This is a genomic window from Nocardioides sp. (assembly GCF_047606145.1).
Lineage (GTDB): Bacteria > Actinomycetota > Actinomycetes > Propionibacteriales > Nocardioidaceae > Nocardioides.
The window spans coordinates 1-57,671 of record NZ_JASGET010000070.1 but is presented as its reverse complement, the minus strand read 5'-3'; the positions used below and the strand labels follow the sequence as shown (position 1 = coordinate 57,671).

47 protein-coding genes (1 of these 47 running past the window's edge) are annotated in these 57,671 nt (G+C 70.4%); 31 read left to right on the top strand and 16 right to left on the bottom strand.

What is annotated here, in order from left to right; translation table 11 throughout:
* From QM638_RS08985 to ettA, 4 genes are all read left to right on the top strand, one after another.
* Positions 1 to 1,636, top strand: partial view of an ABC transporter gene (locus QM638_RS08985; RefSeq protein ID WP_415141621.1) — the 3' portion only. The gene continues 92 nt to the left of window position 1, outside the view; only the last 1,636 of its 1,728 coding nucleotides appear in the window; its start codon lies beyond the left edge, outside the window; it ends in the stop codon at positions 1,634 to 1,636.
* 130 nt (positions 1,637 to 1,766) lie between these two features.
* The gene (locus QM638_RS08980) at positions 1,767 to 3,440 is read left to right on the top strand and encodes a YfjP family GTPase (protein ID WP_415141620.1); all 1,674 of its coding nucleotides are present in this window, start codon (positions 1,767 to 1,769) and stop codon (positions 3,438 to 3,440) included.
* Between the two features lie 172 nt (positions 3,441 to 3,612).
* Positions 3,613 to 4,218: a single-stranded DNA-binding protein gene (locus QM638_RS08975; protein ID WP_415141619.1), complete on the top strand. Its 606-nt coding sequence runs from the start codon at positions 3,613 to 3,615 to the stop codon at positions 4,216 to 4,218.
* 73 nt (positions 4,219 to 4,291) lie between these two features.
* Complete coding sequence (ettA, locus tag QM638_RS08970; protein WP_415141618.1) at positions 4,292 to 5,974, top strand: energy-dependent translational throttle protein EttA; 1,683 nt, start codon at positions 4,292 to 4,294, stop codon at positions 5,972 to 5,974.
* Between the two features lie 66 nt (positions 5,975 to 6,040).
* On the opposite strand, the gene QM638_RS08965 is transcribed toward ettA, so the two are convergent.
* Positions 6,041 to 6,520 (bottom strand): MarR family winged helix-turn-helix transcriptional regulator, encoded by a 480-nt coding sequence (locus QM638_RS08965; RefSeq protein WP_415141617.1) that lies wholly within the window; start codon positions 6,518 to 6,520, stop codon positions 6,041 to 6,043.
* A gap of 84 nt (positions 6,521 to 6,604) precedes the next feature.
* Positions 6,605 to 7,828: an acetyl-CoA C-acetyltransferase gene (locus tag QM638_RS08960; protein WP_415141616.1), complete on the bottom strand. Its 1,224-nt coding sequence runs from the start codon at positions 7,826 to 7,828 to the stop codon at positions 6,605 to 6,607.
* 125 nt (positions 7,829 to 7,953) lie between these two features.
* On the opposite strand from QM638_RS08960, the gene QM638_RS08955 reads away from it, so the two are divergent.
* The 4 genes from QM638_RS08955 to QM638_RS08940 all read left to right on the top strand — a co-directional run bounded on the left by QM638_RS08955 (position 7,954) and on the right by QM638_RS08940 (position 14,212).
* The gene (locus QM638_RS08955) at positions 7,954 to 8,808 is read left to right on the top strand and encodes an acyl-CoA thioesterase (protein ID WP_415141615.1); all 855 of its coding nucleotides are present in this window, start codon (positions 7,954 to 7,956) and stop codon (positions 8,806 to 8,808) included.
* Between the two features lie 67 nt (positions 8,809 to 8,875).
* Positions 8,876 to 11,497, top strand: a complete 2,622-nt coding sequence (locus QM638_RS08950) for a DUF4118 domain-containing protein (RefSeq protein ID WP_415141614.1) — start codon at positions 8,876 to 8,878, stop codon at positions 11,495 to 11,497.
* Complete coding sequence (locus QM638_RS08945; RefSeq protein WP_415141613.1) at positions 11,494 to 12,177, top strand: response regulator; 684 nt, start codon at positions 11,494 to 11,496, stop codon at positions 12,175 to 12,177. The genes QM638_RS08950 and QM638_RS08945 overlap by 4 nt, the downstream gene beginning before the upstream one ends.
* Before the next feature lie 142 nt (positions 12,178 to 12,319).
* Positions 12,320 to 14,212, top strand: a complete 1,893-nt coding sequence (locus QM638_RS08940; RefSeq protein WP_415141612.1) for an amino acid transporter — start codon at positions 12,320 to 12,322, stop codon at positions 14,210 to 14,212.
* A 68-nt stretch (positions 14,213 to 14,280) separates the two neighbouring features.
* On the opposite strand, the gene QM638_RS08935 is transcribed toward QM638_RS08940, so the two are convergent.
* Both QM638_RS08935 and QM638_RS08930 read right to left on the bottom strand, forming a co-directional pair.
* A complete protein-coding gene (locus QM638_RS08935) occupies positions 14,281 to 14,652 on the bottom strand; it encodes a globin (protein ID WP_415141611.1) in 372 nt (123 codons plus the stop codon).
* Between the two features lie 33 nt (positions 14,653 to 14,685).
* Positions 14,686 to 15,681 carry a mechanosensitive ion channel family protein gene (locus QM638_RS08930; protein WP_415141610.1) on the bottom strand — a complete coding sequence of 332 codons (996 nt, stop codon included), beginning with the start codon at positions 15,679 to 15,681 and terminating at the stop codon, positions 14,686 to 14,688.
* 44 nt (positions 15,682 to 15,725) lie between these two features.
* Between QM638_RS08930 and QM638_RS08925 the strand changes: the two genes are divergently transcribed.
* Positions 15,726 to 16,025: a hypothetical protein gene (locus QM638_RS08925; RefSeq protein WP_415141609.1), complete on the top strand. Its 300-nt coding sequence runs from the start codon at positions 15,726 to 15,728 to the stop codon at positions 16,023 to 16,025.
* Positions 16,026 to 16,252: 227 nt separating this feature from the next.
* Here the strand turns inward: QM638_RS08925 and pepN are convergent, their stop codons facing one another.
* The gene (gene pepN / locus QM638_RS08920; RefSeq protein WP_415141608.1) at positions 16,253 to 18,799 is read right to left on the bottom strand and encodes an aminopeptidase N; all 2,547 of its coding nucleotides are present in this window, start codon (positions 18,797 to 18,799) and stop codon (positions 16,253 to 16,255) included.
* A gap of 153 nt (positions 18,800 to 18,952) precedes the next feature.
* On the opposite strand from pepN, the gene QM638_RS08915 reads away from it, so the two are divergent.
* Both QM638_RS08915 and QM638_RS08910 read left to right on the top strand, forming a co-directional pair.
* Entirely contained in the window at positions 18,953 to 20,602 is a 1,650-nt protein-coding gene (locus QM638_RS08915; protein ID WP_415141607.1) for a CHAP domain-containing protein, read from the top strand.
* 72 nt (positions 20,603 to 20,674) lie between these two features.
* Positions 20,675 to 21,277, top strand: coding sequence for a DsbA family protein (locus QM638_RS08910; protein WP_415141606.1), 603 nt, complete (start codon positions 20,675 to 20,677; stop codon positions 21,275 to 21,277).
* Positions 21,278 to 21,391: 114 nt separating this feature from the next.
* On the opposite strand, the gene QM638_RS08905 is transcribed toward QM638_RS08910, so the two are convergent.
* The 4 genes from QM638_RS08905 to QM638_RS08890 are packed head-to-tail and all read right to left on the bottom strand — an operon-like array spanning position 21,392 to position 26,713.
* Complete coding sequence (locus QM638_RS08905) at positions 21,392 to 22,303, bottom strand: carbohydrate ABC transporter permease (protein ID WP_415141605.1); 912 nt, start codon at positions 22,301 to 22,303, stop codon at positions 21,392 to 21,394.
* Complete coding sequence (locus tag QM638_RS08900) at positions 22,300 to 23,226, bottom strand: carbohydrate ABC transporter permease (RefSeq protein WP_415141604.1); 927 nt, start codon at positions 23,224 to 23,226, stop codon at positions 22,300 to 22,302. Before QM638_RS08900 ends, QM638_RS08905 begins: the two co-directional genes overlap by 4 nt.
* Before the next feature lie 8 nt (positions 23,227 to 23,234).
* The gene (locus QM638_RS08895) at positions 23,235 to 24,515 is read right to left on the bottom strand and encodes an ABC transporter substrate-binding protein (protein ID WP_415141603.1); all 1,281 of its coding nucleotides are present in this window, start codon (positions 24,513 to 24,515) and stop codon (positions 23,235 to 23,237) included.
* Positions 24,512 to 26,713 (bottom strand): alpha-galactosidase, encoded by a 2,202-nt coding sequence (locus QM638_RS08890; protein WP_415141602.1) that lies wholly within the window; start codon positions 26,711 to 26,713, stop codon positions 24,512 to 24,514. The genes QM638_RS08895 and QM638_RS08890 overlap by 4 nt, the downstream gene beginning before the upstream one ends.
* 112 nt (positions 26,714 to 26,825) lie before the next feature.
* Between QM638_RS08890 and QM638_RS08885 the strand changes: the two genes are divergently transcribed.
* From QM638_RS08885 to QM638_RS08850, 8 genes are all read left to right on the top strand, one after another.
* The gene (locus tag QM638_RS08885) at positions 26,826 to 28,001 is read left to right on the top strand and encodes an ROK family protein (protein WP_415141601.1); all 1,176 of its coding nucleotides are present in this window, start codon (positions 26,826 to 26,828) and stop codon (positions 27,999 to 28,001) included.
* A 384-nt stretch (positions 28,002 to 28,385) separates the two neighbouring features.
* Complete coding sequence (locus tag QM638_RS08880) at positions 28,386 to 29,165, top strand: DeoR/GlpR family DNA-binding transcription regulator (RefSeq protein WP_415141600.1); 780 nt, start codon at positions 28,386 to 28,388, stop codon at positions 29,163 to 29,165.
* A gap of 300 nt (positions 29,166 to 29,465) precedes the next feature.
* Complete coding sequence (locus QM638_RS08875) at positions 29,466 to 30,959, top strand: glycoside hydrolase family 27 protein (protein ID WP_415141599.1); 1,494 nt, start codon at positions 29,466 to 29,468, stop codon at positions 30,957 to 30,959.
* Positions 30,956 to 33,121, top strand: a complete 2,166-nt coding sequence (locus tag QM638_RS08870) for a glycoside hydrolase family 27 protein (RefSeq protein WP_415141598.1) — start codon at positions 30,956 to 30,958, stop codon at positions 33,119 to 33,121. The genes QM638_RS08875 and QM638_RS08870 overlap by 4 nt, the downstream gene beginning before the upstream one ends.
* A 200-nt stretch (positions 33,122 to 33,321) precedes the next feature.
* Complete coding sequence (locus QM638_RS08865) at positions 33,322 to 34,500, top strand: N-acetylmuramoyl-L-alanine amidase (protein ID WP_415141597.1); 1,179 nt, start codon at positions 33,322 to 33,324, stop codon at positions 34,498 to 34,500.
* 63 nt (positions 34,501 to 34,563) lie between these two features.
* Positions 34,564 to 36,396: a methionine--tRNA ligase gene (metG, locus tag QM638_RS08860; RefSeq protein ID WP_415141596.1), complete on the top strand. Its 1,833-nt coding sequence runs from the start codon at positions 34,564 to 34,566 to the stop codon at positions 36,394 to 36,396.
* 24 nt (positions 36,397 to 36,420) lie between these two features.
* Positions 36,421 to 37,320, top strand: a complete 900-nt coding sequence (locus QM638_RS08855; protein WP_415141595.1) for an LLM class flavin-dependent oxidoreductase — start codon at positions 36,421 to 36,423, stop codon at positions 37,318 to 37,320.
* A 35-nt stretch (positions 37,321 to 37,355) separates the two neighbouring features.
* Positions 37,356 to 38,552 carry an amidohydrolase family protein gene (locus QM638_RS08850; protein ID WP_415141594.1) on the top strand — a complete coding sequence of 399 codons (1,197 nt, stop codon included), beginning with the start codon at positions 37,356 to 37,358 and terminating at the stop codon, positions 38,550 to 38,552.
* 169 nt (positions 38,553 to 38,721) lie between these two features.
* Here the strand turns inward: QM638_RS08850 and QM638_RS08845 are convergent, their stop codons facing one another.
* Positions 38,722 to 40,431, bottom strand: a complete 1,710-nt coding sequence (locus QM638_RS08845) for a DUF885 domain-containing protein (RefSeq protein ID WP_415141593.1) — start codon at positions 40,429 to 40,431, stop codon at positions 38,722 to 38,724.
* Positions 40,432 to 40,521: 90 nt separating this feature from the next.
* On the opposite strand from QM638_RS08845, the gene QM638_RS08840 reads away from it, so the two are divergent.
* On the top strand, positions 40,522 to 41,040 hold the full coding sequence (locus QM638_RS08840; protein WP_415141592.1) for a SigE family RNA polymerase sigma factor: 519 nt from the start codon (positions 40,522 to 40,524) through the stop codon (positions 41,038 to 41,040).
* A complete protein-coding gene (locus QM638_RS08835) occupies positions 41,037 to 41,876 on the top strand; it encodes a hypothetical protein (RefSeq protein WP_415141591.1) in 840 nt (279 codons plus the stop codon). Before QM638_RS08840 ends, QM638_RS08835 begins: the two co-directional genes overlap by 4 nt.
* Here QM638_RS08835 and QM638_RS08830 read toward each other — a convergent pair.
* A complete protein-coding gene (locus QM638_RS08830; RefSeq protein WP_415141590.1) occupies positions 41,800 to 43,170 on the bottom strand; it encodes a glycosyltransferase 87 family protein in 1,371 nt (456 codons plus the stop codon). The genes QM638_RS08835 and QM638_RS08830 overlap by 77 nt on opposite strands.
* 138 nt (positions 43,171 to 43,308) lie before the next feature.
* On the opposite strand from QM638_RS08830, the gene QM638_RS08825 reads away from it, so the two are divergent.
* The 5 genes from QM638_RS08825 to QM638_RS08805 all read left to right on the top strand — a co-directional run bounded on the left by QM638_RS08825 (position 43,309) and on the right by QM638_RS08805 (position 47,288).
* Positions 43,309 to 44,112 (top strand): biotin--[acetyl-CoA-carboxylase] ligase, encoded by an 804-nt coding sequence (locus QM638_RS08825; protein ID WP_415141589.1) that lies wholly within the window; start codon positions 43,309 to 43,311, stop codon positions 44,110 to 44,112.
* Positions 44,113 to 44,119: 7 nt separating this feature from the next.
* Entirely contained in the window at positions 44,120 to 44,620 is a 501-nt protein-coding gene (locus QM638_RS08820; protein ID WP_415141588.1) for a PH domain-containing protein, read from the top strand.
* Entirely contained in the window at positions 44,613 to 45,605 is a 993-nt protein-coding gene (locus QM638_RS08815) for an adenylate/guanylate cyclase domain-containing protein (protein ID WP_415141587.1), read from the top strand. The genes QM638_RS08820 and QM638_RS08815 overlap by 8 nt, the downstream gene beginning before the upstream one ends.
* Before the next feature lie 152 nt (positions 45,606 to 45,757).
* Positions 45,758 to 46,069, top strand: coding sequence for a winged helix-turn-helix domain-containing protein (locus QM638_RS08810; RefSeq protein ID WP_415141586.1), 312 nt, complete (start codon positions 45,758 to 45,760; stop codon positions 46,067 to 46,069).
* A 52-nt stretch (positions 46,070 to 46,121) separates the two neighbouring features.
* Positions 46,122 to 47,288: a 5-(carboxyamino)imidazole ribonucleotide synthase gene (locus QM638_RS08805; protein ID WP_415141585.1), complete on the top strand. Its 1,167-nt coding sequence runs from the start codon at positions 46,122 to 46,124 to the stop codon at positions 47,286 to 47,288.
* A gap of 23 nt (positions 47,289 to 47,311) precedes the next feature.
* On the opposite strand, the gene QM638_RS08800 is transcribed toward QM638_RS08805, so the two are convergent.
* The gene (locus QM638_RS08800) at positions 47,312 to 47,953 is read right to left on the bottom strand and encodes a hypothetical protein (protein WP_415141584.1); all 642 of its coding nucleotides are present in this window, start codon (positions 47,951 to 47,953) and stop codon (positions 47,312 to 47,314) included.
* A complete protein-coding gene (locus tag QM638_RS08795; protein WP_415141583.1) occupies positions 47,940 to 48,482 on the bottom strand; it encodes an RNA polymerase sigma factor in 543 nt (180 codons plus the stop codon). The genes QM638_RS08800 and QM638_RS08795 overlap by 14 nt, the downstream gene beginning before the upstream one ends.
* A 160-nt stretch (positions 48,483 to 48,642) precedes the next feature.
* Between QM638_RS08795 and purE the strand changes: the two genes are divergently transcribed.
* Positions 48,643 to 49,134 carry a 5-(carboxyamino)imidazole ribonucleotide mutase gene (gene purE / locus QM638_RS08790; protein ID WP_415141582.1) on the top strand — a complete coding sequence of 164 codons (492 nt, stop codon included), beginning with the start codon at positions 48,643 to 48,645 and terminating at the stop codon, positions 49,132 to 49,134.
* A gap of 239 nt (positions 49,135 to 49,373) precedes the next feature.
* Here purE and QM638_RS08785 read toward each other — a convergent pair whose 3' ends face one another.
* Positions 49,374 to 49,829 carry a CoA-binding protein gene (locus tag QM638_RS08785; protein WP_415141581.1) on the bottom strand — a complete coding sequence of 152 codons (456 nt, stop codon included), beginning with the start codon at positions 49,827 to 49,829 and terminating at the stop codon, positions 49,374 to 49,376.
* A gap of 252 nt (positions 49,830 to 50,081) precedes the next feature.
* Between QM638_RS08785 and QM638_RS08780 the strand changes: the two genes are divergently transcribed.
* Positions 50,082 to 51,386, top strand: a complete 1,305-nt coding sequence (locus tag QM638_RS08780) for a DUF222 domain-containing protein (RefSeq protein ID WP_415141580.1) — start codon at positions 50,082 to 50,084, stop codon at positions 51,384 to 51,386.
* A 185-nt stretch (positions 51,387 to 51,571) separates the two neighbouring features.
* The gene (locus QM638_RS08775) at positions 51,572 to 52,561 is read left to right on the top strand and encodes a hypothetical protein (protein ID WP_415141579.1); all 990 of its coding nucleotides are present in this window, start codon (positions 51,572 to 51,574) and stop codon (positions 52,559 to 52,561) included.
* 20 nt (positions 52,562 to 52,581) lie between these two features.
* On the opposite strand, the gene QM638_RS08770 is transcribed toward QM638_RS08775, so the two are convergent.
* Positions 52,582 to 53,235, bottom strand: a complete 654-nt coding sequence (locus tag QM638_RS08770) for a TetR/AcrR family transcriptional regulator (RefSeq protein WP_415141578.1) — start codon at positions 53,233 to 53,235, stop codon at positions 52,582 to 52,584.
* A gap of 86 nt (positions 53,236 to 53,321) precedes the next feature.
* On the opposite strand from QM638_RS08770, the gene QM638_RS08765 reads away from it, so the two are divergent.
* Together QM638_RS08765 and QM638_RS08760 are read left to right on the top strand one after the other, a co-directional pair.
* Positions 53,322 to 54,170 (top strand): 3-hydroxybutyryl-CoA dehydrogenase, encoded by an 849-nt coding sequence (locus QM638_RS08765; protein WP_415141577.1) that lies wholly within the window; start codon positions 53,322 to 53,324, stop codon positions 54,168 to 54,170.
* A gap of 27 nt (positions 54,171 to 54,197) precedes the next feature.
* Entirely contained in the window at positions 54,198 to 55,370 is a 1,173-nt protein-coding gene (locus tag QM638_RS08760; RefSeq protein ID WP_415141576.1) for an acyl-CoA dehydrogenase family protein, read from the top strand.
* A gap of 48 nt (positions 55,371 to 55,418) precedes the next feature.
* Here the strand turns inward: QM638_RS08760 and QM638_RS08755 are convergent, their stop codons facing one another.
* Entirely contained in the window at positions 55,419 to 57,518 is a 2,100-nt protein-coding gene (locus tag QM638_RS08755) for a hypothetical protein (RefSeq protein ID WP_415141575.1), read from the bottom strand.
* Positions 57,519 to 57,671: the final 153 nt, after the last annotated feature.

Genomic DNA, 57,671 nt, shown 5'->3' with positions numbered 1-57,671 from the left:
CGCGGCGATGATCGACCAGCTGGAGGACTACGTCATCCCGCGGATGATGACCATCGACGCGCCGTTGCTCGCGGTGGTCGGCGGGTCCACCGGCGCGGGCAAGTCGACGCTGGTCAACTCGCTGGTCGGCGCCAGGGTCACCGCCCCCGGCCTGCTGCGGCCGACCACCCGGTCACCGGTCCTGGTCCATCACCCCGGCGACGCGGAGTGGTTCGGTCAGGACCGGCTGCTGCCGGAGCTCACCCGGGTGGAGCACCCCACCGACGATCCGGCCTCGCTCCAACTGGTCGCCTCGGATCTGTTGCACCCGGGTCTGGCCATCCTCGATGCTCCGGACGTCGACTCGGTCGAGGAGCAGAACCGGCGACTGGCCGCCGAGCTCCTCGGCGCCGCCGACCTGTGGCTCTTCGTCACTTCCGCCGCCAGGTACGCCGACCAGGTGCCCTGGGAGTTCCTCAAGGTCGCCGCCGAGCGGTCCACCGCGGTCGCGGTGGTGCTGGACCGTACGCCGGACGACGCGGTCCAGACCGTCTCGACCCACCTGGCCCGGATGCTCGCCGCCCGCGGATTGAAGGACAGCCCGCTGTTCATCGTGCACGAGGGACCGGTGAGCACCGAGGGTCTGCTCCCGGCCGATCATGTCGCCGACGTACGCGGCTGGCTGGACATGCTGGCCGACGATGCGGCGGCTCGTACGGCGGTCGTCACCCAGACCCTCGACGGCGCGATTCGAGCGCTCACCTTCGATGTCCACGCGGTGGCGGACGCGGCCGGCGGGCAGATCGAGGCGCTCGGTCAGCTGCGCCTGGAGGCCGCGATGGCCTACGACGAGGCGGTCGGGCGGATCCGGGCGGCGAGTGCGGACGGCACCATGCTGCGTGGCGAGGTCCTCGCCCGCTGGCAGGAGTTCGTCGGCACCGGTGAGCTGCTGAGATCGCTGGAGGCCGGCGCCAGCACGATGCGGGACCGGGTGGTCGGTGCGATCAAGGGCAAGCCGCACCAGGCCGAGCGGGTGGCCGCGGCCATCGAGTCGGGGCTCGAGATGCTCATCCTGGAGCAGGCCGAGTCCGCGGCCGAACGTGCCGAGCGGGCCTGGCAGGCGACCTCGGCTGGCCGCGGCCTGACCGGAGCGGCCGACCTCGGTCGGGCCTCCCGCACGCTGCGCCCGCAGACCGCCCGTGCGGTCCGTGACTGGCAGCAGGACGTGTTCGAGATGGTCCGGGCCGAGGGCGCAGACAAGCGCGCCGGCGCGAAGATGCTCGCCTACGGCACCAACGGCCTCGGCGTGGCGCTGATGGTGGTGGTCTTCGCCAGCGCCGCCGCACCCACCGCCGCTGGACCCACCGCCGAGGAGGCCGGTGCGGGCGGCGTCGCGGCACCGGGCCGGAGGCTCCTCGAGGCGGTCTTCGGCGACGAGAACGTGCGGTCGCTGGCCAACCGGGCCCGGGTCTCGTTGGACCGACGGGTCGACGAGCTGATGACCGGTGAGCGCGCGCGATACACCGGGCTGCTGGATGCGCTCGAGCTCGACGGCGACGCGACCGAACGACTCCGACACGCCGCCCGCCGGGTGGCCGACGCGCGCTTCGCCTACCAGCGCGACGCGCAACGCGGCGGCGGTGGCGGAGGTGAATGACCCGCGGTCATGGTTCGCCCCTTAATCTTGGGGACGAGCAGGCGACGGCGCGGTCGCGACTGCACGTGTGACGCCCGGAGGCGGTCGCGGTGACCGCTCGGCAGGATTCGGTAGCTGACATGAGGAGACCATGAGCGGATTGCTCGATGGGCGAGAGAGCCAGACCAGGCTCACCGACGATCTCGCGGGGCGGTTGGACGGGCTCGCGGCGGCGGCGGACGCGGCCCAGGGCCGCCTCGATGCCGCCCTGGTCGAGACCGCGCGGAGCACCGTCGACCGGGCGGTGGGCCGGTTGCGGCTCTCCTCCGAGCACACCATCGTCGGCATCGCGGGCGCCACCGGCTCGGGCAAGTCCTCCACCTTCAACGCGCTGACCGGCCTGGATCTCTCCGCGGTCGGCGTACGGCGTCCGACCACGTCGTGGGCGACGGCCTGTGTCTGGGGCGCCGACGGGGCCAACGAGCTGCTGGAATGGCTCGGCATCCCGGATCGCCACCAGACCACCCGCGACTCGATGCTCGACACCCGGCGGGAGGGGACCGAGCTCGACGGCGTGGTCCTGCTCGACCTGCCCGACCACGACTCGACCGAGCTCTCCCACCACCTCGAGGTGGATCGGCTGGTCGCTCTCGCCGACATGCTGATCTGGGTGCTCGACCCGCAGAAGTACGCCGACGCCGCGATCCACGACCGCTATCTGCAGCCGTTGCGCACCCACGACGAGATCATGGTGGTGGTGCTCAACCACATCGACCGGGTGCCCGAGGAGCGTCGCGAGTCCATGGTCGCCGACGTTCGCCGGCTGCTGGACGACGACGGGCTCGACCGAGTGCCGGTGATCCCGGTCTCGGCGAAGCTGGGCTGGGGCATCGACGAGCTGCGCCGCGAGATCGCCGGCCGGGTCGCGGAGAAGAGGTCCAACAAGCAGCGGTTGGCGGCGGACATCGCCGAGTCGGCGACCAGCCTCTCCACGGCCGCCGGCACCGCCCCGGCACAGCAGCTCGGCAAGCAGCGGGTGGCGGTGCTCGACGGCGCGCTGGCCGAGGCGTCCGGGGTGCCGACGGTGGTCGATGCGGTCGAGCGCTCGACCCGGACCCGTGCGGCTCGGGCCACCGGCTGGCCGCCGGTCTCCTGGATCGGCGGGCTGAGGGTCGACCCGCTCAAGCGACTGCAGCTCGACCTGGGGGCCGACGCCAAGCGGCTCAGCGGGCGGTCCCGGACCTCGCTGCCCGCGCCGACTGCCGTCGAACGGGCGCGGGTCGACACCGAGGTCCGTGCCCTGGCCGACGAGGCGGGCCGCGGGCTCGGAGACTGCTGGCAGGAGTCGATCCGCAACGCCTCGGTCGCTCGGCTCGACGACCTCTCCGACCGGTTGGACGCCGCGATCGCCGGCGTCGACCTCGGCGTCAAGCGGCTGCCGGCCTGGGTCGGGGTGGTCCGGGTGCTGCAGTGGCTGCTGGTCCTGGCAGCGATCGCCGGCGGTGTCTGGACGGTGCTGTCGGCCGTTTCCGGGACGCTGAGTGACGACTCCACCCCGAAGGTGGCCGGGATCGCCGTCCCGCTCGCTCTGCTCGTCGGCGGCGTGGTGCTCGGACTGGTCCTGGCGGTGGTCTGTCGTCTGTTCGTGGGAGGCACGGCCCGGGCGCGGGCGGCGACGGCCGACCGGAGGCTGCGCGAGGCCGTCTCGGGGGTCTCCCGTGAGCTGATCGTCGACCCGGTCGACGCCGAGCTCGCCGCCTACGGTGCGCTGCAGGCCGGGGTCGCCAAGGCGCTCGCCGCGGGGCCCGGGTCGCTCGAGCACTGAGCGTCGGACTCGTCCGGGTTCGGTCCACAACGCACGTTCGGTAGCCGTTCTCCACAGAGGGCGCTGGGAGCCTCGTGGGCTGTCCACGGCACCGTGGATCGTCGTGCCCGCTCGCCCACGGCCGTGGGCGAGGCACCCGTCGTCGGGTGCGACGCCCGAGAGGAGTTCGAAGATGACCCAGTCGATGATCACGCTGCAGGGCTATGTGGGTGGCGAGCCGGTGGTGCGCAGTGCCGGCGGACACTCCGTCGCCAACTTCCGTGTCGCCTGCACCCCGCGCCGGCTCAACAAGGCCACCGGCACCTGGTCCGACGGACAGACCCAGTGGTTCACCGTCAACGCCTGGCGGCAGCTCGGTCAGAACGTCGCCCGTTCCTTGCGCAAGGGCGACGCCGTCGTGGTGCACGGCAGGCTGCAGGCACGGGCCTACGTGAACCGCGACGGCGTGGAGGTGACCGCCTTCGAGATCGAGGCGACGGTGGTCGGCCACGACCTGAACCGTGGCGCGTCGGTCCTGGTCAAGAACGAGCCGAGGACGGGGGCCGGGCAGCCACGCGATGACGTCACGTTCCCCGATCGGGACCTCGCCGATCGGGGGTATGTCGATCGGGGGTATGGCGCGACCGCACGGCAGGACGACCAGATCGACGACTCCGCCGACCTGGACAAGGCGGTGGCCGACTGGAGCGTCTCCCTCGGTGAGCCGCCCGATCTCGAGCGGGGGGCGGACGAGCGGGGCGAGGTGGCCGACGCCGAGTCGGAGGCACCGGCGGCGTGACCTGGATCCGGCCTGGATCCGGGCGGGGTCCCGGGTCCATCGTGCCCCGGGGCGTCTCGATAGGCTTGCGGCCATGGCGGACTACATCTTCACCCTGCGCGGTGTGCGCAAGGCCCACGGTGACAAGGTCGTGCTCGACAACGTCACCCTGTCCTTCCTGCGCGGCGCCAAGATCGGCGTGGTGGGCCCGAACGGCACCGGCAAGTCCACGCTGCTGCGGATCATGGCCGGTCTCGACCAGCCCAACAACGGCGATGCGATCCTCGACCCCGGAGCCACCGTCGGCATGCTGCAGCAGGAGCCCCCGCTCACCGAGGGCAAGACGGTGCTGGAGAACGTCGAGGAGGCGGTCGGCGACATCAAGTCCAAGCTCGACCGCTACAACGCGATCTCGGAGCAGATGGCCGACCCGGACGCCGATTTCGACACGTTGCTGGCCGAGATGGGCGACCTGCAGACCGACCTCGACCACGCCAGCGCCTGGGATCTGGACTCCCGGCTCGAGCAGGCCATGGACGCCCTGCGCTGCCCGCCGTCCGACGCGCTGGTCGACAACCTCTCCGGTGGCGAGCGGCGCCGGGTCGCGCTGTGCAAGCTGCTGCTCGAGCAGCCCGACCTGCTGCTCCTCGACGAGCCCACCAACCACCTCGACGCGGAGTCGGTCCAGTGGCTGGAGGGGCACCTGAAGACCTACCCGGGGGCCGTCTTGGCGGTCACCCACGACCGGTACTTCCTGGACAACGTGGCCGGCTGGATCCTGGAGTTGGACCGCGGCCGGGCCCACCCCTACGAGGGCAACTACTCCACCTACCTGGAGACGAAGAAGGAGCGCCTCAAGATCGAGGGGCAGAAGGACGCCAAGCGCGCCAAGATGCTGGACAAGGAGCTCGAGTGGGTCCGCTCCAACGCGAAGGCACGTCAGACGAAGTCGAAGGCGCGACTCGCCCGCTACGAGGAGATGGCCGCCGAGGCCGAGCGGGCTCGCAAGATCGACACCTCCGAGATCAACATCCCCGCCGGTCCGCGGCTCGGCGACGTGGTCCTGGAGGCGACCGGACTGACCAAGGCGTTCGAGGGCCGGACGCTGTGGGACGACATCTCCTTCAGCCTGCCGCGCGCGGGCATCGTCGGTGTCATCGGCCCCAACGGTGTCGGCAAGACCACCCTGTTCCGGATGATCACCGGTGACGAGAAGCCCGACTCGGGTTCGCTGACCGTCGGCCAGACGGTGGAGATCTCCTACGTGGACCAGGGCCGCGGCGGGATCGACCCGACCAAGAACGTCTGGGAGGTCGTCTCCGACGGTCTGGACTTCGTCAAGGTCGCCAACTTCGAGATGAACTCGCGTGCCTACGTGGCCTCGTTCGGCTTCAAGGGACCCGACCAGCAGAAGAAGGCGGGGGTGCTCTCCGGCGGTGAGCGCAACCGGCTCAACCTGGCGCTGACCCTGAAGATGGGGGGCAACCTGCTGCTGCTCGACGAGCCGACCAACGACCTCGACGTCGAGACCCTCTCCTCGCTCGAGGACGCGCTGCTCGACTTCCCGGGCTGTGCCGTGGTCACCTCCCACGACCGTTGGTTCCTGGACCGGATCGCGACCCACATCCTCGCCTGGGAGGGCACCGAGGAGGAGCCCGGCCGCTGGTTCTGGTTCGAGGGCAACTTCCAGTCCTACGAGCAGAACAAGGTCGAGCGACTGGGCGTCGACGCGGCCCGTCCGCACCGCGTCACCCATCGCCGGCTCACCCGCGAGTGAGGGCCCGGGAGAGCACACGGGCGGCCGGAGCCGCCGCGGCGTCGTACCTCCCGGCGCCGCAGCCGATCAGCGGATCTCGATGTCCGGTCGGTCGCAGACCAGATGGTCGGCGACCGCGTTCATCACCCGTCCGAGCGCGGTGAAGTCGGCACCGTCCGCCAGGTCGACCAGGTGCTCGCGTACGCCGTTGACGTGTACCGGCGCCGCCCGCACCAACAGCTCCATCCCGGCCGGGGTCAGGCTCGCCACCACCCCACGGCCGTCCTCGGTGGAGTTGCGCCGCTCCACCAGACCGCTGCGCTCCATCCGCGAGATGGTGTGGGTGACCCGGGAGCGGGAGTAGGCCATCGAGTCCGCGAGCTGCGCCATCCGCAGTGCGCCGTCGTTCTCCGAGAGCCGCACCAGGATCTCGTACTCGGCCAGCGAGAGGTCGAAGCTTCCTCGTAGATCGGCGTCGAGTCGGTCGTTGAGCAGCGTCATGCCCATGATGAGAGCGCGCCATGACCGTTGCTGTTCCGGGTCCAGCCATCGGGTCTGCTCGCTCACACCGACCAGGTTAGGGCATCTCCCGGGTCGACCCGCACGACCGACGATGCCCGGCCGGCGGACGGGAGCGCGGCTCGACCCGGCTCAGAGCCGCTCGAGGATCAGCGCCATGCCCTGGCCGCCGCCGACGCACATCGTGATCAGTCCGGTCGTCTTGTCGTGCCATTCCAGGGAGTTGAGCATCGTGTTCTGCAGCCGGGCGCCGGTCATCCCGAACGGGTGGCCCACCGCGATCGCGCCGCCGTTGACGTTGAGCCGGTCGAGGTCGATCCCGAGATCGGTGTAGGACGGGATCACCTGGGCCGCGAAGGCCTCGTTGATCTCGACCAGGTCGATGTCGCCGATCGACATGCCGGCGTTGGCCAGCGCCTGCTTCGACGCCTCCACCGGGCCTAGCCCCATGATCTCCGGGGACAGGCCGGTGAGACCGGTGGACACGATCCGCGCCAACGGCGTGACGCCGAGCTCGGCCGCCTTGGTGTCGGACATGATCACCACCGCCGCGGCGCCGTCGTTCAGCGCACAGCAGTTGCCCGCGGTGACGGTGCCGTCCTCGCGGAAGACGGGCTTGAGCTGGGCGACCTGCTCGTAGGTCACCCCGGCGCGCGGGCCGTCGTCGGCGGAGACCACGGTGCCGTCCGGCGTGGTCACCGGGGTGATCTCGCGGGCCCAGAAGCCGTCGTCGATCGCCTGCTCCGCCAGGTTCTGCGACCGTACGCCGAACTCGTCCATCTCCCGGCGGGAGATGCCGCGCAGGGTCGCCAGGTTCTCCGCGGTCTGGCCCATCGCGATGTAGGCGTCGGGCAGCAGCCCGTCCTGCCGGGGGTCATGCCAGGCACCGGCCCGGTTGCCGGCCTCGGCGGTGGCGTCGGTGCGGGCCCGGGCGTCGTCGAAGAGCGGGTTGTCGGTGCCCGGCTGGTGGTCGCTGGTGCCCTTGGCGAACCGGGAGACCGTCTCCACCCCGGCGGAGACGAACACGTCGCCCTCCCCGGCCTTGATGGCGTGGAAGGCCATCCGGGTGGTCTGCACCGAGGAGGAGCAGTATCTGGTGATGGTCGCGCCGGGGACCGAGTCCCAGCCGTTGAGCACGCTGACGATCCGGCCCATGTTGTTGCCCGACTCGCCACCGGGGAGTCCACAGCCGAGCAGCAGGTCGTCGATCATGGACGGCGCCAGTCCGGGGACCTTGTCCACTGCGACCCTGGTGATGAAGGCCGCCAGATCATCGGGTCGGAGGTCCTTGAGCGATCCCTTGTGGGCCCGGCCGATCGGCGTACGGGCGGCGGAGACGATGACTGCCTCAGGCATGAGGAACTCCCAGGTGCGCGCGGACCGCGCCGGTCCGGCGCGGGCACCCACCATACTGACCCGAACTGGCCCGAACTGACTCGATACCGACCCGATTCACCGAGCGCTTCTGGAAGAATCCATCCGTGCGCCATGTCTATGAGTGCCCGATGCGTTGGGCAGACCTCGACCTACTCGGGCACGTCAACAACGTGGTCTACGCCGACTACCTGCAGGAGGCTCGGGTCGACATGCTCCGGGTGCACGCCCGCAGCCAGACCCAGGGCCTGGCCGAGGGGGTGGTGGTCGTCAGCCATCAGCTGACCTACCTGCGGCCGCTGCACTTCGACTTCGCGCCGGTCTACGTCGAGACCTGGGTGACCGAGATCCGGGCGGCGAGCTTCACTCTGGGCTACGAGGTCTATCGCGACCGGGACGGTGAGCGCACCGTCTACCTGCGTGCGATCACGGTGCTCTCGCCGTACGTCTTCGATGCCGAGCGACCCCGTCGCCTGACCCAGGACGAGCGGGCCCACCTGGCGCCGTACCTCGAGCCGGCGCCGACGCCGCGACTCACCTTCGCCGAGAGCAACCGCATCGACCTGGGGCGCTTCCCCCTGACGGTGCGCTTCTCCGACGTGGACGCCTACGGCCACGTCAACAACGTCAAGTACTTCGAGTATCTCCAGGAGGGCCGGATGGTGATGTCGCACGACATCGCCGCCCGGTGCGGGATCGATCAGCCGAGCGTGGTGGTCGCCCAGTCCGACATCGCCTACCGACTGCCGATCCTGTCCCGCCCCGAGCCGTACGTGCTGTGGAGCTGGGTCTCCCGACTGGGCACCACCTCGATGACCGTCGAGGCCGAGATCGTCGACCCGGAGGCGGAGGATCGCGTGCTCGCCCACGGTCGCACCGTGGTCGTCTTCTTCGACACCGAGACCGGACGCGCGGTGCCTCCCGATCCGGCCTTCCGGCAGGCGATCGCCGAGCTGCGGTGAGCCCGGAGATCCTCTCGGGCACGTCGCCCGGCCGCGCGCCTCGGTGTCGGCGCGGCAGACTGAACGAGTGCCCGCCGATCCCGCCGTTCCCGCCGTTCCCGCCGAGCCGGTCGAGCCCGCCGTGCCGAGCCGGCGCGGTCGGCTGACGGTCTACCTCGGCGCGGCGCCCGGGGTCGGGAAGACCTACGCGATGCTCGAGGAGGCCCATCGGCGACGGGAGCGTGGTACCGACGTCGTGGTGGGTTGTGTGGAGACCCACGAGCGCGCCAGGACGGCCGCCCGGCTGGACGGACTCGAGCTCCTCCCGCCTCGCGACGTCGACCGCCACCCGGGGAGCTCCACTGAGCTCGACACCGAGGCGGTGCTCGCCCGGAGTCCGGAGGTGGTCTGCGTCGACGAGCTCGCCCACGCCGACGCACCCGGGAGCGGGCGACCCACGCGTGCCGAGGACGTCGAGCGGATCCGGGCCGCCGGCATCGACGTGATCACCACCGTCGACATCGGTCACCTGGATTCGCTCAACGACGAGGTGGAGCGGATCACCGGAGTGCGGCAGCGCGAGACCGTGCCCGACGAGGTGGTGCGCACGGCCGACCAGATCCAGCTCGTCGACATGGCTCCGGACGCGTTGCGCCGCCGAATGGCCCACGGCAACGTCTACCCGCCGGACCGGATCGACGCCTCGCTCGCCTCCTACTTCCGGGTCGGCAACCTCACCGCGCTGCGGGAGCTGGCCCTGCTTTGGCTGGCCGACCGGGTCGACGACGCGCTCGGCGACTACCGTCGCGCGCACCGGATCCGGGACCCCTGGCCGGCCAAGGAGCGGATCGTGGTGGCCCTCACCGGCGGACCGGAGAGCGAGACCCTGCTGCGCCGGGGCGCCCGGCTGGCCCAACGGGCCGCCGGCGCCGAGCTGCTGGCCGTGCATGTGGTCACCACCGCCGGGCTGCACCGTCCCCAGGACGCCGCCCTGGCCCGGGTGCAGGCACTCACCGACTCCCTCGGCGGCACGTTCCACTCGGTGGTGGGGGAGGACGCGGCCGCGGCGGTGGTGGACTTCGCGGTCGGTGCCAACGCCACCATGATCGTCGTCGGCGTCTCCCGGCATGGCAGGCTGCGCCGGCCGTTCACCGGAAGCACCGGTGAACGGATCGCCACCCTCGCCGGAGCCATCGACGTCCATCTGGTCACCCACGAGGAGGTCGCCCCCGGAGCACGCCGGCGCGCCGCGCCGTCGCTGGGCGCGCACCGCCGCATCCTCGGCTGGATGCTTGCGGTCGGTGTCCCCGAGCTCGCCGCCTGGTGGCTGCATCGGCACACCGACACCGACCAGCTCCCGCTCGCCAGCCTGGTGCTCCTCGGGGGCACCGTCCTGGTGGCGATGGTGGGCGGTCGCTGGCCGGCGGTCGTGGCCGCCATCGTCGGCTTCGCCAACCTGAACTGGTGGTTCACCGCGCCGATCCATCGGTTCAGCATCGCCGAGCCGCACAACGTCGCCGCGCTGGCGGTGTTCCTGGCGGTGGCCGTGGCGGTGGCGACGGTCGTCGACCGGGCCGCCCGTCGCGCCGAGGAGGCGGTCCGGGCCTGGGCCGAGGCCGCCACCATCAGCGGTCTGTCCCGTTCGGTACTGACCGGCCAGGACACCGCCGAGGCGATCGTCGAGCAGGTCCGGGAGACGTTCGGGCAACGGTCGGTGGCGCTGCTGGAGCGTACGCCACAGGGCTGGCACCGGCTGGCCGGCGCCGGCATCGGGCACGCCGATCGACCGGTCGGCCCGAGCAGCGCGGACACCCAGGTGCGGGTGGACGACGACCACGTCATGGTGCTGCGCGGCGCGCCGCTGCGGGCGGCCGACCAGCGGGTGCTGGCCGCCTTCGCCGTCCAGACCTCGCTCGTGCTGGAATACCGGCGGCTGCGCGAGCACGCCGACCGTGCGTTGGCCCTGGAGCGCGCCGAGGCGACCTCGACCGCGCTGCTGCGCGCGGTCTCCCACGACCTGCGCACCCCGCTGGCCACGATGCGTACGGCGCTCGACGGCCTGCTCGCGCAGCGGCCCCGGCTCAGCGAGGAGGACCGGGGGGTGCTGATCGAGTCCGCGGCGAGCTCCGCGGAGCGGCTCGAGCAGCTCATCGACGACCTGCTCGACCTGTCCCGGGTGGAGGCCGGCCTGGTCCGGCCGCGCCTGGTGCCGGTGAGCCTGGAGGAGTCACTGCCACTCGCCGTGGCCGGGCTGCCGGCCGGAGCGGTGAGCCTCGAGGTCGGTGAGACGACCCCACTGGTGCTCACCGACCCGGGCCTGCTCGAGCGGGTGGTGGCGAACCTGGTCGGCAACGCGGTCCGGGTCTCGGACGGAACGCCGGTCCGGCTGCTCGCCCATGTGACCCCGGAGACGGTCGAGGTGCTGGTCGTCGATCGCGGCCCGGGCGTCCCCGACGCACTCCGCGAGCGGATGTTCGAGCCGTTCCAGCGACTCGACGACACCAGTCCCGGTGGTCTCGGTCTCGGCCTGGCGGTGGCCCGCGGGCTGGCCGAGGCGCTGGGAGTCCGGATCGGTGCGGAGGACACCGTCGGCGGCGGTCTGACGATCGTGTTGTCGGTGCCGCGCGCCGCCGATCACCCCGGAGCGACGATGGTGCCGCCAGCAGAGCGGTCGGTCGGTGCGGCCGGTCCGGTCGAGGAGGACGAGTGAGCCACAAGGTCCTGGTGATCGACGACGAGCCGGCGCTGGCCAGGGCGCTGGCGGTCAACCTGCGGGTCTCGGGCTGGGAGGTGGAGACGGCCGCCGACGGCCACAGCGGTCTGGCCGCGGCCGCGGACTTCGGTCCCGACGTGGTGCTCCTCGATCTCGGCCTGCCCGATCTCGACGGCACCGAGGTGCTGCAGCGACTGCGCGAGTGGACGCGGGTGCCGGTCGTCGTACTCTCGGCGCGGCAGCACGGCGAGGACAAGGTCGAGGCGCTCGACCTCGGTGCCGACGACTACGTCACCAAGCCGTTCACGATGAACGAGCTGATGGCTCGCCTGCGTGCCGCCGTACGGCGTGGCCAGGAGAGCACCGCGCCCGCCGAGGCCACCGTGCAGGTCGGCGACCTGACGATCGACCTGGCCCGCAAGCGGGTGAGTCGGTCGGGGGTCGAGATCCGGCTCACTCCGACCGAGTGGGGCTTCCTCGAGCTGCTGGCGCGTCACCTCGGCCGGCTGGTGCCGCACGCGCAGATCCTCAAGGAGGTCTGGGGGCCGGCCTACGGCAAGGAGATCCACTACCTGCGGGTGTACGCCGCCCAGCTGCGCCGCAAGCTCGAAGACGATCCGGCGCATCCGCGGCATCTGATCACCAGCCCCGGGCTCGGCTACCTGCTCGAGCCGTGAGCCCGGGACCGGCGGCACGGCACCGGCGGCACCCGCCACACCGGCCGACGGGGAGACGATGCGGAAACCTTGACGCGATCTTGACGCCGTCCCGCGGGCGATCGATGCCGGGATCCGGCCCCACCGGCGGCACCCTGGGAGGGTGACGACAGCCGCGGTCCCGACCGCCGACTCGACGGTCCCTGCGGCCGCGCCGGAGCGCAAGCATCGCTGGTGGCAGGTGATGTGCCTGACCGGCGTCGACTACTTCTCCACCCTCGGCTACCAGCCCGGGATCGCCGCGCTCGCGGCGGGGCTGCTCTCGCCGATCGCCACCCTGGTGCTGGTCGCGCTCACCCTGCTCGGCGCGCTGCCGGTCTACCGACGGGTCGCGGAGGAGTCGCCGCACGGCGAGGGCTCGATCGCGATGCTGGAGCGCCTGCTGTCGTTCTGGCGGGGCAAGCTCTTCGTGCTGGTCCTGTTGGGGTTCGCGGCGACCGACTTCACCATCACCATGACCCTCTCGGCGGCCGACGGTGCCGCGCACCTGATCGAGAACCCGCACATCCCCAGCGGCTGGCAGGACCATCAGCTGATCGTCACCCTCGTCCTGCTGGCGCTGCTCGCCGCGGTCTTCCTGCGCGGCTTCGGCGAGGCGATCGGGATCGCCGTCGTGCTGGTCGCCGTCTATCTCTCGCTCAACGTGGTGGTGCTGGTGGTCGGCGTGGTCAAGGTGCTGCAGCACCCCGGCGTCCTCTCCGACTGGCACGCCGGGCTGGTGACCGAGCACGGCAGCGTGCCGGCCATGGTGGGGGTGGCGTTGCTGGTCTTCCCGAAGCTGGCACTGGGGATGAGCGGCTTCGAGACCGGGGTCGCGGTGATGCCGCAGATCCGGGGCGCGGCGGGGGATACCGAGGCGCGTCCGGCCGGCCGCATCCGTGGCGCCAAGAGACTGCTCACCGCGGCGGCGATCACCATGAGCGTCTTCCTGATCGCCAGCTCGTGGGTCACCACCCTGTTGATCCCCGAGGACGAGTTCGCCTCCGGGGGATCCGCGAACGGACGCGCGCTGGCCTATCTGGCACACCTGTACCTGGGTGGCGGCTTCGGGACGGCGTACGACGCCTCGACGATCCTCATCCTCTGGTTCGCCGGCGCCTCGGCGATGGCCGGCATGCTCAACCTGATCCCGCGCTACCTGCCGCGCTACGGGATGGCCCCGGAGTGGGCGGGGGCGACCCGGCCGCTGGTGCTGATCATCGCGGCCGTCGCGTTCGCGATCACCTGGCTCTTCGACGCCGACGTCGACGCCCAGGGCGGGGCCTACGCCACCGGCGTGCTGGTGCTGATGAGCTCGGCCGCGGTCGCGGTGACGCTGGCCGCCCGACGCGCCGGCCAGCGCCGGCGTACCTGGGCGTTCGCGGTGGTCACGGCGATCTTCGCCTACACGACCGTCAACAACGTCGTCGAGCGTCCCGACGGGGTGAAGATCGCGGCCTGCTTCATCGCCGCGATCATCGGCGTCTCCCTGGTCTCCCGGGTGGCACGTTCCTTCGAATTGCGGATCACGGACGTGGAGCTGGACGAGAAGGCGGCCCGGTTCGCCCGGGACTGCTCACGGCGGCGGCTCCGGCTGGTCGCCAACGAGCCCGACAACCGGGGCGAGACCGAGTACCAGGAGAAGATGCGCCAGATCGCCGCCGACAACGACCTCGTCAACGAGGGCGACATCCTCTTCGTCGAGGTCACCGTCACCGATCCCTCCGACTTCGAGGGCACGCTGCGGGTCGCCGGCACCGTCGTCGCCGGGCATCGCCGGGTGCTGCGGGTCGAGGCGCCCTCGGTGCCGAACGCGCTGGCGGCGCTGTTGCTGCACCTGCGCGACGTGACGGGGGTGGCGCCGCACATCTACTTCGAATGGACCGAGGGCAGCCCGATCACCAACCTGCTGCGGTTCTGGTTCATCGGCGTCGGCGAGGTCGCCCCGACCACTCGGGAGATCCTCCGGCGGGCCGAGCCGGATCGGTCGCGGCGACCGCACGTGCACGTCGGCTGAGCCGGGCCCGAGACGGATCCGCCGAGGCCGGCGCTCGGCGCGTCGCCGGCTCGGCCGGGTCAGCCGGGTCAGCCGGGGGTGTTGATCATGAAGGTCGCCGCGTGGGTGACGTAGTCCCAGAACTGGGCGTCCTGCTCCGGGCTGAGCGCCGCCGCGTCCAGGCCGGCGCGGAAGTGGGTGAGCCAGTGCTCACGGGCCTCGGCCGTCACCGCGAAGGGAGCGTGCCGCATCCGCAGCCGCGGGTGGCCGCGTTGCTGGGAGTACGTCGTGGGGCCACCCCAGTACTGAGAGAGGAACAGGAAGAACCGCTCCTCGGCCGGCCCGAGGTCCGCCTCGGGGTACATTGGCCGCAGGACGGGGTCGGTCGCGACACCCACATAGAACGTGTGCACGATCGTGCGGATCGTCTCCGCACCGCCGATCTCGTCGTAGAACGTCACCGCTCCATTCTGCCTGTCGCCCCATGCCGGCGATCAGCTGGCGACGGAGTCGGTCCCGGTCCCCGTGCCGGGCTCGTCGTCGTCCGGGGGAGCGGAGGTGGTGTCCTGGTGCCACACCACCCGCTGGCCGACCGGGATCTCGATGTGCTCGAACTCCAGACGCGCCTTGATCCGGGCCCGCAGCTCGCGCGCCACCGCCCACTGCTCCAGCGGCTGGGTCTTGACCAGGACCCGGATCGTCACCCCGTCGGCGGTGAGCGCCTCCACGCCGGTGACCTCGGGCTCCTCGATGATCACCGAGGCGAACTCCTCGTCCTCCCACAGGCCGTGCGCGACCTCGGCGAGCACGCGCCGGACCCGGGTCAGGTCCTCCTGGTAGCCGACGGTCACGTCGATCACCGCACGGGCCCAGTTCTGGCTCTGGTTCCCGACCCGCAGGATCTCGCCGTTCGGCACGTACCAGACCGTCCCGTCGAGTGCCCGCAGCCGGGTCACGCGCAGGCTCACCGCCTCCACCGTGCCACTGGCCGAGCCGACGTCGACGACGTCGCCGACGCCGTACTGGTCCTCGAAGATCATGAAGATCCCGGACAGGTAGTCCTTGACCAGGGACTGGGCGCCGAAGCCGAGCGCGATGCCGATGATGCCGGCGCTGGCGAGGATCGGCGCGATGTTGATCCCGAGCTGGTCGAGCACCATGGTGCCGAAGATGGCGAAGACGACGCCGGTGATGACGCTCTTGAGCAGGTCGCCCATCGTCTTGGCGCGCTGGACGCGGCGGGCCGCGTTCGCCGATCGATCGCTCATCCGGTCGGCGAGCGCCTCGGTGAACCGTCCGGTCAGCCTGTTCGGCAGGACTCCCGTCTCGGCTTGTTTGACGAGTCGGTCGACGATGCGGTGGAGCAGCCAGCGTACGACGAACGCCACCGCCACCAGGATCGCGATCGCGATCCCGTGCCGGATAGCCTGGTCGGCGGCGTCGGCGAAGCGTGCGGAGATGTCGAGGGGATGGAGAGCGAGGAGATGCATGGGCCCCAGTATTCCGGCCCGGTGGGCGCGGCTATCCTGAGTCCGTGAGCATCCTGACCCGTCTTCTGGGCCGTGTCGCCGCCATCGTGGCGGCCACGACCACCGTCGTCGTCGGTTCCGTCCTCGTCGCCGGTCCGGCCGGTGCGTCGGTCCCGGTCGGGTGGCCGGTGAGCGACAAGATGACCGGTCTGCACCTGATCACCCTGATCGTCTTCATCCCGGTGATCCTGGCGGTCGTGATCTCGGCGCTGGTGCTGCTGCCGGGTGTCCTGCGCGGCGAGGGCCTGATCCCCAAGTCGCCCAAGGCAGGCGAGGACGCCCAGCCACCGGCGCAGCCCCACTGAGCCCGTTCGGGGCTGCGGCGGCACCGGGTCGTCGTACGAGGCCGGGCTGGGTCGGCCGCGCGAGCGCCGGCGCGTCGGCTGAGTCCGCGAACCCGGCGATTCTGGTCAGCGGCACCGTACTTCCTGCGTGAAACTGGCACTTCCTGCGGGTTACATCGCGCAGGAAGTGCCAGTTTCACCGGTGAACCGGTGAAACCGTCCCCGGTGAGCCCCCGGCCACCGGCAGGTCAGGCCCCGGCGTCCTTGGCCTGGGCCGCCAGTGCCCGGGCGACGTCGTCGCGTCCCTCGCGCACGTAGCGCTTGGCGGCCGGCTCGGCGGGTGAGCTCTCCAGCCAGGAGTCCGCCTTGGCGATGAGCTCCGCGGACGCCGCCGGCTTGGGGAACATGTACTCCAGCACGACCGAGGCGCGGTGGGTGCCCAGGTGCTCCCAGAGCGTGTCGGCGGCGTCGAAGTAGGCGTCGGTGTACGGCGCCAGCACGTCCTCCTGGCCGTGGCGCTGGAAGGCCAGCGCGACCGATCTGGCGGTCTCGTTGGCCACGTCGGTGCGGACCACGGTGGCGTCCCAGGCGGCGGCCTTGGCCTCCGCGTCCGGACGGGAGGCGCGGGCACCGGCCGCGTGCTCCTGGCCGGAGATGGTGTTGTCGGCGGCCAGCTCCACCGCGATCTCGTCTTCGCCGATCGCGCCGGTGGAGGCCAGACCGGTGAGCAGCACCCACCGCAGGTCCTGGTCGACCTCGAGCCCCGGATAGGTGACCGAGCCGTCCAGCATGCCGGTGACCCGGGCGATGGCCTCGGCGCTGTGTGCGGTCGCCGCGTAGTGCCGGGCGAAGGTGAGCTGGTGGTCGCTGCCCGGAGCGGCCTGCTCGAGCATCGCGGCCAGCCCGGACTCCCAGCGTGCCCGCAGCGCGGCGCGGTTGGCGGGCGCCGAGTAGCTCTCCACCGCCAGTGCGGCGAAGACCGGCAGCCGGGTGACACCCCAGCTGTCCGTCTCGGCGCCGAGGTTGGCCAGCACCAGCTCGACGAAGTCGGTCGCGGCCAGCTCGGCGTCGCGGGTCATGTCCCAGGCGGCGCCCCAGATCAGTGCGCGGGCGAGCGAGTCGTCCAGCGCGGCCAGGCTGCCCAGCGCGGTGGCCAGCGAGCGCTCGTCGAGGCGGATCTTGGCGTAGGTGAGGTCACCGTCGTTGAGCAGCAGCAGGTCCGGCTGACGTACGCCGACGAGCTCGGCGATCGGGGTCAGCTCGCCGGTCACGTCGACCTCGATCTGGTCGCGGCGCACCAGCCGGCCCTCGGCCAGGTCGTAGAGGCCGATGCCGATCCGGTGCCGGCGCAGCGTGGGATGGTCCGGGTGGGCGCTCTGCCGCACCGCGAACACGCGGTAGTCGCCGGCGGCGTCGAGGGTGAACTCGGGAGCCAGGGTGTTGACCCCGGAGGTCTGCAGCCACTCGGTCGCCCAGCCCTGCAGCTCGCGGCCGGAGGAAGCCTCGAGGTGGCGCAACAGGTCGGCGAACTCCGAGTTCGCGAACTCGAACTCCTTGAAGTAGGCCCGCAGCCCGGCCAGGAACGGCTCCAGGCCGACCCAGGCGACCAGCTGCTTGAGCACCGAGGCGCCCTTGGCGTAGGTGATCATGTCGAAGTTGACCTCGACCGCCTGCAGGTCGTAGTTGTCGGCGGCGATCGGATGCGTGGTCGGCAGCTGGTCCTGGCGATAGCCGGTCTGCTTGCGGGCGTTCGCGAAGCCGGTCCAGGCGTCGGTGAACTCGGTGGCGCTGGCCTGGGCGTGGTAGCAGGCCCACTCGGCGAAGGACTCGTTGAGCCAGAGGTCGTCCCACCACTTCATGGTCACCAGGTCGCCGAACCACATGTGGGCCATCTCGTGCAGGATGACCGAGCAGCGGAAGTCGTAGAAGGACCGGGCCTGGCGGCTGCGCGGGAGATACTCGTCGCGCAGCGTGACCGCGCCGGCGTTCTCCATCGCGCCCATGTTGTACTCCGGCACGTAGAGCTGGTCGTACTTGCCGAACGGGTAGGGGTAGTCGAAGGTCTCCTCGAAGAACTCGAACCCCTGCTTGGTCAGCTTCACGATCTCGTCACGGTCCAGGTAGGGCACCAGCGACTGCCGGCAGTAGTGGCCGAGCTCGATCTCGCCGTACCTGCCCTGGTAGGTGTCGTGCACCGAGTGGTACTCGCCGGCGATGAGCGCGGTGATGTAGGTCGACATCGGCTTGGTCGGCGCGAAGTGCCAGGTCGCCGTACCATCGCCGGCCGGGACGGGCTCGGGGGTGGGGGAGTTCGAGACGACCTGCCAGCTCTCCGGCGCGGTGACGTGGAAGGTGAACACCGACTTCAGGTCGGGCTGCTCGAAGGTGGTGTAGACCCGACGCGCGTCCGGCACCTCGAACTGGCTGTAGGTGTAGACCCGGTCGTCGGCCGGGTCGACGAACCGATGCAGCCCCTCGCCGGTGTGGGAGTAGGTGCAGTCCGCGCGCACCACCAGGGTGTTGTCCGCGGCGAGATCGGGCAGCGAGATCCGGCTGTCGACGTAGGCGGTGGCCGGGTCGAGCGCCACGCCGTTGAGGGTGATCTCGGAGACCGTCGCGCCGACCAGGTCGGCGAACGTGGTGGCGCCGGGCTCGGTGGCGGTGAAGCGGATGGTGGTCGTCGAACCGAACGTGTCCGGACCGGTGGTGAGGTCCAGTTCGATGTCGTAGGAGGTGACGGAGAGAAGCGCGGCGCGGGTAGCCGCCTCCGCCCTGGTGAGGTTGGTTCCTGGCATGTCGCGAATCCTCTCACTGGAGCGTGTCGCGGCCGTATTCGGTCGTGGTCCGGGTCTCTTTTTTCGACGATTCACGCGTGGAAAGTAAAATAACACCGATGTAATTCCGCCACGCCGGTTTCAATGCTTGACAACTTTCCCTAGAGTGCTCGCGTGCCTCACCAGTCACATGCGTCTCACAAGACAGCACGAGTCCTCGCCAGCGGGGCGGTGTTGCTGCTTGTCGCGCTCACCTTCCAGGTCCTTGTCCCGAAGCTGACCCCGCGGGCCGACGCGGCCTCCTCGTTCCTCTGCGTCGGCTTCTCCGATTGCTCGGCGAAGGGGTATTCCGCCAGCGGCTATCACAAGAACTGGGGGCACATGTACTGGCAGATGTACTCCGGCCGGAACTGTGTCAACTACGCCGCCTACCGGATGGTCAAGGCGGGGATGCCGAACTCCCGGCCCTGGTCCGGCAGCGGGAACGCGACCAACTGGGGCAAGGCGATGGCGAGCATCACCGACAAGACCCCGGCGGTCGGCGCGATCGCGTGGTGGAAGGCGAACGCGCCCGGCGCGGGCTCGCTGGGCCACGTCGCCTACGTGGAGAAGGTCGTCTCCTCCTCCGAGATCATCATCTCGGAGTCGAACTACGGCAATGACTTCGACTGGCGCCGGGTGACCACCGCGAGCAGCTGGCCGACCGGATTCATCCACTTCCGCGACCGCACCCTGTCGAACACCAAGAAGCCGGTGGTGGCCGGCACGGCGGCCGTCGGGTCGACACTCACCGTCGGCACCGGCCGTTGGTCCCCCTCGGCGACCTCGTTCTCCTACCAGTGGTGGGCCGACGGCAAGCCGATCTCCGGCGCGACCGCTCGCACGTTCACCGTGCCGGCCAGCCTGGTCGGCGACAAGATCGGCGCGAAGGTGACGGTCTCGCGCAGCGGCTACACCGCCACCACCGTGACCAGCCACATCGTCGGCCCGGCGGTCAAGGGCACCCTCGGGGTCAGCAAGCAGCCGACCATCACCGGCACCGCGCAGGTCGGCAGGACGCTGCGCGTCGGCGGTGCGGTGTACACCCCCGGCGCCCGGGCCGGCGCGATCCGTTGGTACGCCGACGGGAAGTTCATCGCCGGCGCACGCAAGCGCACCTTCACCCTCACCTCGGCTCAGCTCGGCAAGACCATCACCGCGAAGGTCGGGGGCGTGCGCGCCGGCTACACCAAGCGGGTCACCACCGCCACCGGCGTCGGTCCGGTGACCACACCGCAGGTGACCACGTCGGCCACCGGCTCGGTCGGCGGTACGACGAGCTACGGCCGCACCCTCACGGTCAAGCCGGGCAGCTTCAGCCCGTCGAGCGCGAAGGTCCGCTACCAGTGGAAGCGCGACGGCAAGGCGATCTCGGGCGCCACCCGGGCGTCGTACACCTCGACCAAGGCGGACGTCGGGCACGTGCTCACCGTGACCCTGACGGCGACCGCGAGCGGCTACCGCAGTTACCAGCACACCTATGCACCGGGACGGGTCAAGGCCACTCCCACCGTGACGGTGCACGCCACCGGCCTGCGTGGCGCCGAGCGGATCACCATCCGGGTCTCCTCCGCGGGCGGATACGCGCCCAGCGGCAAGGTGGAGGTGATGACCCATTCGGTGATCCGGCACGTCAAGCTCACCCATGGCAAGGCGAAGATCACCTATCGGCACGTCCCGGCCGGCACGCGCAAGGTGAAGGTCACCTTCCCGGGCAACACCGGACTGCGTTCGGCGGTCGGCTGGGATCAGACGACGGTGAAGAAGAAGGAAAAGAAGAAGTAGCGCGACCCCGACCACCGGGTGCCGACGGAATCAACGGAATCAATCGTCGGTGCCCGGTGGTTGACTTGTTCCATGACCGACAATGCTGACTTCTGGTTCGATCCGGCCTGCCCGTTCGCGTGGATCACCTCACGCTGGATCCTCGAGGTGGAGAAGGTCCGCGACATCTCCGTGACCTGGCACATCATGAGCCTGGCCTACCTCAACGCCGACAAGGAGATCCCCGACGAGTACCGCCGGTTCCTGGCCACCGCCTGGCAGCCGGTGCGGGTCTGCGCGGCGGTGGAGCAACAGTTCGGCCAGGAGAAGCTGGCCGCGATCTACACCGCGCTGGGCACCCGGCGACACGTGGAGCAGCGGGAGTTCACCAGGGAGACCATCGAGGCGGCGCTCGCCGAGGTGGGGCTGCCGGCCGAGCTCGCCGACGCGATGGACGACGACTCCTACGACGAGGCGATCAAGACCTCGCACCACCTCGGTATGGACCAGGTCGGCAACGAGGTCGGCACCCCGACCATCGCCTTCGAGGGCCAGGCGTTCTTCGGACCGGTGATCACCAAGGCGCCCAAGGGCGAGGAGGCCGGCAGGCTCTGGGACGGCTTCGTCGCCGTCACCGCCTACCCCTACGTCTACGAGCTCAAGCGGGCCCGCACGACCGAGCTCGACTTCAGCTGAGCCCGGATCCCACGAGACCGCGTCCCCTGACCTGGTGCGCCGTGACGCGCCGAGAATCGCGCACGGAAGGTCGGGGACGCGGCCTCGATCAGCACCGACGCCGAGACCGGGTGCTCACCCCTTCGTCGACCCGAGCGAGAGCCCGGCGACGAACTGTCGCTGCAGCACCGCGTAGATGATCAGGGTGGGCAGCACCGTGATCGTCGCGCCGGCGGCGATCAGGTTGTCGTTGGAGACGAACTGGCCCTGCAGGTTGTTGATCGCGGTCGTCACCGGCAGCCGGTCACCGGACTGGATCAGCAGCAACGCCCAGAAGTAGTCGTTGTAGACCCAGATGAACTCCAGCGTGGCGAGTGCCGCCAGCGCCGGCCGGCACAACGGCAACACGATCTGCCAGTACTGCCGCCACACCCCCGCACCGTCGAGCCGTGCCGCCTCGTCGAGCTCGGTGGGCAGCGTCTTCATGAAGTTGCTCAGCACGAAGGTGCAGAAGCCCAGCTGGAAGGCGACGTTGATCGCGATCACCGCGTAGTAGGTGTTCAGACCCGTCCCCGAGTCGCTGATCGACATCGGCAGCGAGAGGTGCTTGAAGAGCTGGAAGACCGGCGCGGCCAGCACCTGGGGCGGCAGCAGGTTCCCGGCGGTGTACAGGATCAGCAGCGTGATGTTGAACCGCCAGCTGAACCGCGAGACCGCGAACGCGACCAGCGAGGCCAACACCACGGTGATGATCACCGCCGGGATGGTGATCATCGCCGAGTTCTTGAACGAGGTCGCGAACCCGCCCTGGCTCCACGCGTCGGTGAAGTTGTGCAGGCTCAGGTGGCCGTCGAAGCTGAAGTAGCCGTGCTTGGAGGTCTCCGAGTACGGCCGCAACGCGGTGTAGAGCGTCCACAGCAACGGGACCAGCCAGATCACCGCCAGCACGATCAGGAACACGTGCGTCCAGAGGTTCGAGCCCGACGTACGACGTCCCGAGGCCGCCCGGCGCCGTGGCTGCGTCATGCTGAGCGAGCTGTCGGTCATGCCTTCTCCTTCCCGAAGACCCTGGCCAGGTACCAGACGATCGGCACCAGCGAGATCACCATCAAGATCACCGCGATCGCCGAGCCGACCCCGATGTCCTGACCCTCCCCGACGAGATTGCGCACGATCAGCGCGCTGAGCAGCTCGAGGCCGTTCTGACCCTTGTTGAGCACCCACACGATGTCGAAGGCACGCAGGCTCTCGATCAGCGTGATGACCACGATGACGATGTTGATCGGTCGCATCGTCGGGAACACGATCCGCCAGAAGGTCTGCCACCCATTGGCGCCGTCCAGCGAGGCCGCCTCGCGCAACGAGGGATCGACCCCCTTGAGCCCGGCGAGATAGAGGATCATCACGTAGCCGGCGTGCTTCCAGATCGCCGCCACGATCGCGCTCCACAGCGCGATCGAGGAGTTGCCCAACCAGTCGATCGCGCCGTCGTGGCCGGCCGTGCCCAGGACCCCGTTGATCAGCCCCTGGTCCCGGTCGTAGACCAACTGCCAGATGATCCCGACCAGTGCCATGGAGAGCATCACCGGCATGAAGAAGATGCTCTGGTAGATCCGGCTGCCGCGGATCTTGCCGTCCAGGAACACCGCCAGCGCGAGTCCGAGCGGGGTGGCGACCAGTGAGAGCGATACCAGCCAATAGATGTTGTGCCGCAGCGCCGGCCAGAACGGCGTATAGGTGTGCAGCACGTAGTCGTAGTTGGCGGTCCCGGTCCACTTGATGTCGCTGAGCCAGATCCCGTTCCACTTGGTGAACGAGAGCCCCACCGAGGCCAGGGCCGGCAGCCAGACCAGGACCAGCTCGATCAGCGTGGGTATCGCGACCATGATGGTGAGGATCACCCGGTCGCGTCGGGTCAGGCTGCGCAGCCGGCGGCGACGACGTGGTGCGGCGGTCGAATGGTTACTCATCTCCCGCCTCAGGAGTCGAAGAGCTGCTTGGCCTGCGCCTCGACCGCTGCTGTGTCGAACTCACCGGACTTGATGAAGGTCTGGATCGCGGGCTCCATCACGTTCGAGGCGAAGGTGGGCAGGCTGTCTCGGTCGAGGAACTGAGAGAGCTGCTTGGCGTCGTTGATGAACTTGGTCGCCTTGGTCTGCATGGTGGTGTAGGAGGAGGTGTCGGCGTCCTTGGCGGTGGCCACGTCGGCGGTGTTGCTGCCCAGGTAGGTCATCTGGGCGGCGCCGGTGCCGAGGTACTCGAGCAGGTTGACGGCCACCTTGTCGTCCGCACCGCTCTTGGCGAGCATGAAGCCGTCGATCGGCGCCTCCACGGCTCCCTGCCCGTTCTCCTCGGCCAGCTGCGGGAACGGGAAGAAGTCCAGGTCGTCACCGGCCGCGCCGGTCACCTGGGCGACGATCTGGTCGGAGCCGATCACGTACATCCCCGCGGTCTGGTTGCCGATGGCGTTCGCCGCGTCCTCCCACTTGCGGCCGAGCGAGCCGGACTGGTGATACGGCATGGCCTCGCTCCAGGTGTCGAAGACGTTCTTCACCTTCTGCTGGTCCCAGCTCTGCTCGTGCGCCATCAGCTCGACATGGAAGTCGTAGCCGTTGAGCCGCATGTTCAGGTAGTCGAAGGTGCCCAGGGCCGGCCAGGCGTCCGCGTCGGCGAAGGCGATCGGGATCAGTCCGTCGCTCTTCATCTGCTTGGCCAGGGCGATGTACTGGTCCCAGGTGGTGGGGACCTCGTATCCGTACTTCTTGAACGTCGCCTTGCGGTAGAAGACCGCCCACGGGTAGGTGACCCACGGGACGAGGTACTTCTTGCCGTCGTCGCCGGTGGAGGCCTTGGCCACCGAGGTGGAGAAGTTGTCGGAGATGCTGTCCCAGACGTCGTCGACCGGCGCGATCAGGCCCTGCTTGGCGTAGTACTTCATCCGGTACCCGGAGAACCAGGTGAACACGTGGTCGGGGTTGCCCTGCAGGTAGGAGTTGATGTTCTCCTGGAAGTCGTTGTGCGAGACCGTGTTGACGTCCGCGGTGTCGCCCGACTTCTTCTGCCAGGCCTTGATGACGCCGGCGAAGGCGGTCTTGGGCGCGGAGTCGGAGTAGTTCGACCCCACGGTGGTGCTGGTCGAGGAGCTGCTGCCGCCCCCACCGGAACCGCAGGCGGTGAACAGGTTGCCGGCGCCGAGCGCCAACAACCCGCCGGTCCCGACGCGCAGGACCGAGCGACGGGTCAGAGATGAGTGGTTCATGAGTTCTCTCCTTGGTTGGGCGCCTGCGTGGGTGCAGGCATCGGTGGGTCGTGCGGAGTCGAGTCGTCGGGGAGGTCGTCGGGTACGGCGACCAGGTGGATCAGGTGGGCGCTCTGTGGCAGCGCCCAGGGGATGACCACGCCCGAGCGGGTCAGCACCGATCCGGGTGCCACCAGGCCGTCCGGCCAGGGCCACGGCTGCACCCGGCCGCCGGGCTCCGCGGCCAGCACCCGGTCGATCCGGTAGCGCCGCTCGGCGCTCAGGCCCGGAATGCGCAGCGGCAGGGTGGTGACCTCGGGTGTGGTGCGCAGCGGTACCAGCGCCACCAGGGCCTCGCCGTGGTCGGCCGCGACGACGCCGTGGACGAGCAGCCCGGGGTCGTCGCCCCCGGTGCGGAACACCCGGCCGGAGTGCAGCAGGTCGCGGTGGCTCCGGTACGCCGAGATCCAGGCGGCCAGCCGCTCCAGCTGGTCGGGGGCGAGGTCGGTCAGGTCCCACTCGATCCCCATCGAGCCGAACAGCGCCGTCACCGCCCGCAGGTCCAGGCCGGTGTGCCGCCCGGTGGTGTGGGAGACCTCGGGGCCGACGTGGCTGCCGAGCAGCTCCGGCGGCACCAGCAGGCTGGTCCAGCGCTGGATCATGGCGCGCTCGACCGGGTCGTTGCAGTCGCTGGGCCAGAACCGGTCGGTGACCTCGGCGACGCCCGCGTCGACCCGCGCGCCGCCGGAGGCACAGCTCTCGATCTCGAGGCCGGGGCGGGCGCGCCGTACCTCCGCCATCAGCCGGTACGCCGCCAGCGTCTGTCGGTGCACCGCCGGCCGGCCACCGTGTCCCGCGTCGATCAGGTCACGGTTGTGGTCCCACTTCAGGGCGGCGATGTCGTACTCGGTGACCAACGCGACCAGCTGGTCGCGGACGTGGGCGTAGGCGTCCGGGTTCGACAGGTCGAGCACCTGCTGGTGCCGCCAGCTCGGGGGAGTCCGGTCGCCGTCGGCGAGCACCCAGTCCGGGTGGGCGCGGGCCAGGTCGGAGTCGGGACTGATCATCTCCGGCTCCACCCACAGGCCGAACTCCATGCCGTGGTCGTGGACCTCCTCGATCAGGTCGGCCAGCCCGTCCGGCCACACCTCCGCGTCCACCTGCCAGTCGCCGAGCCCGTGCGCGTCGTCGCGGCGCCCCCGGAACCAGCCGTCGTCGAGCACGAATCGTTCGACCCCGACGCCGGCGGCGGTCTTCACCAGCTGGGACAGGCGCGCTCGGTCGTGGTCGTAGTACGTCGCCTCCCAGGTGTTGAGCGTCACCGGACGCGGGCTGGTCGGGTGCGCCGGCCGACCTCGGAACCAGTCGTGGAAGCGAGCCGAGATGCCGTCCAGGCCGGCGTCGGACCACGCCGCCAGCAGCCACGGCGTCCGATAGCTCTCCCCGGCGGCGAGGACGACCTCGGCGGGCCCCAGCAACTCGGCCCCGCCGATCAGCGCGTACGGGTCGGGCCCACGCTCGGCGAAGACGTCGTGATCACCGCTCCAGGCCAGATGCACCGCCCACACCTCACCGGTGGCGAAGTCGAAGCCGGGCGTGCCGGCGGCGAGCACGATGCTGGCGTCATGACCGGTCCGACCCCGTCGACTCGGACGTGACCACCGGCCGTGTCCGAACCGACGGCGCTGGGGCGCCCGTTCCCGACCCCAGCGACCGGTGAGGTCCAGCAGCTCCTCGGCGACGCCGGCCACCGGCAGGGTCACGGTCACCGACCGCACGTCCACCGGCCGGTCCCCGGCGTTGCGCAGCTCGTGCCGCACCCGCAGCAGGCCACCCGGCTCCAGCACGAATCTCGCCTCGAGGTCGATCCCGAGGGCCTCGTCGCTGGCTCGCACCCGCAGCTCGGTGCCGTCGCAGACGACCGACTCGGTGCGCCACTGCGGGCTCCAGGATCCGGCGGCCTCGGTGCGGCTCACCACCACGCCCGGCGTACCGGCGTGTCCGCGGGAGTACTCCGGACTGAGCGAGGGCAGCGTGCGGGCGTCCGGCGAGCTCGGCGCGGGACCGGGCCGGACCAGCGCCGTCGCGGCCCCGAGATCGTCGGCGTCGAGCGCGCCCAGGTCCGCGCCCCAGTGCACGATCGCCGGCAGCTGCTCGCCGGTCTGGGCGAACAACACGCCGACCCGGCCGTTGCGCAGATGGAATGTCTTCTCGCTCATGCCGCCGCACCCGTCGAGGAGGGGCGACGATACGGACGCGGCGGCCTGAGATCATCGGTCGCCCGCTGACGCTCGCTCACGCGACATCCCCCCGCCTGGTTGAATCCCGAACATGAGTGAAGAGTTGGCGGAGGACCTGCCGATCGGATCGCCGGCCGCGGCCCGGGTGCTGCGGACCCTGCTCGGCGAACCGGGCCAGGTGATGACCAGGGAGCGCCTCGGGCAGGTGACCAGACTCTCCTCCGCGGCGATCACGCGTGCGGTGCGGCCGCTGATCGGCGCCGGCTATCTGGCCGAGCAGGCCGCCGCTCCGCGCGGTCGTGGACGCCCGGTCAAGCAGCTGCAGCTGGTCGCCGACCGGGCCTGCTTCGTCGGGGTCAAGGTCGAGGCCACGGACGCGGTCGCCTGCCTGGTGGATCTGGCCGGCCAATCTCTGGCCGAGGCCCGGGTCGGGCTGGCGAGCACCGAGGTCGGCGAGGTCCTCGACGCGGTCGTCGACGCCGCCCGAGCGGTGGTCGAGGAGGCCGCGCCCCGAGTGCCGCTCGGCACCGCCATCTCGCTCTCCGGCGATGTCGACGCGATCACCGGCCGGGTGCACTTCTCGCCGTTCCTGGGCTGGCGCGGCGTCGACGTCGCCGACCTGCTCACCGAGCGGCTCGGCTGCGTTCCGGTGGTGGAGAACGACGTGCGCGCGCTGACCCTGCTGGAACAGATCGCCGGCGTCGGCCGACGAGGGGACTCCTTCGTCCTGGTGACGCTGGGGACGGGCATCGGCGCCGGCATCAGCGTCAACGGGCAGGTGGTGGAGGGGACCTTCGGCGTCGCCGGCGAGATCGGCCATCTGCGGGTGGAGCCCACCGGGCCGCAGTGCTACTGCGGCTCGCAGGGCTGTGTCGAGACCGTCGCCGCCGACCCGGCCATCCTGGCGGCGGTACGCCGCAGCCATCCGGAGGTCGAGTCGATCGCCGACGTGCTCGCACTGGCCGGCACCGAGGACGTCGCGACCCTGGCCGCGCTCGAACGCGCCGGGGAGGCCGTCGGCACCGCCATCGCGGCGGTCACCAACCTGATCGGGCCGCGATGGCTGGTGCTGGCCGACGAGAGCCTGGCCCAGCACCGGGTCGGCTCCACCGCCCTGGACGCGGCCTATCGGCGCGCGGCGTACGGCGACGCGGTCCGCTGCGAGGTGGTGCCACGGGACATGCGCACCGAGGACTGGGCACGCGGTGCGGCGGTGGTCGCCCTGACGTCGTGGGTCGAGCGGGTCAGTGGGCGGTCCCTGGACTGAGAGGCATGCCGGCACGGCGCGGTCGGGCCCGCCGGAGTCGTGGGTGGAGGTCACAGTGGCAATTTAATTGACGTCGGGAGAAAAATGGCTGGACGGCGCCCGGAGATTCCGCCATGCGGTCGGATTTGTTGCCTCACGGTGGCTCCCTCGCCGGTGGTGCGTGGCCGTCGTGCCCGTGGGAGCACCAAAGCCGAACGCTTGAATCATCAGGATCAAGCAGATATAAACGTGACCACGCTCACATGTCAAGGAGTCTCGGCGTGGCGCGCGTGGATCGATCCGGCAGAATCAAACGAGATGGAACATTGTGGCTCGACTTCCGTACGAGCTGGCTGAGTCCACCCGGCCCCTCAGCCCACGGCGGAGTCTCGTCAGGAGGACCTTGTGCTCGCTCGCCAACGACAGTCCGCGATCTTGGAACACGTCCGCGCACATGGCGGAGCCAGGGTCAGTGACCTGACGCAACTACTCGGCGTCTCCGACATGACGGTGCGGCGCGACCTGGACGCGTTGGCCCGGCAGGGGCTGCTGGACAAGGTCCATGGTGGCGCCACCGCGATCGGCGTGGCGAGCTCGGAGGAGCCGCGGTTCGACGCCAAGGCGATGCGTGAGGACGAGGAGAAGGAGCAGATCGCCCGCGAGGCGGCCGCGCTGGTGCAGCCCGGATCGGCGGTCGCGCTGTCGGCAGGCACCACGACCTGGGCGCTGTCGAAGCATCTCGTCGACATCCCCGGGCTGACCGTGGTCACGAACTCGCTGCGGGTCGCCACCAGTCTGCACCAGGCCGCGGGCAGTCGGACCCTGATCCTGATCGGCGGTACGCCGACCCCCTCGGACGCGCTCGTCGGTCCGATCGCCGACACGGTGGTGCGCTCGCTCCGCTTCGACGTGCTCTTCCTGGGCTGTCACGGCATGGAGGAGTCCAGCGGCCTGTCCACGCCGAACCTCGCCGAGGCGCAGACCAATCGCGAGCTGATCCGCAGTGCGCACAGCGTGGTGGTCACCGCCGACCACACCAAGTGGGGGACCACCGGGCTGAGCTCGTTCGCCGACCTCGACCAGATCGACGTCCTGGTGACCGACTCCGGGATGCCGGCGGCGGCGCGGCAGGTGCTCGGCGAGCGGGTCGGCCGGCTGGTGATCGCCGGCTCGGCGCCCTCCTGAGAGACCCCGCCGTCAGGCGATCGCCCGCGGAGCGCCGTGCTGTCCGCGCGGCGGCTGCGTTGTCGCCGCCTGCGTCTTGCGACGCTCGCGACAGCGCTCCCCGCCCGCGGAGTCTCCGAGCCTCGCGGCGGGCAGCAGCCGGGGCATCCTGTTCGATCGCGGGTGTCTGTGCGGCTTTCTGGTCGATCCGGTTGACGATTTCGGGCGAGTTCGACAGATTTTGTTGACATCGGGAAAAAAATCCCTCTAGGTTGGTTCGGCATCCCGCAATGTGATCCACGACACACCAGAGGTGACTCGATGCGACGCACTCTAGCCGGCTTCCCGATGGCCGGCCTTCTCCTCTCCGGGGCACTGGCGGCAAGCTTCATGCCTGCCAGCGCCCAGGCGACCCCGGCCGCCGCGCATGCGGCGACCACCCACACGGCTGCCCACGCGACCGCCGTCTCGACGGCCGCCAAGGCGACCTCAGGCAAGCATCAGGGCAGCGCCGACGCGCCGTACCTGGGCTGGAGCAGCTGGAGCCTGCAGGCGGCCCGCGACACCACGCTCAACCCGGACGGCGACTACAGCTGGCTGACCGAGGACAACGTCCTCAAGCAGGTCGACGTGATGGCCAGCAAGCTCAAGAAGCACGGCTACACCTACATCAACGTCGACGCCGGCTGGTGGCGCGAGTGGGACTGGACCCCCGAGTACGACAGCCACGGTCGCTATGCCGTCGACAAGGACCGGTTCCCGCACGGCATCGCCTGGCTCGCCCGCTACGTCCATCGCAAGGGGCTGAAGCTGGGGCTCTACGTGCCCGCGGGAATGGAGAAGGGCGCCTACGACAACGGCGACTTCCCGATCGCCGGCAGCCGCACCGGCTGCACCACCCATGACGCGGTCTACGACGACCTGCGCACCACCAACGGCTGGGACTCCTCCTACGCCCTCGACTTCGACAAGCCGTGCGCACAGCAGTGGGTCGACTCGATCGCCGACGAGATGGCCGGATGGGGGGTCGACTTCCTCAAGATCGATGGTGTGGGCTACGGCTCGGGACGCAGCGCCGACTCCGAGACCGTCGCCGGACAGTACGACAACCGGGCCGAGCTGGCGGGATGGAACAAGGCGTTCAAGAAGACCGGCCGGGACGTGAAGATCCAGCTGTCCTGGGCGCTCGACCACGACTACGTCAGCGACTGGCAGAAGCTCGCCGACTCCTGGCGCATCGACTGGGACGTGGAGTGCTACTGCAGCACCCTGACCAGGTGGAACTCGGTGAAGGGACGTTTCACCGACGTCCTGGACTGGATCGATGACGCCGGCCACGGCAAGGGCTGGAACAACCTCGACTCCCTCGATGTCGGCAACGGCGACATGGACGGGCTCAGCGACGACGAGCGACAGACCACCACCACGTTGTGGGCCATCGAGGCGGCTCCGCTCTACAGCGGAGACGACCTGACCCAGCTCGACGCCGAGGGTCTGAAGCTGCTCACCAACGACGAGGTCCTCGCCGTCGATCAGGCGGGAGTCCCGGCGGCACCGGTGGACACCTCCACCGACCAGCAGGTGTGGACGGCCAAGGTGGGCGACCACTATGTGGTGGCCTTGTTCAACCTCTCCGACGACGCGGCCACGGTGAGCACCGACTTCTCCGACGACCTCGGCGTCAAGGGCAGTGCACGGATCCGTGACCTGTGGCAGCACCAGAACCTGGGGAGGGCCACCTCCTACTCGGCCACCGTGCCGGCCCACGGCTCGGTGTTGCTCACCGTCACGCCGAGCAGGGGAGCGGGCCGATGAGGGCGCGTCGATCGACCTTGCGGCGTAGCGCCGTCGCCGGCGCCGTACTCCTGGCCGCCACCGGCACCACGTTGGCCGGTCTCGTCCCGGCCCAGGCCGCCGACTCGACGGCCACGGCGTCGTCGACGGCGTCGACGACCCTGGCCCAGACTCCGCCGATGGGCTGGAACGACTGGAACTCCTTCGGCTGCGACGTCAGCGCCGAGCTGGTCGAGCAGACCGCCGACGAGATCGTCGACCTCGGGCTCCAGGACGCCGGCTACGACTATGTGAACATCGACGACTGCTGGATGACCTCCGAGCGCGACGCCGACACCGGTGAGCTGGTGCCCGACCCGGACAAGTTCCCCGACGGCATCTCGGCGGTGGCCGACTACGTGCACAGCCTGGGTCTCAAGCTGGGCATCTACGAGAGCGCCGGCGAGACCACCTGCCAGGGCTATCCGGGCAGTCTGGGGCACGAGGAGCTCGACGCCCAGACGTTCGCCGACTGGGGCGTCGACTACCTCAAGTACGACAACTGCGGCTCGCCGAGCTCCGACGACACCGCGGAGGAGTACGAGGCCCGCTACCAGGTGATGGGTGACGCGCTGGCCGACACCGGGCGCGACATCGTCTACAGCATCTGCGAATGGGGCAACTACGAGCCGTGGACGTGGGGCACCGAGGCGGGCGGCCAGCTCTGGCGCACCACCGGCGACATCAGCGACAGCTACGGCTCGATGTTGAGCATCGCCGAGCAGAACTCCGAGCTCGCCTCCTACGCCGGCCCCGGCTCCTGGAACGACCCGGACATGCTCGAGGTCGGGAACGGCGGGATGACCACCACCGAATACCGCAGCCACTTCTCGCTGTGGTCGATGATGGCCGCACCACTGCTGATCGGCAGTGACCTGCGCAGCATCTCCAAGGCCGATCTGGCCATTCTGGGCAACACCGACGTCATCGCCGTGGACCAGGACTCCAAGGGCGTCCAGGGCACCGTGGTGACCGAGAACGGCAACATCATGGTGATGCGCAAGCCGCTGGCGAACGGCGACGTGGCGGTACTGCTGTTCAACAAGAGCGGTACGGCGCGCAACATCTCCACCACCAAGAAGGCGGTGGGCGTCTCGGGCGGCAAGATGTCGCTGGACGACCTGTGGACCGGAAAGACCACCACCTCCTCGGGCCGGATCGCCAGCTGGGTGCCGGCTCACGGAGTCGCGATGTACCGGGTCTCCGCCGGAGGCGGCGCGGCCACCCACACCGACGTCACGGTCACCGCTCCGGGCTCGGTCGTCTCGCACCACCAGCTGACCGTCCGGGTCAAGCTGCGCAACGACGGGCCCACGGCGGTCTCCCACGTGCGGACCACGCTGAGCCTGCCCACCGGCTGGAAGGTCACCGACACCCGGCGTCACGGGAAGCTCACCCGCTTCACGGTCCGGGCGGCGACGGCGACGGCGCCGCTGACGTCGACCACGGCCATCGCGCGGACCAGCTATCGCAGTGCTGGGCGAACCCACACCCAGAAGTCGACCTGGAACACGTGGCTGTCCACCAAGGTCAGTGCGCCGCTGGCCAGCGCGGACAACGCCGCTGGCACGACCGTCACCGGACAGCGCTCCGGGACCCTGGGCATCGCCGCCGGCGGTGCCGGCGTCTCGGTGGCCTCGTCCAGCGCCTTCGGCACCACCAGTGCCTCGGACGCGTACGGCGCGATCTATCGCTCCGGGGCCTTCGGTGACGGGTCCACCCTCACCGCGGTGGTCAAGCCCGGCACCTGGGGGAGCGGCGACCAGAGCGGCCTCATGGTGCGCAACCACATGAGCGGTTCGGGTCCGGTCGGTGCGGCGCTGGTGATCTCCAAGGCGCGGTTCGGGGACAGCCTTTCGGTCGCGCTGGTCTCCGCCGACGACGGCGGCACCAGCTACAACACCTCCGCCAGCGTTCGCGGCTCGCTCTCGTCGAGCACCGCGATCAAGCTGCGGCTGGTCCGCTCCGGCACCGACTACACCGGGTCGTACTCGACCGACGGCGGCTCCACCTGGACCACCGTCGGGACGGCGACCCTGACCTCGGCGGCCGCCGCTGCCAGCCAGGACGCCGGAGTCTTCCATTCCTCCGGAGTGGCGCGGACGGCGACGCTGGCGAAGTTCAAGGCACTGAACGTGTCCTGATCTGTGCCTGGGGCGTTCGTCAAGGCGCCTGGGGCGTTCGTCAAGGTACGTCGATGAATGCGCACTTCCCCCGCGGAATTCCGCGGGGGAAGTGCGCATTCGGCTGCATACCTTGACGAACGCGCGGGCGGCCGGTCTGCGACGCGCCGAGCAGGCGTAATCCACCGATCAGGTGGGGTCGGTATCGGATGATCGAGGTCATGCGATCGAGAACCTTCCCCGCCTCGGCTCGCCGTCGTTCCGTGCTGGCCATGGGTGCCGCCCTGGTGGCCACGGCCGGTCGAGGCGTTGCCTCCTCGCCCGCGTCGGCCGCCGGCGGCACGGTGCTGCGGTTGCCGGCGCTGACCGACGGCATCGCCTCGCTCGACGTCCCGCTGACGGCACGGCTGACCGAGCAGGTCAGTGGCGGTCGGCGTACCGCGACCATCTCGACGACCACCTTCTCCATGGTCGGCGTCACCTGGCACGGCGAGCTCTCCGGCGCGCCCCGGTTCCGGGTACGAGTACGCCGTGCCGGCGGCTGGAGCGGCTGGCAGGCGCTGCCGCTGCAGCACGATCTGCCCGACGGCGGCGAGGGTGCCGGCAAGCACGGCACCCAGCCGGTCTGGGTCGGCCGCTCGACCGGTATCCAGGTCGAGGCGATCGGCTCCCGGCTGACCGGACTCACCATGTCCCTGATCAACACCGGGCCGCCGCAGCGGGTCAGCGTGCCGCGCGCGATCGCGGGGAACGCGTTGGCCCGCCCCAGTGGGCGGGTCTGGACCCGGGCGCCTCGTCCGGTGCTGATGAGCCGCAAGAAGTGGGGTGCGGACCCGAAGCTGCTCAACGGCTCCCCGCGGTACTGCCGCACCCTCAAGCAGGTCCACATCCATCACACCGCGAGCAGCAACGACTACTCCCGTGGCGACGTGCCGGGCATCATCCGCGGCATCTATCGCTACCACACCCAGAGCCTGGGCTGGTTCGACATCGGCTACAACTTCCTGGTCGACAAGTTCGGCTACTCCTGGGTCGGCCGCTCCGGTGGGCCGCGCAAGCTGGTCCGTGGCGCGCACACCCTGGGCTTCAACCACGTCTCGATGGGGATCGCGGTGATCGGCAACTTCCAGAGTCACGAACCACCGCACAAGGTGATCACCAAGCTGGTCCGGCTCTCGGCCTGGAAGCTCGACTTCTACAAGCGCAACCCCACCGGGAAGATCAAGGTCAAGTCGGAGGGGAGCGACAAGTACCCCGCCGGCCGGGTGGTGACGCTGCCGGTCATCGACGGCCACCGCGACACCAACGACACCGAGTGCCCGGGCGCCAAGCTCTACGCCATGCTGCCGGTGATCCGGCGGCGCACCAAGCGTCGGATGAACGCCTACAACCCGTCCTGAGCCGCCGTCCGGGCCGGGTGACCGACTGGGTGCGGGGCGCCCGCGCTCCGTAGACTTCGGCGCATGAGTCATGTCCCCTCCACCGACCGGCGCCACGTCCTGTCCGCCGTCGCCTGGCCGTACGCCAACGGTCCGCGTCACATCGGCCACGTGGCCGGTTTCGGCGTGCCCTCCGACGTCTTCAGTCGGTACATGCGGATGGCGGGACACGACGTCCTGATGGTCTCCGGCTCGGACGAGCATGGCACCCCCATCCTGATCGCCGCCGACGAGGCCGGGCTGAGCCCACAGGAGCTGGTCGATCGCAACCACCGGCTGATCGTGGAGGACCTGGTCGGTCTCGGCTGCAGCTACGACCTCTACACCCGTACCACGACTCGTAACCACCACGCCGTCGTCCAAGAGCTGTTCGCCGGCGTCTACGAGAACGGCTACTTCGTCGAGCGGACGACGTACGGCGCCATCTCGCCCTCGACCGGCCGCACCCTGCCGGACCGCTACATCGAGGGCACCTGCCCGATCTGCGGGTACGACGGCGCCCGCGGCGACCAGTGCGACAACTGCGGCAACCAGCTCGATCCGCAGGACCTGATCGACCCGCGCTCGAAGATCAACGGCGAGACCCCGGAGTTCATCGAGACCCAGCACTTCTTCCTCGACCTGCCCGCCCTGGCGGAGGCGTTGGGGGCGTGGCTCGACGAGCGCGAGGCGACCGGGCTGTGGCGGCCGAACGTGATCAGGTTCAGCCAGAACATCCTCGCCGAGATCCAGCCGAGGGCGATGACCCGCGACATCGACTGGGGCATCGCCGTACCCCTCGACGGCTGGCGAGAGAACCCGACCAAGAAGCTCTACGTCTGGTTCGACGCGGTCATCGGCTATCTGTCGGCCTCGATCGAGTGGGCTCGACGCTCCGCCGCCGAGGGCGGCGACCCGGACGCGTGGCGTGCCTGGTGGAACGACCCGGAGGCCCTGTCGTACTACTTCATGGGCAAGGACAACATCACCTTCCACTCCCAGATCTGGCCGGCCGAGCTGCTGGCCTACAACGGCAAGGGCAGCAAGGGCGGCACGCCGCACGCCTACGGCGAGCTGAACCTGCCGACCGAGGTGGTCTCGAGCGAGTTCCTGACCATGGAGGGCAAGAAGTTCTCCTCCTCGCGCAAGATCGTCATCTACGTCCGCGACCTGCTCAGCCGCTACCAGCCCGACGCGTTCCGCTACTTCGTCGCGGCGGCCGGCCCGGAGACCAACGACGCCGACTTCACCTGGGCGGAGTTCGTCCGGCGTACCAACGACGAGCTCGTCGCGGCCTGGGGCAACCTGGTCAACCGGACCGCCACCCTGATCGCGAAGAACTTCGGCGAGCTTCCCGCCGCTGGTGAGCTCGCCGAGGCCGACCGGGTCGTCCTCGAGCTCGTCGAGTCGACCTTCGGCACCGTCGGCGACCTGATCGGCCGGCACCGGCAGAAGCAGGCGATCGGCGAGGCGATGCGCGCGGTCGGCGAGGTCAACCGATACGTCTCGGAGACCGAGCCGTGGAAGTTGGCGAAGGATCCGGAGGCCCGGGAGCGACTCGGCACCGTGCTGCACGTGATGGCACAGTGCGTGACCGACCTCAACCTGATCCTGGCCCCGTTCCTGCCGTTCTCCGCCAACCAGATCGACCTGGTGCTCGGCGGCAAGGGCGAGGTGGCGCCGATGCCGCGCATCGACGAGGTCGGTGACCTCGACGGCGGACCGGGCTATCCCATCATCACCGGTGACTACACGGGCGCGCCGGGGTGGGAGCGCACGCCGATCGTGCCCGGCACACCGGTCGGCAAGCCGACCCCGGTCTTCCGCAAGCTGGACGTCACGGTGATCGAGGAGGAGCTGGCCCGACTCGAGGGCTGAGTCGGGCTCGGTAGGGTCGCCGGAGTGAAGTTCTCGCTGTGGCCGCACGCCGGTCGAGCGGTCGACCAGATCCTCGGCGCCGCCCGGCTCGCCGACACCGACGGCTGGTACGGCGTATGGCTCGCCGACCACTACATGCCCAACACCGCGGACGGCCGCGTGGCCGACGGCCCGATGCAGGAGTGCTGGACGCTGCTGCCGGCGATCGCGACGGTGACCGAGCGGGTACGGATCGGCCCCCTGGTCTCGCCGACCTCGGTGCACCACCCCGCGCTGCTGGCCAATCGCGCCGCGAGCCTGGACCAGCTCTGCGGCGGCCGGCTGGTGCTCGGCCTCGGCGCCGGCTGGCAGGTCAACGAGCACGCCGCCTACGGCATCGAACTGGAGGCGCCCGGCGCTCGGGTGAGCCGGTTCGAGGAGGCGGTCCAGATCATCCGGTCGCTTCTCACCGAGGACCGGACGTCGTACGCCGGGAGCGTCTACCGGATCACCGACGCGCCCTGCGACCCGAAGCCGGTGCAGGCCCGGCTGCCGCTGTTGGCCGGTACGGCGGGCCCACGGATGTTGCGGATCACCGCCCGCCACCTCGATGAGTGGAACACGTGGGGTGACCTGGCGACCGCGCTGACCAAGCGCGGCCGGCTCCTCGAGGCCTGCGAGCGAGTCGGCCGCGACCCGGGGACGATGCGCCGCTCGGTCAACGCCTTCCTCGACCTCGACGGCACCTCGCCGGGCGGACCCGGGCGCACCCTGTCCGGCTCGGCCGAGCGGCTGATCGACGAGCTCGGCAGGTTCGCCGAGGCCGGGTTCGAGGAGTTCGTCGTACCGGACTGGCTGTTGGCCGCCGACCCGGCGCAACGACACGACCAGCTGCGGCGGCTCAAGGCCGACGTACTCGACCGGGTCGGCGCCGACCAGGGCTGACAGGGCTGACAGGGCTGACGGGGCTGACGGGGCTGATGACGCGGAGGGCGATCGAGGGCGGCCAGCCACTGCTCATCCGCGATGCCACCCTTGTCGCGGCGCCCGGTGCCGAGCCGCGACCGCGGACATCGCTGTTCGTCGTCCACGGCGCGATCGCCGCGATCGGCGAGGCGGCCGAGGCCGCCGCCCGTGCGGGTGAGGTCCCGGACGGGCGGATGGTCGATGCCGCCGGCGGCACGCTGGTGGCCGGGTTCTGGAACTGCCACGTGCACCTGACCCAGCCGGGATGGCGAGGCGCCGTCACGGCGCCCGTCGAGCGGCTGCAGGATGCGCTCGATGACCTTGCCAACCGCCGCGGGTTCACCGGCCTGGTCGACCTCGGCTCGAACCCGTTCGACACCCGGGAGGTACGGCGCCGGATCGGCACCGGCGAGCTGCGCGGGCCCGAGATCGCGATGGCAGGACTCGGCCTGTATCCACCGCGTGGGCTGCCGTTCTACTCCCGCGACGAGATGGGTCGCCTCGGCCGGGCAATCACGCCGCAGCCTCGGACCAGGGCCGCGGCGAGGCTGGCGGTGGCGGCCAACCGTCGCCTGGGCGCGGAGGTGACGAAGCTGTTCACCGGCTCGTACGTCGCCCCGGACACGGTCAAGCCGATGAGCCGTATGGTCGCGTTCGCGGCGGCCCAGCGGTCGCGCGCCTTCGGCATGCCGGTCTTCGCGCACCCCTCCGACCGTGCCGGAACGCTGGTGGCGCTCGACGCCGGGGTGGACGTGCTCGCCCACGTGCCCGACGAGACGCAGGGCACGCACGGCTTGTTGCGCGAGGCGGCCACCCGCGGGATTTGGATGACCCCGACCCTCGACATGTTCGCCCAGACCGTCACCCGCGACCGGGCCTACCTCGACCCCATCCACTCCTCGCTCCGGCTCTTTCGCGACCACGGCGGGCGGTTGCTGTTCGGGACCGATGTCGGCTATCTGCCCGACACCGACATGACCGGAGAGTTGGAGGCGCTGGCCGAGTGCGGCCTCGGTGTCGTCGACGTGCTGACGATGCTCACCACTGCTCCGGCGCGAGCGTTCGGCAGTCGATTCGGTCCGGCGACCGGGGAGGTCGCCGAAGGCGGCGTGGCGGATCTGGTGCTGTTGGACCGGCTGGAGACGGTCACGGATCTCGCCAGTGTCCGGATGACGATCAGAGCCGGGAGGGTGACCTGGCGCTCGACTTGAGCGCCCGCGACCCCCGGCGGATCGCCGTACGGGCGCCACTGCTCGACGCCCGGGGCCGGCGATTCGGGTGGGTCGGGCTCTACTTCCTGCGTGAAACTGCCACTTCCTGCGGGTTACAACCCGCAGGAAGTGGCAGTTTCACCGGTTCACCGGCGAAACCGTCCCGACCTCAGAGCCGCCCGAGGGCCGCCCGGAACGGAGCGAGGCCGAGGGAGCCGAGGTCGAGTGCGGCGCGGTGGAAGCCCTTCAGATCGAAGTCGTCACCCGCCCGCGCCCTGGCGGCATCGCGTGCCTCCAGCCAGATCCGCTCGCCCACCTTGTAGGAGGGAGCCTGGCCGGGCCAGCCCAGGTAGCGCTTGACCTCGAAGTCGATGAAGGCGGGATCCATCAGACAGTGCTCGCCCATGAACTCGCGGCCCAGCTCGGGGGTCCAGCGTTCACCGGGATGGAACCCCCACGGGTTGTCGGCGGGGATCTCGAGCTCGAGGTGCATCCCGATGTCGATGATCACCCGCGCCGCCCGGAACGACTGTCCGTCCAGCATGCCGAGCCGGTCGGCCGGGTCGTCGAGGTAGCCGAGGTCGTCCATCAGCCGCTCGGCGTACAGCGCCCAGCCCTCGCCGTGTCCGCTGACCCAGCACATCAACCGCTGCCAGCGGTTGAGCAGGTCGGCGCGGTAGGCGGTCTGGGCCACCTGCAGATGGTGACCGGGCACGCCCTCGTGGAAGACCGTCGTCTTCTCCCGCCACGGACTGAACTCGGTCACCGACGCCGGGACCGACCACCACATCCGACCGGGTCGGGAGAAGTCCTCCGAGGGGCCGGTGTAGTAGATCTCGCCACTGGTGGTGGGCGCGATCATGCACTCGATGCGACGCACCGGCTCGGGAATGTCGAAGTGCACGTCGGCCAGCTCGGCGACGGTGGCATCGGCGAGCTCCTGCATCCAGCCGCGGAAGGCCTCCTTGCCGGCGATCTTGGTGGCGGGATCGGCATCGAGAGCGGCCACGGCCGCGCGCACCGAGGCGCCCGGCCGGATCCGGCCCGCGGTGGCGGCCATGTCGTCGCTGAGTCGCTTCAGCTCCTGCCAGCCCCAGGCATAGGTCTCGGCCAGGTCGACCGCCGCGCCGAGATAGCGCCGGGAGCAGAGCGCGTAGTGGTCGCGGCCGACCGCCTCCTGGGCCCGTCCGTGGGGCTCCAGGTCACGGGTGAGGAAGGTGCCGAAGTCGGCGAACGCGGCCGTGGCCGCCGTGGCGGCGGTGGCGAGATCACCGCGCAGCGAGGCCGGCAGCTCCTCGGGACAGCGGGCGGCGAGGCCGGCGAAGAAGGCGTCTGCCGGACTCTGGCCCGGTCGCTGGGCGGTCCAGTCCCGGATCTGTTCGGCGACCTCGCGGTATTGCCGAGCGGCGACGAGCCGGCCCGCGGCCGCCTCCTCGGCGAGCGTACGGCGATAGCCCGCCACCGCGTCGGGCAAGGCCCGCATCCGGGCCGCGATGTTGCTCCAGTCCTCCTCGGACTCGTCCGCCATCAGGTCGAAGACCGCACGGAGCTCATGGATGCCGCTGTCGATCACCGAGAGGTGGGAGCGGTCCAGCTGTGCGTCGGCGAACTCGACGTCCAGCCCGATCCGCTCGCAGAACGCTTCCTGCGCGACCTGCTCGCGCTCATCGTGCGGTGGCAGCGCGGAGACCTCGCGCAGGGCGTCGCGTGCCAGCCGCTCCCGGGCGTCGTACCCGTCCGGCGAGAGGTCGGGCAGCTCGGCATCGTGGCCCGCGACTCCGGTGTAGGTGGCGGTCAGCGGGTCGAGGGCGCAGTACTCCTCGACGAAGCGGTCGCTGCGGGCGTCGACGGGTCGCGAGGCGGTTCCGGGCTCGGTCACGGTCCCGAGACTAGTTCGGCACCGCTCCTGCAACGTCGTACCGAGCCGACGCGTACCCCAGATGTGAGACTGTCCGCGGAGGTGCCGATCGTGGCGGAGACCGAGACCGATGAGCCGAGAGACTTCGGCAGCTGGGTTGCGGCCAGAGGCGCCGCGCTCCAGCGCTTCGCCTACCTGGTCACCGGCAACTCGGCGGACGCGCCGGACCTGGTCCAGGACGCGCTGGCCAACGCACTGCCGCGCTGGGAGCAGCTGGCGGAGGCTGGGACCGCCGAGGCCTACATCCGGCGCAGCATCGTCAACGGGTCGGTCTCACGCTGGCGCAAGCATCGTCGGCTGGTGGTGGTCGAGGACGTCGAGCCGGCGATCGACCACCACACCGAGGCGGGGGATGAGATGGCTCGGCTCGACGACGCGGACGAGGCCTGGGAGCTGGTCAGCTCGCTGCCGAAGAAGCAGCGCGCCGCCGTGGTGCTGCGGTTCTACGAGGACCTGAGCTTCGCCCAGATCGGGCTGATCCTGGACTGCCCGGAGGCGACCGCCCGCTCTCATGTGCACCGCGCCCTCGCCCGGCTGCGGGCCCGACTGACGGAGGGGAGCGAACGATGAGCGACGACGACAAGCATCCTGGGCAGACTCCTGGGCACACGCCGGGCGACGACCCGGCGGCGGGCGCGTTCGACCGGGAGGAGCAGGCGTTCCGGGCCGCGTTGCACCGGCGGGCCGACTCCTTCACACCCGTCGAGATCGGTCCCGTCGAGATCGGTCCCGGACAGAGTCGGCCCGGCGGGGGTCGGGTACGTCGACTCCGGCGATGGCTGCCGGCGGTGGCCGCGGCCGCGGTGGTGGTGCTCGGCGTCGGCACGGTCGTCGGGCTGGCCGACCGTGACGGTGGCTCCGCCGACTCGGCCGGCGACAGTGCCGCGAGCGGCGCCTCGTCCACCGGGGGAGACGCGGGTTCGGCGAGTGGGTCGGCGGGCGGCCTGAGCAATGGCGCCCAGGCCGGGGAGAACGCTCGGCCGATCACGATGCGCCGGGTGGTGCGGGATTCGGTCACCGTGCAGGTGCCGAAGAGCTGGACGGATGCGATGCCACCGCTGCGACCGGACTGCATCCGTACCCCCGGTGACGCCTGGGACGACGTACCCCGCCATCCCTACGTCGCCAAGGACGACAGCCACCGGGCCGCGCCGATGATCGCCTGCGAGCCGGTGCGATCCTTCCCGGCCGTCTTCGGCGAGGTGCCGTTCAAGCTCTGGCAGCCCAATCTCAGCTTCACCGAGGTGAGCGATGCCGAGTCCGGTGGCGACGGCACCTGGACCTACCGTGGCTGGCGCCTGACCCGGTGGACGGTGGGGTCGGTGCAGCTCACTCTGCTGACCCGGCCCGGTCAGGACGCGTTGGCCGACCAGATCGTGGCCTCCGCCCGATCGGTGAGCCACTGAGCGGGGCGGGCCGTTCGGCCCGCAGCAGGCGCATCAGCCGATCGCGCTCGGCCCGGCCCGGCCACAGCAGGCGGGTCACGCGCCAGGCCGCGGTCAGGAACAGCGCCACCAGGATCAGGTTGCGGGCGGCGAGCAGCTCGGTGATCAGCGCCGTCTCGGAGGCGTGCTGCACCAGATAGCCGTAGTTCCTCGGGAAGACCTCATGGGTCAGCACGGCGGCCAGCAGCAGGCCACCGCTCCACCAGCCCAGCAGCCGTCGTCCGGCGGGGGTGTCGACCACCGCGAGCCCGGCCGCGGCCGCGGGCAGCAGCCAGAGCAGGTACTGCGGGCTGAGCACCTTGTTGGTCACCATGAAGCCGGTCACCGCCGCCAGCACCAGCCACACCACCGGCTCGGCGCCGTCGGTCCGCTCCTCGGTCTGCTCGTCGGTCCTCTCCGTGCGCAGCCAGGCCAGCAGCCACCAGCACACGATCGCGGCGAGCACCACCACCGAGGAGATGCTCGCGACCCGCAGCGCCGCGTGCACCACCGGCCCGGTCACGTCGTACGCCTTCCACTCGGTGTAGCCGACCTGGTAGCCCTGCTCGCCCTGTCCCCAGGCGAGCATCGCCGGGGTGGCGGCGACCGACTCGATCTGCAGCCCCCGGTCGTCCTGGTAGGTGAGCGGGGTGAACAACCGCGACCAACCGCCGAGCGCCAGGCTGGCCAGGCTCAGCGCGGCGCCGAGTGCCAGCGCGGTGCGCAGCACCCGACGCCGGCCGCGGCGTGGTGCGGCCAGGGCCGGCAGCACCAGGGCCGGCCAGTACTTCACCCCGGTCGCGAGGGTGCCGGCGGCAGCGGCCAGACCCGGTCGATGCACCATCAGCAGCACCGCCAGACCGACCAGGATCCCGGGTACGACGTCGAACCGGGCGTAGCAGGTGGCGCCGAGCGCCGGCACCGCCAGCAGCCAGACCGCCTCGGCGGCGGTGACGCCGGCATAGCGTCGGCGTGGTGCGCCCCAGGTCCCGGAGCGCACCAGCAGGATGCCGAAGAGCAGGTCGGCCAGAGCGGCCAGCCCGGCCACCACACCGAGGTAGGCGTCGAGCTGGCCGTGCGCGTGCAGCACGACGTACGGGAGCCAGAGCAGGATCACCCCCGGCACCGGGTACTCCACCAGGGTGTGGGCCAGATGCAGCTCACCGAGCTGGTCCAGGCTGGTGCGGTAGTAGGTGACGTCACCGACCACGAAGTGCTCGCCGCCGACCAGCCAGGCCACCACCAGGACGCGGGTGACCAGCCACCCGAGGGCCACCGGCCAGGAACGCAGCAGAATCGTCGATCTCCCGTCGATCGTGGCCGTGTCGATGTCCTGTCGAGACAGTTGTACCTCGCCGATAGCATCCAACCCACCCGCCGACCTGCCGGAGGTCACCGGATCTAGGAGTCCCCGATGCCCGAGAGCCCCACCGACCGACCGGCCCTGGACGCCGTACGGCTGGCGCAGGTGCCGGGCTGGCGGATCGAGATCCTGGACTCGACGCCCTCCACCAACGCGATCGTCGCCGACCGCGCCCGAGCCGGTGAGCCCGCGGGGCTGGTCGTCACCACCGAGCACCAGACGGCCGGCCGAGGCCGGCTGGATCGGGGCTGGGAGATGCCACCGCGGGCCGCGCTGGCCAGCTCGGTCCTGCTGCGACCGGATCTGCCCGCGGCCCGGTGGCCCTGGCTGCCGTTGATGACCGGCGTCGCGGTGGCGCGCGCGCTGCGGGTGCAGGGGTACGACGCCGCGGTGAAGTGGCCCAACGACGTCTTGATCGGCGCGGCCGGGTCGGTGGGGCACAAGGTCTGCGGGATCTTGTTGGAACGGGTCGAGACCGACCTCGGTCCGGCGGCGGTGGTCGGGATCGGGCTGAACACCTCGTTGAGCGCCGCCGAGCTCCCGGTGCCGACGGCGACCTCGCTGGCGCTGGCCTCGGCAGGTGCGGTCGACCGGACCGCCGTACTCGTCGAACTGCTCACCCAGCTCGCCCGGGCCTACCGGGAGCTGGCCGATCGCCCGGCCGAGCTGTTCACCGCCTACGCCGACCTCAGCGCCACCGTGGGTGCCGAGGTGCGCGCCGAGCTCCCCGACGGCCGGGTGATCACCGGGCGGGCCACCGGCGTCGACGACCTGGGCAGGCTGCTGATCGATGCCGGTGGACGCGAGCACGCGGTGGCGGCCGGAGACGTCGTTCACGCCCGACTGATGGGATGATCGGGACGTGGTCATCTCCCAGAAGCTGCTCAACCCCGGCGAGCAGATCATCGTCAGCACCCGGACGCACGTGAAGGCGCTGCTCGTGCCGCTGCTGATCACCGTCGTCCTGCTCGCCGTCGGGGTCGTCCTGACCGTCGCGGTGGACAACGGCATCGTCCACTGGATCGTGTGGGTGCTGGTGCTGGTCGGCATCGGGTGGTGGGCGGCGCGCCCGTTCCTCGCATGGCTGACCAGCAGCTACACCTTCACCAACCGGCGACTGATCACTCGGCGCGGCCTGATCACCCGGCGCGGCCACGACATCCCCCTCTCGCGGATCAGCGACGTGGAGTACGAGTTCGGGCTCATCGACCGGATGCTCGGCTGCGGCACCCTGATCATCAGCGACGCCAGCACCGACGGCGAGGTCACCCTGCACGACATCCCGCACGTCGAGGAGACCCAGCGCCGACTCAACCAGCTGCTGCACGACGTGCACGAGGGCGGCCGGGGCGAAGGTGTCTGACACCGCCGGGACCGGGCAGGGCGCCGAGGGCGACCGGGTCGGGAGCGATCCGCTCACCTCGGCGGAGGTCGCCGACGAGGTGGGCCTCTCGCTCGCCAACGCGAGGCGACTGTGGCGTGCGCTCGGCTTCCCCGAGGTCGGCGACGAGGAGCGGTTCTTCGACGCCGAGGACGTGCACGCCCTCACGGTGCTGCAGGAGATCACCGCCTCCGGACTGGTCGACTTCGACCTGGCGGTCAACCTGACCCGCGGGATGGGCCAGGCGATGGCACGGCTCTCCGACTACGAGGTCTCCGCGCTGCTGCACCACATCGAGACCCTCGGCGGTGGCGGCGCGGACGGGCCGCGAGACACCCGCCAGCTGCTGCGCGCGGCGGTGGAGATCATCGACGAGTTCAGTGACTCCTTCGAGGAGCTGATGCGCTACTCCTGGCGTCGGCACATGCGGGCGGCACTGGCTCGTGCGGAGGCGTCCTTCGCCGGCACCGACGAGGTCGGCACCGTCCAGCTGACCGTCGGGTTCGCCGACATCGTCTCCTTCACCGCGCTGTCGAACACCCTGACCGAGGAGAAGATCGGCGATCTGGTCGAGCTGTTCGAGTCCCGCTGCGCCGACGTGGTCGCGGTCCAGCGCGGACGGGTGATCAAGTCGCTGGGGGACTCGGTGCTGTTCGTCAACGACGACGCCGTCCGCGCCTACGACACCGCCGAGGGAATCATCAACGTCGTCGGTCGCGACCCACGAATGCCCGACGTCCGGGTCGGTCTCGCCTCGGGCTCCATCGTCACCCGGCTCGGCGACGTCTTCGGCCCGCCGGTGAACATGGCCGCCCGGCTCACCGCCGTCGCTCGCCGCAACCGGATCATCATCGACGAGGCGACCGCCTCGGCGCTCCCGGACGACGAGTTCGAGACCCGCCGGATGGCGGCCAGGCCGGTGCGTGGCTTCGGCATCGTCGAGCCGGTGGCGGTACGGCGGTCGTAGCGGGCATCGACCGGGCCGGTGGACCGGGCCGATTGCAACCGGGCCGATCGCAACCGGGCCGATCGCAACCGGTCGAGCTGGCAGCAAGATGTCACTGGCCAAAACCGGCAAACCTTTGCGGGGGCTGTCCGGCGGTCCTTAACGTTGGCAGCGTGATCGAAGTTCAAGAGATCAGGGTGGACCCCGAGAGACGTCGCGCCTGGCGCGGCGAGGACGAGATCTCGCTCTCCCGCAAGGAGTTCGATCTGGTCCACGCCCTGATCAGCAGGGCGGGTGACATCGTGACCCGGGACGAGCTGATGCGCGAGGTGTGGAAGGCGTCGTTCTACACCTCCTCGAAGACCATCGACGTGCATCTGGGATGGGTCCGACGCAAGCTCGGCGACGACGGTCGGCATCCACACCTCATCACCACGATCCGCGGCAAGGGACTCCGGTTCGAGACCGGACCGGCGATGAGCTGACCGGCCCGGGACCGACGGCTGAGGGCACGGTCCGATGACCTACCATCGGGCCGTGCCCCTCGCTCCCACGCTCGCCGTGATCGGTGGCGGTCAGCTCGCCCGGATGATGGCCCAGCCCGCGATCGCACTCGGACTGCCGTTGCGACTCCTCGCCGAGGCCGACGGTGTCTCCGCCGCGCAGGTCATCCCCGACCAACTGGTGGGGGACTATCGCGACCTGGACACCCTGCGTGAGGTCACCGCCGGATGTGCGGTGGTGACCTTCGACCACGAGCACGTGCCGACCGAGCACCTGCGAGCGCTGGAGGCCGACGGTGTCGCCTGTCGTCCCGGTCCGGAGGCGCTGGTGCATGCCCAGGACAAGGGCGTGATGCGAGAGGTGCTGGGTGCGATGGGCGTGCCCTGCCCGCGCAACGCCATCGTCGGCTCGCCCGAGGAGGTGGAGGCGTTCGGCTTCCCGTGCGTGCTCAAGACGACCCGCGGCGGATACGACGGCAAGGGCGTCTGGGTGGTGCGCTCGGCCGCGGAGGTGACCGAGCCGCTGGCGGTGGCTGCCCGCACCGGCGTACGACTCCTGGCCGAGGAGCTCGTCGACTTCCGTCGTGAGCTGTCCGCGCTGGTGGCGCGGTCCCCGAGCGGTCAGGCGGCCGCCTATCCGGTGGTGGCCACGCTGCAGGTGGACGGGATCTGCCGTGAGGTGATCGCCCCGGCGCCGAATCTGGATCCGACGCTGGCCGCCCGTGCCCAGGAGTTGGCGTTGCAGGTGGCCGGCGAGCTCGGCGTGATCGGCATCTTGGCGGTCGAGCTGTTCGAGACCACCGACGGCCGGGTGCTGGTCAACGAGCTCGCGATGCGGCCGCACAACACCGGGCACTGGACCCAGGACGGCGCGGTGACCTCGCAGTTCGAGAACCATCTGCGCGCGGTGATGGACCTGCCGCTCGGCTCACCCGCGCCACGTGCCCGTTGGTCGGTGATGGTCAACATCCTCGGCGCCGAGCACACCGACGGCGCGGAGGTCGGTCGGTTGTACGACGGCTATCCGCACGCTCTCGCCCGCGACCCGCGGCTGCGCGTCCACCTCTACGGCAAGGAGCTGCGCCCGGGCCGCAAGGTCGGTCACGTGAACACCTACGGCGACGACCTCGAGGATTGCCTGGCGCGGGCCCGGCACGCCGCGGCCTGGTTCCGCGGGGACCTGGGCAACGAGAGCGAGTAGTCCGGACCCGTCGGTGGGCGAGGTCATCGAGGGGTGACCTGGAGGCGTAGCACATTCCGGTGGCCGTCGGCAATGCGTGCGCGCCCCGGCCCGGTGCCGGGCGGGATGCGTACGACGGTCACGAAGCTGCCATCCGCGTCCGGCCGCACCTCGGCGAGGACCGACGACGTGCCGCCCGAGCGCAGGGTGAGGGTGACGTGCTTCATCGGCCTGATCGGGTTGATCACCCGCCCGGCCTGGATCAGGTCGCCGCACCGGGTGACGTAGTGGGAGCCGTAGAGCCGCAGAGTCTCGCCCGGTGAGACCCGCGTGGTCCTCGAGGAGCCCTCACGCGGGACGACCCGGTCCGCTCGCAGGGAGAGGAACGGCCCGACGCAGGACGCGCTCGAGCCACCCTCGCGCGCCGAATGGGGGAGGGAGGCGACCAGGCCCACCGCCAGGCCGGCGGCCGCGATCGCGGTCGCCGCGATCGCGATGCGGAGCCGGGCTCGGTGCCGAGTGTCGCGCTTGTCGGCGTCGGCGATGGCCTTGCCGAGCAACCGGGACAGGTCGTCGTGCCTGGCTTGGTCGCTCTGGGCTGGGTCGCTCTGGTCGCGATCGCTGTCGCGCCACTCCTCGCCGGCGGCGAGGAGGAGGTGGTGGAGTCGGTCGTCAGCGTGCGTCATCGGAGTCTCCCCATCGGTCTCGGAGCGATCGGCGAGCCGCCGCGAGGGTGGACTTGACCGTTCCGGTCGCGCAGCCCATCACCAGGCCGGCCTCGTCCTGGCTCAACCCGAGGAAGTAGACGAGCTCGACCGCCAACCGTTGTCGCCGCGGGAGGAGCTTCACCGCGGTGTCCAGATCGAGCCGTGCGGCGATGTCCACCGAGGTGGACGGCGCCACGGCTGACTCGGACAGGTCGGTCCGCGAACGGTGACGTCGATGCCGTTCCTGCGTGCGGCGGTGGTTGGCGGCGCATTTCGCCGTGATACCCAACAGCCAGGCTGCCGACTCTCCTCGGGTGGGGTCGTAGCGCCGGCGGGTCCGCCAGGCGGCCGTCAGCGCCTCCTGGAGTACGTCGTCCCGGTCGGTCGGCCCGACGAGCCGGGTCGCCAACCGCCGCATCGTCGACCAATGCGGGCGCACCCAGGCCTCGAAGTCGTCCGAGTTTTCGGGCGTCGGCTCCGTCTGGGCACCGCGGGGTCGCAGGGTCATCACACCTGGTCTTTGTCGGCGAACGGCTGGATGGTTCAGTCCGTGGGCCAGATTCTGCTCGATGGGACCGGCTCGAGGGGACCGGCTCGAGGGACGGGCTGGGCGCGGACCCGCGGCGATCGACCGGACAGGAGGTCGACCGGGACACTAGGGTGGGCGCGTGACGGCACGCGTGGGCATCGTGATGGGATCCGACTCCGACTGGCCGACCATGAAGGCGGCCGCCGACGCGGTCGCCGAGTTCGGTGTGGAGTACGAGGCGGACGTCGTCTCCGCCCACCGGATGCCCCGCGAGATGATCGCCTACGGGGAGCAGGCGCACCCGCGCGGACTGTCGGTGATCATCGCCGGGGCCGGGGGCGCGGCGCATCTTCCGGGCATGCTCGCCGCGGTGACGCCGCTACCGGTGATCGGGGTGCCGGTGCCGTTGAAGCACCTCGACGGGATGGACTCGCTGCTCTCCATCGTGCAGATGCCCGCCGGTGTCCCGGTCGCCACCGTGTCGATCGGCAACGCGCGTAACGCCGGGCTGCTCGCCGTACGTATCCTCGCGGCCGGTGACCCGGATCTGACCGAGCGGATGCTGACCTTCCAGGCCGCTCTCAAACGGGCCGCCGAGGCCAAGGGGAGGGTCGTGCGCGGCGAGGGGTGAGGCCGCGACCGGATCAGTAGCTCCTCTCCGGTGCCGGCGCCCTCGGTGGCGAGCAGGAGTGTGCCTCGGCGTAGCGGGCCGACACCTGCTGGTCGTCCAGGCTCTTGACGTCGTCGAACGTCTCGTCGGCGATCGTGGTGGTTGATCCCGCAGGCGAGCCTCACCTGGTCGGTCTGGACACTCCGGGTGTCGTCCACTCCGCACCACGGCACGACCAGCGGCACCGCGATGGCGAGGACTCAGTCCTCGCGCATCCGGGTGGCGGCGTCCCGCTTCGCGCGGTCGAACCACTCCTTGCTGGGACAGGTGTCCATCACCATCTTCAGCCCCGCCTCCCGGGTGCGGCGGAAGGCCGCCTCGTCGATCACGCCGAGCTGGAACCACACGCCCTTGGCGCCGATCCGGACGGCTTGGTCAGCGAACTCGCCGGCGGCCTCGGAGCGGCGGAAGACGTCGACCACGTCGACGTCGAACGGCACGTCGGCGAGGGTGGCGTAGGCCTTCTCGCCCAGCACCACCAGATCCTCGGTGGCCGCTCGCGGGTGGATCGGCACGATCCGCTTGCCGTGCTGCTGCAGCTCCGCGGCGATCGAGTACGCCGTGCGCCACGGGTCTCCGGAGAGTCCGACGATCGCCCAGGTGTCGCATTCGTCGAGGAAGTAGTCGACCGTCTCGCGGTCCTGCCAGATGCTCACCTCGTCCATTGTGCCCCGGGGTGTCCGGTGGGCGGCTGGGCGGCCGAGGCGAACGAGGCGAACCGGAAGGCGTCGGCCCGGATGCTTCGGGTCGCCGTGTTTCTGGGGCGTGTCTCTGGCGACCCGGACGGCTGAGTTCGAAGCCGCGCCGGCGGCGTCTGCGACATGATTCGAACATATGCTTGAATAATGTGGCTTGACTGTCTATCATGGGATGGTAAGGCACACAACACTCTCGGCAGGGCTCCCGGAATGTCCGACGACGATCAGCGCGGTGAGGACGATGCCTGGGGTGCGCCCGGAGTTCCGCGGACCCCGGTGATGCTGCGGGAGCTGACCGCCGCCTCGGCCGGGGTGGCGCGGGCCGCCGAGCATGGCCCGACGTTCCTGAACGCTGCGGAGAAGCGGGAGGCGTTTCAGGTGCTCGCCGAGCTCGAGGCGCGCGTGGACGGGCTGCGGATGCGGCTGCTCGCCGCATCCGGTGATGTCGCGACCGAGGCGGGTGGGCAGGACATCTCCGCCTGGGCCAGCCTGGAGCTACATCAGGCCAGGCCGGTGGCTCGGGCCGAGTCCCGGCTCGCCCGGGCCCTCGACGGTCGCTGGCACCGAGTGGCTGAGGCGCTGGACCAGGGGCGGGTGAACCTGGCTCAGGCAACGGTCATCGTGACGGCTCTCGACGACCTGCCCGAGGGCATCGAGCCGGAGATCCTGGCGAAGGCCGAGATCCGGCTCCTGGCCCACGCCGACCAGTTCGGGCCGCGACAGCTCACGATCCTGGGCAGGCGCATCCTGGAGCAGGTCGACCCGGCGCGCTTCGAGGTCGAGGAGGCCAAGCGGCTGCAGGCGCTGGAGGCGAACGCGGAGAGGGCGACCCGCCTGGGGTTCCGGCGCCGCGGGGACGGGACCACCGACCTTCGTGGCACCCTGCCCGATGCGGCGGTGCACCGGCTGGTGACCTATCTGGATTCGTTCACCCAACCCCGTCAACAGCAGCTGGAGGCAGACTCGGGTGTGCCGGTCTCGGCCGCCAGGAACGCTCATCTGCGCGGGGTGGCGTTGGGCGAGCTGCTCGAACGACTCGACCCGGCGAGCCTTCCGCGCCACGGCGGCGACGCCACCACCGTGGTGGTCACGATCCGGCTCGAGGATCTCCTGCGAGACCTCGGCACCGCGGACCTCTCGTCGGTCGGGCACGGGTTCGACGGGGTGAAGGTCACCGCCCACCAGGCCCGTCGACTCGCCTGCGCCGCCGGGTTGATCCCGATCGTCCTCGGCGGCGAGAGTCAGCCGTTGGATCTGGGCAGGAGATCGCGGCTCTACAGCCCGGCGCAGCGCAAGGCGATCCGTCTGCGCGACGGCGGCTGCCGGGCCGAGGGTTGCGACGTGCCGATGGCATGGACCGATGTGCATCACCTCGAACCCTGGTCGGACGGCGGCGGGACGGACCTCGACAACGGCATCAGCCTCTGCGGCCACCACCATCGCGTCGTCCACGACCCGAACGTCGACCACACCAGGTTGGCCAACGGCGATCTCCGCTTCCATCGGCGGACGTGACCGCCCGGTCCGGGCTGAGCATCGATCGGTGGCCGGATGGCCGAGTCCGACTATCGTGACTGGTCCGACCGGATCAACTTCATCGGGCACGCCGGAGCGTTCGGTCGTTTCGCCCCGCGGGTCCGACCGTGGCCCTTACCGTCGCGCTGCCGGTGACTCGACCGGCCGGAACGAACGGGGAAGCGATGACCAGCAGTACCTCGACCACGCCGTCGGCGCCGCGCCGTGTCGCTCGGTCGGCCGGCCGGCTCGCCGCCTTCGGCGTCAGCCTGTCGCTGGCCGCCGCCGGCGTCGCCATCGGTACGACGACCGCGGTCGTTGCCGCGACCGGCTCGACGTCCTACGACTGCACGGGGACCGTCGTCGGCGGCGTGTCGCTGGTCTCGGCCCCGCTCACCCTGGCGGCGGATCTCCCGGGCACGCTCACCCAGGGCGACGCTCTCGATTCGTTGCCGATCACCGGCGTCTTCGGCGACGGCGGGCTGAACGCGCTCTTCGCGCCGTTGTTGGTCGGTCTGAGCTCTGCGACCAGCGTGCTCGACACCACGTTGAACCTCGCCGACCTCCCGGCCGCGATCAGTCTCACCCCGGCCACCGAGACCCTGGCGGAGCTGCTCACCGGGGGTCTGCAGCTCGATGGCGGCCTGACCGCGCCGCTCGACCTGACCGACGCGGTTCCCGGCACCGCGCTGCCGGTCTCGCTGCCGTCGACACTGTCGCTCGGCGGAGCGCTGAGCGGCCTCACCTGCACCCTCGCCGACGGCGCCAGCAGCGTTCTCGGGTACGTCGACATCCTCGACACCGACACCGGGACTGGGACTGGCACCGGGACTGGCACCGGCACGGGAACAGGGACCGGAACCACGACGAGCACGAGCGCGGACTCCATCGCGAAGCACCGCGCCCGTCTCATCGCCAGGCCGGTGAAGAGGAAGATCGGTCACACCCGGCACCCGAAGGTGAAGGTCGTCGTCCGGTCGATGGGGAGGGCCGCCACCGGTCGCGTGGTGGCGCGGTTCGAGGGGAAGCAGGTCGGGCACGGCCGACTCGGTCACGGTCGGGTGAGGCTGACGTTGAGGAAGCTCGCCCACGGCCGCAAGACGATCGTCGTCCGCTACCTCGGCAACGGCCACACCACGGCGGCGCACACCACGGTGCGCTTCCGCATCCGCTGACGGTCGGCGGCGCCCAGGGCTCACTCCAACGCGCGGCGCAGCCGACCGGCGAGCTCGTCCAGGTCGCGGACCGTGCGGGTCAGCAATGCGGTGCCGTGTCCGCGTGCCGCGAGCAGCCGGTCGGCGTACTCCTCGATCGCACGCTTCAGGTCCTCCTCCGGGGTGGTGGTCTCCGCCCGCAGCCACCGTCGCAGCACGTGGTTGTGGGCGGTGACGACCGCGTTCGCGCCGACCTCCGCGGCCAGATCGTCGGCGCCAGCGTCACCGACCGGGCTCAACCAGTCCCGCAGCTGATCGCGGAACAGCCGCTGATAGGCGCGCTGGCCGGCGATCTCCGCGTCGCGCAGCGCCGGCACCGAACGCGTGAGCCGGTAGCGCTTGCGGGCCAGATCGCCCTCGGCCAGGTAGTGCCGCAGGACGATCCGGGACGCCTCGTGCAGCGCCACCGCGGCGGTCTCGGCGTCCCCGCTCTCCAGCCGGGCACGCACCGCGTCGAGGATCGCGGCATGGTCGGGGAAGACCGCGGCGTCCTTGGTCGGGAAGTAGCGGAAGTACGTCGTCCGGCCGACTCCGGCCCGGGCCGCGATCTGGTCGATGGTGGTCCGCTCGAAGCCGTCGGTGGCGAACAGGTCGAAGGCGGCGTGCGCGATCCGCTCGCGGGTGTTGCTCGGCATCGCTGGCTCCTCGAGGGCAGGCGTGGACATCGATGGGTACTGAGTACCATAATCTCGGAATCAAGTACCGAGAACGAGGAGTCAGCATGGAGCGGATCGGTGTCGTCGGCTGCGGTCTGATGGGTGCGGGAATCGCGGAGGTCGCCGCTCGCAGCGGCCTGGACGCGGTCGTCGTGGAGTCGAGCGACGCGGCCGCCAAGGCCGGTCTGAGGCGACTCGAGGCGTCGCTCGGTCGTGCCGCGGCGAAGGGCAAGCTGGGCGACGAGACCGCGGAGTCGGTGCTCGACCGGATCCGGGTGACCACCGAGCTGGCCGCGCTGGCCGATCGCCAGCTGGTGGTCGAGGCGATCGTGGAGAACGAGGCCGCCAAGGTGGAGCTGTTCAAGAAGCTCGACGAGATCGTCACCGCCCCGGACGCGATCCTGGCGTCCAACACCTCCTCCATCCCGATCATGAAGCTCGGCGTGGTCACCAGCCGACCTCAGCAGGTGATGGGCATCCACTTCTTCAACCCGGTGCCGGTGCTGGCACTGGTCGAGCTGGTGCCCTCGCTGCTCACCTCGGACGAGACCACCGAGCGGGCGCGGTCCTTCGTGCAGGACCAGCTCGGCAAGCAGGCCATCGACTGCCAGGACCGGGCCGGGTTCGTGGTCAACGCCCTGCTGGTGCCCTTCATCCTCTCCGCGATCCGGATGCTCGAGTCCGGCTTCGCCACCGCCGAGGACATCGACCGCGGCCTGGTGCTCGGCGCGGCACACCCGCAGGGGCCGCTGGCACTGGCCGACCTGATCGGCCTGGACACCACCAAGGCGGTGGCGGAGTCTCTCTACGAGGAGTTCAAGGAGCCGCTGTATGCGGCGCCGCCGCTGCTCGCCCGGATGGTGGATGCGGGGCTGTTGGGCCGCAAGTCCGGCCGCGGCTTCTACACCTACTGAGCGCGGGACCACCGAAAGGATCCGAGCATGACCGAGACGTACCCGATGTTCGCTCTCTCCGAAGAGCACCAGGAGATCCGCAAGGTGATCCGCGAGCTGGTCGATGCCAAGATCGCGCCTCATGCCGCCGAGGTCGACGAGGCGGCGCGCTATCCGCAGGAGGCCCACGACGCCCTGCTGGAGACCGACTTCTTCGCTCCGCACGTGCCCGAGGCGTACGGCGGCGTCGGTGCCGACGCCCTGGCCACGGTCCTGGTGATCGAGGAGATCGCCCGCGCCGACGTGTCGGCCTCGCTGATCCCGGCGGTCAACAAGCTGGGCTCGCTGCCGGTGCAGATCGGGGGCAGCGAGGAGCTCAAGAAGAAGTACCTCGGCAAGCTCGCCGCCGGCGAGGGCGGCTTCTCCTACTGCCTCTCCGAGCCCGACGCCGGCTCGGACGCGGCGGCACAGAAGACCCGCGCGGTGCGCGACGGCGACGACTGGGTGCTCAACGGCACCAAGCGCTGGATCACCAATGCCGGCGTCTCGGAGTACTACACGGTCCTGGCCGCCACCGACCCGGAGCGGCGGTCGCGGGGGATCAGCGCGTTCGTGGTGGAGAGGTCCGACCCGGGGGTCTCCTTCGGGGCGCCGGAGAAGAAGCTCGGCATCAAGGGCAGCCCGACCCGCGAGGTCTACTTCGACGACGTCCGGATCCCCGGGACGAGGATCATCGGCGAGGAGGGCAAGGGCTTCGAGTACGCGATGAAGACCCTCGACCACACCCGGATCACCATTGCCGCGCAGGCGGTCGGCGTCGCCCAGGGGGCGCTCGACTACGCGCTCGGCTACGTCAAGGAGCGTCAGCAGTTCGGCAAGGCGATCGCCGAGTTCCAGGGCCTGCAGTTCATGATCGCCGACGCCGGGATGAAGATCGAGGCCGCCCGCCAGCTCACCTACGCCGCCGCCGGCCGCTCCGAGCGCACCGACCCCGATCTGACCTTCTTCGGGGCCGCTGCCAAGGCGTTCGCCTCGGACGTGGCGATGGAGGTGACCACCAACGCGGTGCAGCTGCTCGGCGGCTACGGCTTCACCCGGGACTACCCGGTGGAGCGGATGATGCGGGACGCCAAGATCACCCAGATCTACGAGGGCACCAACCAGGTGCAGCGGATCGTGATGGCTCGCCAGCTGCTGGCGGGAGTGCAGTCGGAGCTCTGAGGGTCGCTGGTCGACGTCGGCCCGCTCGAGCTCGTCGGGCTCGTCGGGCTATTCGATGTCGACGTTGACCGTGCCCTTCCCCTCCGCGGTGTGATCGGTGGTGGAGGTCGCCACCACGGCGACCGAGCTCGCTGTCTCGTCGGCGCCCACGGTGAGCAGGCCGTCCGCCGAGATCGTCGTACTCGTCGACTCGGCGCCGACCAGGCTCCAGGTCACGCTCGGATCGTCGGCGGTGAACTGCTGGGTGCCGCCCTTCGCGAGGCTCCACTCGAACTTCCCGGTGTAGGGCTCGATGTCGATGCCGGTCCATCCCGAGGCGATGCTCGACTGCCAGGCCCACTTCTCGTGGGTGATCCAGTTCGTGGTGCCCGAGGGGATCGCGTAGCCGGCGGTGGCGCTCAGGCCCTGGTCCGCGGTCGTCGGGTTGAGCAGGCCGCCGCCGGAGTAGACCTTGGTGAAGCTCAGGTCCCGGCCCGCGACGGTCCGGCTCACGGTCTGGTCGAGCCGGGTGGTGACGTACAGCGTGTTCCCGATCAGCCGCTGGTTGCGGTCGGCGGCTCCCGAGCCGTCGTACGACATCGCGGCGCTCGGGTCGGTGACCAGGGTCGCGGTGCCGGAGGAGTCCGCGGCGTAGTACTCGTCGGTTCCGTCGACGGTGGTCTTCAGCGTGTACGTCGCCGGCGACATCAGCTGCCGCCACGAGGTCAGGTTCCTCAGCCCGTAGAAGCTGTACGCCGTCACGGTGCCGTCCACGGTCGTGCCACCGCCGCCCTGCTGAGCCTCGTAGACGTAGACGCTGGAGATGTCGTAGCTCGCGGAGAGGTCCGTGGCGACGAGGCCGCTCGCATGCCGCAGATGCTTCGCGCTCACCGTCACGCTCATCGAGTCGTAGACCGGCTCGAAGGCCCAGTTCTGGTAGGTGAGCGCGATCTGCGACTCACCGGCGGAGTTCTGGTGGACCCGGTAGTCGGTGCCGGGCTTCAGGGTCAGCGCGTCGCCCTGCCTGCCGTGCAGGGTGATCCTGACATCCGCCGCGGTCAGGGCCGAGGCGTTCACGCCGCGGGGCCAGGTGACGTAGAAGTCGTCGGCCTTCGCGTCGACCAGGTTGGGCTCGCTGCCGTCCCCGACCCACGTCCAGATCGGCCGCGTGCCGGGCGTCGGAGGATCGGCGACCTTCTCGCGCAGCGGCGCGAAGTCGGCGGTGACGGCGGTGCCGTCGCCGTACAGGGTCTCGGCGTCGCTGGTGTAGTTGTAGCCGTAGACATAGACGTGCAGCGGGAAGGTCCGGCTCGCCACCGGCAGGCCGTTGTAGGTGATCCCGCTGACCGCGAGGTTGAAGGTGTAGTGCCCCTGCCCGTCGCCGCCGAGACAGCTCCACTCGCGACCGCTGTCGGTGTCGAGGATCGGATAGTCGCCGGTGTCGAGGGTGAGGTCGCCGGTCTCGAGGGTGTAGGTCGAGGATCCCTTCGACCACGCGCCGAGGGCGGTGGAGCTCAGGTCGTACTCCGAGGGGTAGTACCCGTCTCCGGAGGCCAGCGCGACTGCCGTCCGACCGCCGATCTTGCTGTTGTCCAGCCCGGGCAGGGTGAGTTTCAGCGCCGCGTCGGTGCTCGGGTCGAAGGTGACCGCGCCACCGAAGTGCTCCTTCAGGGTGCTCTTGCCATAGGTGTACGCCGAGCCGTAGAGGTCACTGGAGACCGTCAGCGTCGGGATGATCCAGCGACCCACCCGGATCGGATGCGCATCGGGTGCGGCCAGGTAGAGCGCCGCCGAGCCGTTGCCGGCGAATCCCTGGATCCTCGCCGCGTGCACGGTGACGGTCAGGGTCGAGCCTCGCCCGGTGGCGGTCGCGACGCCGCGGGTGTTCGTGAACGCCGGCGTGCCGTCGGCGGTCACGAACCAGGTCGTGGCATCGGCCTTTCTCGGCAGGTCCCGGGCACCGCCGGTGCGCACCCGCAGGGTGTAGTCGGTGGCCCTGCGAATGGTGATCGGCGAGCCCGTCAGCCGGTAGTCGTGGCCATGACTCCTGACCGCGGTGGTCACGGTGACCGCCCCGGCCGGGGCGGTCAGGGCGGCCAGGCTCGCGGCGAGGGCGAGCGCGACCACCGATGTCAGCGCGCGCGCCGTCTTCTTCGCGGGGTGTCTCATCTCGGTGTCCTGTCCGTTCACGAGGAGGTGCTGGTGTTGTAGTACCGGTCGCCGTGGTAGACGGCGGTGACGGTTCCCGAGCCGGTGTAGTGGAGGGTCGCGGTGCCACCGGAGAGCCGGACGGGGTGGCCGGTCTCGACGCCGTCGACGAGG

Excerpts from the sequence above, each read along its gene's own strand:
- QM638_RS08900 (WP_415141604.1), bottom strand. The coding sequence starts at position 23,226 with ATGAGTAACCATTCGACCGCCGCACCACGTCGTCGCCGCCGGCTGCGC.
- QM638_RS08765 (WP_415141577.1), top strand. The coding sequence starts at position 53,322 with ATGGAGCGGATCGGTGTCGTCGGCTGCGGTCTGATGGGTGCGGGAATC.
- QM638_RS08905 (WP_415141605.1), bottom strand. The coding sequence starts at position 22,303 with ATGACCGACAGCTCGCTCAGCATGACGCAGCCACGGCGCCGGGCGGCC.
- QM638_RS08795 (WP_415141583.1), bottom strand. The coding sequence starts at position 48,482 with ATGACCCTGCGACCCCGCGGTGCCCAGACGGAGCCGACGCCCGAAAAC.
- metG (WP_415141596.1), top strand. The coding sequence starts at position 34,564 with ATGAGTCATGTCCCCTCCACCGACCGGCGCCACGTCCTGTCCGCCGTC.
- QM638_RS08980 (WP_415141620.1), top strand. The coding sequence starts at position 1,767 with ATGAGCGGATTGCTCGATGGGCGAGAGAGCCAGACCAGGCTCACCGAC.
- QM638_RS08780 (WP_415141580.1), top strand. The coding sequence starts at position 50,082 with ATGTCCGACGACGATCAGCGCGGTGAGGACGATGCCTGGGGTGCGCCC.
- QM638_RS08835 (WP_415141591.1), top strand. The coding sequence starts at position 41,037 with ATGAGCGACGACGACAAGCATCCTGGGCAGACTCCTGGGCACACGCCG.
- QM638_RS08865 (WP_415141597.1), top strand. The coding sequence starts at position 33,322 with ATGCGATCGAGAACCTTCCCCGCCTCGGCTCGCCGTCGTTCCGTGCTG.
- QM638_RS08895 (WP_415141603.1), bottom strand. The coding sequence starts at position 24,515 with ATGAACCACTCATCTCTGACCCGTCGCTCGGTCCTGCGCGTCGGGACC.
- pepN (WP_415141608.1), bottom strand. The coding sequence starts at position 18,799 with ATGCCAGGAACCAACCTCACCAGGGCGGAGGCGGCTACCCGCGCCGCG.
- QM638_RS08930 (WP_415141610.1), bottom strand. The coding sequence starts at position 15,681 with ATGCATCTCCTCGCTCTCCATCCCCTCGACATCTCCGCACGCTTCGCC.
- QM638_RS08775 (WP_415141579.1), top strand. The coding sequence starts at position 51,572 with ATGACCAGCAGTACCTCGACCACGCCGTCGGCGCCGCGCCGTGTCGCT.
- QM638_RS08875 (WP_415141599.1), top strand. The coding sequence starts at position 29,466 with ATGCGACGCACTCTAGCCGGCTTCCCGATGGCCGGCCTTCTCCTCTCC.
- QM638_RS08770 (WP_415141578.1), bottom strand. The coding sequence starts at position 53,235 with ATGCCGAGCAACACCCGCGAGCGGATCGCGCACGCCGCCTTCGACCTG.
- QM638_RS08870 (WP_415141598.1), top strand. The coding sequence starts at position 30,956 with ATGAGGGCGCGTCGATCGACCTTGCGGCGTAGCGCCGTCGCCGGCGCC.
- QM638_RS08825 (WP_415141589.1), top strand. The coding sequence starts at position 43,309 with ATGCCCGAGAGCCCCACCGACCGACCGGCCCTGGACGCCGTACGGCTG.
- QM638_RS08890 (WP_415141602.1), bottom strand. The coding sequence starts at position 26,713 with ATGAGCGAGAAGACATTCCATCTGCGCAACGGCCGGGTCGGCGTGTTG.
- QM638_RS08800 (WP_415141584.1), bottom strand. The coding sequence starts at position 47,953 with ATGACGCACGCTGACGACCGACTCCACCACCTCCTCCTCGCCGCCGGC.
- ettA (WP_415141618.1), top strand. The coding sequence starts at position 4,292 with ATGGCGGACTACATCTTCACCCTGCGCGGTGTGCGCAAGGCCCACGGT.
- QM638_RS08885 (WP_415141601.1), top strand. The coding sequence starts at position 26,826 with ATGAGTGAAGAGTTGGCGGAGGACCTGCCGATCGGATCGCCGGCCGCG.
- QM638_RS08760 (WP_415141576.1), top strand. The coding sequence starts at position 54,198 with ATGACCGAGACGTACCCGATGTTCGCTCTCTCCGAAGAGCACCAGGAG.
- QM638_RS08960 (WP_415141616.1), bottom strand. The coding sequence starts at position 7,828 with ATGCCTGAGGCAGTCATCGTCTCCGCCGCCCGTACGCCGATCGGCCGG.
- QM638_RS08975 (WP_415141619.1), top strand. The coding sequence starts at position 3,613 with ATGACCCAGTCGATGATCACGCTGCAGGGCTATGTGGGTGGCGAGCCG.
- QM638_RS08850 (WP_415141594.1), top strand. The coding sequence starts at position 37,356 with ATGACGCGGAGGGCGATCGAGGGCGGCCAGCCACTGCTCATCCGCGAT.
- QM638_RS08755 (WP_415141575.1), bottom strand. The coding sequence starts at position 57,518 with ATGAGACACCCCGCGAAGAAGACGGCGCGCGCGCTGACATCGGTGGTC.
- QM638_RS08910 (WP_415141606.1), top strand. The coding sequence starts at position 20,675 with ATGACCGACAATGCTGACTTCTGGTTCGATCCGGCCTGCCCGTTCGCG.